This is a genomic window from Streptodolium elevatio, from assembly GCF_053592165.1.
Genome location: NZ_JBSFVE010000038.1, coordinates 1 through 43638, shown reverse-complemented (window position 1 = coordinate 43638; position 43638 = coordinate 1). Strand labels below are relative to the sequence as shown.

Below are 43638 nucleotides of genomic sequence, written 5' to 3'. Positions count from 1 at the left end.
CATCGCCCGCCTGCACAACCTCACCCTCGCCGGATGACCGGCGAATCAAGCCGCCACACTCCGACAACGGAGATCATTTACGGGACAACCCTTAGAGCTGGCCGTCGGCCTCCAGCAATGCCGAGCGGCGCCGCATGCGGTACCAGACCGCGGCACTTCCGGCCATGAGCAGCCCGCCGACCGTGCCGAACAGTCGGGGGTCGCTCATCGCGCCGGTGCTCGCCAGGCCGCCGCCCTTGCCGCCCGACCCGCCGCTGCCGCCGCTGTCACCGCCGTTTGAACCCCCGCTGTCGCCACCGCCGTTGGACCCGCCGGTGTCGGTCGCGGTCGGCGTCCCGGTCTCGGTGGGCGTCGCGGTGTCGGTCGGGTCGCCCGTACCGGTGGGCGGCGGGCTCGAGGTCGGCGGCTCCGACGTCGGCGGCGGCGTCGTCGGGGGAGGGGAGGTGGGCGGAGGCGTGGTGGGCGGTGTGGTCGTCGCCGGGAGTACGCCCAACTGGAGGACGGTCGAGGCCTTCGACGTCTTGCCTTCGGCCTGCACCGCGTGCGCGCCCGGCTGGGTGCCGGACGGCAGCGCGAACGCCTGCGAATGCGCCCCTTGGGCGTCGACCGTCACGGTCTGCCACAGCGGCGCCTGCTCGCCCGTCCGGAACTTGAGCTCGACCTGCTCGTTCGGGGCGAAGCCGGTGAGCCCCACGGTGACCTGCTCGTTCGCCTTGACGTTCTGCGGCGCCAGGCTGATGCCGAAGTTGCTCGCCTGGATGACCGCGGTCCGTTCCAGCGGGGCTCCGCCGGTCTGCGTACCGGTGATGACGAAGCGGTACGTCCCGGTCGTCCAGGAGCCGGGAACGGTGATCGTCGTCGTCCCCGGGAGCCCGCCCGAACCGTCGAGCGTGAAGGTGGTGATCTCGACGGGTGTGGCCGCCGCGTCCGACTCGGGCCGTGCGGCGACCACGACCTGGTCGAAGGGCCTGAAGCCCCTGGCCTGGAACGCACCGGCGGTTCCCGCCGTGTAGGTGAGGCCCATGTTGACGATCTCGGGGTGGTACTCGTTGGCGAGGGGGGCGGCGGTCCACGTCGTACCGGTCACCTGCACGATCGCCTTCGCGAGGACCAGCGGAGCGCTCGCGGCGTCGATGTAGCACAGCGCGCGCATCTGCCACACCTCGCCGCTCTGCGGCAGGACGGCGGCCGTCTTCCAGAAGTTGATATTGGTCTGCACCGGGATGGTGCCGTCGGCCGCCGGACGGTTGTACGCCACGCTCTTGATCTGCGACTCGTCGGCGTTGACCAACTGCAGCCGGAATCTGTAGCGGTGCGTTTCCGGGCACGGGGCGTCGACGACACTGATGGTCGATCCGGTGCCGTTCGAGGGGGCCTCCCCGCCCACCGGCACCTCGCCGGTACTGGGGTCGAAGACGAACTTGGCCGTGGGCGCGGGCTCTTCCGCCGACGCCGTCAAAGCGGTGGTGAGCGATGCCGTGAGCAGGGCCGCTCCGGCCGCGCCGAGGATTTTTGCCAGCAGCATGGCGACTTCCGGTAGGTGAGGGGACGAGGGAGCCGACGGGCCGCGGCCCGGGCGGCGGAGGCCCCGGCGGTGTCGGTGGTCCGATCCCGCCGGGGCCGCCCAACTAGGGCGTCAGGGTGCCGTGCGTGCGGGTGGTCACCACCAGACGCGCGTGGTCTCCAGCGTCACGGCGACCTCGCCGGTCGCCTTGGAGGTGCTGCCGGTGATCACGAGCGTGTACGAGCCGTCCGCGACCGAAGCCGGGATCTGGAGCAGCGCGGCGCCGTTGCCCTGCGGGGTGGTGCCCTGCGGCTGGAGCGACACCGCCGTGGTGGTGCCGTCCGCCGCGCGCACCACGCCGGTGACCTGCTCACCGGAGGCAAACCCGGTGTAGGCGACCAGGGCGAGGCGCAGCGAGCCGATCTTCGACGGCAGCGCGTAGACCGTGGGGCGCAGCGTCGTCCAGACGTTCTCGTTGACCTTGACCGTGGTGGTCGCCAGCGTGGTGATGGCCAGGTCGGCGTCCAGGCACTCGGCCGTGAGCAAGTAGGACGCGCCGTTCACCGGCGGCCGGCTGGCCGGGAACAGCGGCCGCTGACCCACCACCGAGGTGTCCGGGACGCGGTCGGCCGGCAGCGGCGTGCCGAAGCGCGAGCTGCCGAAGGGCGAGGAGGAGACGTTCGGTCCGTCGATCATGAACCGGAACGAGGTGGCGGTCTCGGGGCAGGGGACATTGGTCTTGGCGACCGCCGTTCCCCCGTTGACGGCTCCGTACGTCGGCGTGACGGTGATCGACGGCGTCGGGGCCGCGGCGGCCGTCGGGGCGCTCGCCGCCGCCGGCACCGCGAGCGCTGCGAGGGTCGCGATCGGCAGCAGGGCGGTGGCCAGGGCACGGGGACGGAGGAACATCATGGTGGTGCTTCCCTTCGGGGTTGGCCGGAGCACACCGCGACGCGGGCATGCCCTGTAGGCGCGTGGGGGCGCGCCGGGTGGTGCGACGTACGGGGGCGGAAGGGGGGTGAGCGGTTCTGGGGGCGGCCCGGTCAGGGGCCGCTGTCGCGCGCGGAGGCCCGGCGCTTGTCGAGGTAGGAGTACAAGGCGGGGCCGCCGCCGACCGCGACGGCGAGGGTGCCGATGGCGAGCACGTAGAACCAGATCGCGGGGATCGGCGGCGGGTCGGTCAGGTTCATCGATCCGGCGCTCTGCGCGCCGCTCGCGCTGCCGCCGCCGGCCCCGTCGCCCCCGCCTGTGCCGCCGTCGAGTGCCTCACCGGTCTCGGGGTCGAACGCGGGCTGCCCGCCGGTGGCGTCACCGGTGCCGCCGGTCGCTCCGTTGCCCGCGGTGCCGTCGGCCGGCGTGCCTCCCGTGCCGCCGGTCGCGCCGTTGCCTCCGGTGCTGCTGTTGGTGCCCGGACTGCCGGTCGCCCCACCGGTGTTGCCGCCGGAGCCGGTCGACCCGCCGCCGCTGGTCCCACCGGTTCCGCCCGTGCCGCCGCCGCTCGTGCCGCCGGTGGTGCCGCCCGGCCGGTTGTCGATCGGCTTGGTGTAGCCCGGTTTGAACGTCGGGTTCGGGCAGGCGTCGTACTCGGCCTGGGTGATGTCGGCGAGGTTGCGCGGCATCGCGCCGGGATCGGGCGCGCCCGGGAGCTTCTTCAGCGCCGCGTAGCCGAAGCCGACCAACTGCGGTGGCAGGGGCGAGTATCCGAGGGTGTCGACCTGTTTCTGTCCCTCGCACAGGAAGTACTTGATGTACCGCCCGAGGGTCTCGCCCTTCTGGTTGTTGAACCTGGACCCCGGCGGGAAGTTGGTCGGCACGATCATGTAGCTGTAGCTCGACACCGGGTACGCGCGCGCGTCCGGCATCCGGTAGACGCCGTCGAGCTTCTGCGTCGAGTCGGGCGCCAACTCCGCCTTGGTGAGGGCGATGGACACGGCGTCGGACGTCGGCTGCACGTACCTGCCGGACGCGTTCTTGACCGACGCCACCGGGAAGTTGCGCTGCTTGGCGTACGCGTACTCCACGTACGTGATGGCACCGTCCCCGTAGGACGCCGCGACCCAGTTCGCCACGCCGTCGGACTGCGGCTGCGCCTTGCCGCCGGACGGCACCGGGAAGTCCGAGGTCATACCGGTCTTCCAGATGTCGCCGACCATGGTGGACAGATAGAGGCTGAACTGCGCGCTGGTGCCCGACCCGTCGGAGCGCACCACGGGGATGATCGGCTTCGGCGGCAGGCTGCGGATGTGCGGGTTGTCGGCCTTGATGTCCGGGTGGTTCCAGACCTTGATCTGGCCGGTGAAGATCTTGGCGAGCGTCGGGGCGGACAACTGGAGGTTGCGGATCAGCTCGTTGCCGTTCTTGAGGTGGTACATGAACGACGTGCCGCCGGCGACGATCGGCAGGTAGGCGTACTGGATGCCGCGCTCCCGGAGGATCTTCTGCTCGTCGACGACCTGGCCGTCCGGCGTGCGGTAGGCGCCCTGGAAGGGGATCTCGGAGACGGCGAAGTCCACGGCCTGCTGGGTGAACTGGCTGCGGCCCAGGGTCGAGCCGCCGCCGCCGTAGTTCACCTTGATGCCGCGGCTGGCGACGTCGCGCGCCCACTGGTCCACCGCGACCTGGCTCCAGGTGGAACCCGATCCGTAGATCGGCTCCATCGCGGCGTTCGCGGGCGGTGCCGAGGCGACCGTCATGACGGCGCCCAGTCCCAGCGCCGCGGCCAGGCGCAGGACGCGGGACAGGGCTCGGGCTGGGGACCTGCTGCTGGACACGGTGTCGGCTCCCGACGTGACTCGGTTTACGGGCAACGGACTCACCGCTCGGACGCGCGGGCGATCCGGCGCTTCTGACGACGGCTCAGCTCACCGGGCGCGCGTCCCGCGACCAGGCGGGTGAGCACGAACAGCGTGAGCACGATGGAGACCAGCCCGACCGCGCCGCCGAACGCGAGCGAATTGAGCCGGTCGCTGGGGGACTTGACGTTGCGCCAGATGAAGAACACCAGCGACTCCTGCTCGCCGTGGAACGGGTTCCAGTTCATCCGCGAGTTGCCGCCCGCCACGAGCAGCACGGGCGACGTCTCGCCGACCGCGCGCGCCACCCCGAGGATCACCGCGGTGACCATGCCGCTGCGCGCGGTGGGCAGGACGATGTGCCAGAGCGTGCGCAGTTCGCTCGCTCCCAGGGCGAGAGACGCCTCGCGCAGGCCGCCCGGCACCAGGCGCAGCACGACCTCGGCGGTGCGGGTGACGATGGGCAGCATCATGACGGCCAGCGCGAGCGACGCCGCGAAGCCGCTGCGGCCCTGCCGGAACTCGATGATGAGCACCGCGTACACGAACAGGCCCGCGACGATGGACGGCAGCGCGCTCATCGCCTCCACCACGATGCGGACGATCCCGGCGAGGCGTCCGCGGACCTCGTTGAGGTAGACCGCGGCGGCGATGCCCAGGGGCACGGTCATCACCGTGGCCAGTGCGACCTGCTCCAGCGTTCCGACGATCGCGTGCCCGGCGCCGACCGCGACCTCGGGGCCGCTCAACGCCCCGAAGTACTCCTGGGTTTTGGTGAAGAAGTCGAGATCGATGGAGCTCCAGCCGCGCTGGAAGATGTAGGTGATGACGGTGAACACGGTGCCGAGCAGCGCGAGCATGCCGGTGGTCACGACCGTGCCGGCCATCCGGTCGCGGGCCCGTACGCCGTCGGAGCGCAGGTAGGTGCTGATCCCGTACAACGCCACGAAGGACGCGTAGGCGACGATCAGGAAGCCCTGTCGGCCCGACACCGGCAGGATCCGGCCGTACAGCAGCCAGGCGAACGACGTGCCGGCGAGCATCGACGCGATGGCGACGCCGACGTCCTCCAGTGGTACGCCCCGCAGCGGCACCCGGCGTTCCGGGGATTCCGGCCCGAGGGGCGGCGGAGGCGCCGGGGGCGTCGGCGGCACGGTGACGGTCGTCATGCTGCGGGTTCTCCACTCCTAGCGGGACGGGGACGAGCGGGTGGCGGGCGGCGTGCGGGCGTCACGCCTCGGTGGCGCCGCCGCTGCGGGACTTGGAGATGGCCCAGCCCGCGACGACGTTGACCAGGAGCGTCATGGTGAACAGCGCCAGACCGGCCGCCATGAGCGCGGACAGCGCGAACTCGTCGGCTTCGCCGAACTTGAGGATGATGAGCGTGGAGATCGTGGAGCCGTGTCCCTCCAGGACCCGCACGGTGAAGCCGGTGTCGAAGGACAGCACGATCGCGACCGCGATCGTCTCGCCGAGCGCGCGGCCGAGGCCCAGCATGACGCCGCCGATGACGCCGCCCCGGCCGAACGGCAGGACGACGGACCGCACCACGCCCCAGCGCGTCGCGCCGAGCGCCAGCGCGCCTTCCTTCTCACCCGCGGGCGCCTGGGCGAACACCTCGCGCATCACCGCGCAGCAGATCGGGATCACCATGCACGACACGACGACGCCCGCGATGAACAGCGAGGACGCGAACTGCCCGTCCACGTACCGGCTTGCGCCTTCCAGCTTGTGCACCTCGAAGACCGGGACGAAGCCGAAGTGGGTGGCGAGCCATTCGCTGATCGGGATCAACTGCGGTTGCAGCAGGAAGAATCCGAAGAGGCCGTAGACGATGCTGGGCACCGCGGCCATCATGTCGACGACCGAGGTGAGCACCCGGCGCGTGTTCGCCGGGGCGTACTCGGTGATGAACAGTGCCGCGGTCAGCGCGATCGGGACGGCCACCGCGAGCGCGATGAGGGCGACGAGGACGGTGCCGACCAGCAGCCCCTTCACCCCGAACGAGCCGCCCACCGGCGACCATTCGTCCTCGGTGAAGAACGACCAGCCGGCCGCGTCGATCGCGTCGTAGCCGCGGCGCAGCAGGTAGATGCCGATGGCGCCGAGCAGCGCGAGGACGGCGCACGCCGCGATACGGGTGGTCCAGCGGTACGCCAGGTCGACCCGCGTGCGCCGGACGACGATGCGGCGCGGAGAGTCGGTTGCGGCGTCCTGCGCTGCGGCGGTCATGCGTAAGCCCCCGGGGTCGGTGCGCTGGCGGAGTCAGCGGGCCTGGAACGAGATCGGATCGAGCCAAGCAGTGGCCGAGTGCGACCGGGGCGACTGCGAGGGAAACAGGAGGTGACAACGAACGAGCCAGTTCGGAAGGCCTGTTGCGTCTCCACGCGGGCCGCCGCCCCGGGGTCGGGTGTGGACTCCGGGGCGGCGGTGGTGCGGAACGGTGCCGGGTGGTGACGCTCGGCCGCGTGGTCGGGCGGTGCGGCCAAGCGTGCGGGGCAGGTGGCTCGGGTCAGGCGGTGAAGCCGTACGTCGCCTTGATGGTGTTCTGCGTGGCGGCCCAGTTCAGGAAGTCCTTCAGGACCTGGGGAGCGGTGGCCGTCTTGTAGACGTTGTAGACGTCGCGGTTGCCCACGAAGCCGCTCGCGCCGGCGGCGACGCCGTCGACGGTGCCGAGGGCGAACTGGGCGCGGCTGTCCGGGACACCGGTGATGCCGGAGTTGGACTGCGCGGTCCAGGCGGCCTTGGAGTAGGGGAGGATCGCGGTGGCGCGGTCGCCGGCGGCGACCTGGTTGCCGCGGTTCTCCTGGACGATCACCGGCTGCGTGGTGCAGCTGCCGGTGGCCAGGTTGGTCGGGTCGAACCCGAGGATGCCGGTGGTGAAGAAGTCACGGGTGCCCGAGCCGGACTGCGGGTAGTAGCGGACGATCGTGCCGCCGCCCGCCTTGCCGTTCGGGACCTGGCTCCAGTTGGTGATCTCGCACTTGTAGATCTTGCGCAGGTTCTCCAGCGACAGGTTCATCGGGTTCGGCGCGTAGCCGCCGTTCGCCTGCGGCAGTGCCGCCCACGAGACCGAGTCGCCGCCGAGGCGGACCGCGTCCAGCGTGACGTCCTCGGCCGGCTTCAGCGGACGCGACGAACGCGCGTAGTCGATGCAGTTGTCGGTGTCGTTCAGCAGGGCGGTGATACCGGCGCTCGAACCGTTCGGCGCGGGGCTGCCGGCCGAGTAGGTCACGCCGGGGCAGGTGCCGAGGTTCTGCACGGTCTGCGACGTCGAGCCGGCGTCGATGCTCGTCCAGAGGTAGTCGGGGTTGTCGAGGGCGTACTCCTCGCTGAGGGCGCGCATCACATCCTGCGTGGTGTCGGAGCCGACACCCGCGTACTCGTCGGTCGCGGCGGTGGCGGACGACGGAACCGCCAGCACGATGGCGGCGGCGACGGCCGCGGTGGCGGTGGCGAGCTTGCGAATCATTGCAGTTCCCTCCCGGAGCCCGATGGGCTGCCGTGTGCCGAATCGGGTGTTGCCGTGGCAACGCCCACAACCTTTGCCGCTGTCCGGACGGTCCGGTGTGACCGCGACGGAAACGCTCGATGGCCCAGATGTCCGCCGCGCAAATGGCCCGCCACGACAGGGAATTCCGGTCGAGGCCGCCGTGGAATGCCGACAAACGGCGCATCTTCGCGGGGCATCTCAACGGCAAGTGACGCACCCGTGTGCGGGAGGGAACGAACGGATGAGTACAACTTCCCGAGTCTGGACGTGAGTTCGACCGACCGGTGAGGTGTGTCCCGGGCCCTGCGCGCGAGTCGGCGCGCGGTGAGCCGCCGCGGTACGCGCGGCCCGACCGACGACCGGAGACACCGTGCAACGCATGTTCCTCAGCCGTCCGTGGCATGCGCCGGGGCTTCTCGCCGCGCTGCTGGCGTTCGTGCTCGGCGCGCTCGGCGGCGTGGCCTACCTTGCCGGGCCGGCCTCCGCCGCCGAATCCGGCGGGCTGGAGGTGACCTTGTCGCAGTCCAACGATCTGGTGAACCAGCGGGTCAAGGTCGCCTGGAGCGGCTTCATGCCCAACGAGTACGCCCTCGGCATCTACCAGTGCCGGGGCACGGTGCCCAAGGGCTCCGACTGCGACGGTGTCAGCGACGTGGAGGTCAAACCGGAGACCGGGCAGAAGGGCATCGTCGTCGGGCACCGCGCGAACTACGGCGTGACCGGGACCTCCGGCGAGGGATGGATCCAGGTCCTTCCCAAGTCGGATCGGCCCTACCTCGGCTGCGACGCCGACACGCCGTGCATCATCGCGGTCGTCATGCGTCCCAAGATCGGTGCCACCGTGGCGGACTTCGGGCCCGCCAACGTGTCCGTGGGGTCTGCGTCCGCGAACAGCCCCCTGAGCACCGAGTTCGACCTCGCAGTCGAGGCGGGGCAGGCCGGGTGGGCGCCGATCCGCTTCGCCCCCGAGCCGGAGAACTGCGCGGACAACGGCGTGGCACTCCGCCTGGCGGGCAATTCCGAGCACACCACGGCCGGCCTGTCCTGGCAGGGCGGGATGTGCCGGGCGGCCGCGCCCATGATGACGACCGTGACCGCCGGGACCTCACCCGAAGGCCGGGACGCCTTCCGCGCCGGGAACGTCGACGCGGCGATCACCTCGCAACCGCTCGGCGGCCCGTTGGACCAACGGCTCGGCACGGCGGGCGACGGCATCCCGGGACGCAAGGCCGGCGAGGTCGTGTACGCCCCGGTCACCAACGGCGCGGTCGTGCTCGCGAGCAATCTGGAGTCGACCGACGCGGAAGGGCGGCCCGTGCCGTTGCCACCGCTCAACCTGACACCGCGGCTGGTGGCAAAGCTGCTCACGGACGCCTACGGCGTGAACGTGAAGTACCGGACGGGCAGTCGGCCCAAGAAGGAAGTGCCGGGCTTTCCGCCGACGTACGAGCATTACAACAGCCTGTTCGAGGACCCGGAGTTCACCGCGATCAACCCCGGTGTGCCCGCGCCGGGGAGCGCGTTGCACGTCATCACCGTGCGGGGTGCCAACGACGACACGATCTTCGAACTGACCCGGTGGCTCGTCTCGGACCGGGCCACCCGCGAGTGGCTCGCCGGAGCGGTGGACGAGAACGGCATCGCGTGCCCGGACGTCTGGCGCACGGGGGCGTCCGACCTCCCCAGCGGGCTGATCACGAACCGCATCGAGGAGTACGAGCTGCGCTATCGCCCGATCAGCTCGTACTGGACGATCGTCGACAACCTCGTGCGGTCGCAGGGGCCGGAGCAATACCTCAACAACGGACTGCCCACGTCCGTGCCCTCCGACGTGCCCGGCAAGCGTGCCGTGATCGCCGTGACCTCCCTGGAGGCCGCCGAGCGGATGCGGCTCCCCGTCGCGCGGCTCCGCAACGCCGCGGGGCGGTTCGTGGCGCCGACCGCCGAATCGATCGCCGCCGGGGTCGCGGCCGCGAAGCCGGGTGCCGACGGAGTGACGCTCACGAACGACTTCGCCGCGACCGACCCGAAGGCGTACCCGCTCACCACCACCGATGTCGTCGCCTTCCCGACCAAGGAACTCACCAAGGAGAAGGCGGCCTCGATCGACACCTACCTCGCGTACGCCTCGGGGCCGGGCCAGGTCCCGGGCCTCGAACCGGGGCGGCTTCCGCACGGCTACGCCGCCTTGAACGCCCGCCAGAAGCAGCAGATCGCCGCCGCCCGCGAGGCCGTGCGCAAGGCCGCAGCGGCGGCCGACTCCCCGTCACCGACGCCCTCGCCGACTCCGCCGGCCACCGGGAACACCACGGGGAACGGCACGGGCGCGTCCGGCGGTTCCGGCGGATCCGGCGGCGACCCGGTCGACGGGGGGCCGCAGGACGACGGGGCCACCACCGGCGGCGCGGCGGCGAACGGCGGTACGGGTGGCGCCGGGGCCTCGCCGCCGCCCCCCGGCAGCCCGACCCCCAGCGCCTCGCCGCGGACCGGTCCGGCCGCCGCGACCGGCGACGACGGCCCGAAGAACCTTCCCGCGGCGATCGCCGAGCGGATCAAGCAGGCGCTGCACGGCGACCCGTCGGCGATCCTCTTCCTCGTCCTGACGGTGCTGTCCCTGGGCGCCGCCGTCGCGGCACCGGTGCTGCTGGGCATCGGCTGGCGCCGCCGCACCGGGAGTTGGCCGCCGCCGGTGGCCGCCCTGACCCGTATCGTCCGCCGCAGGCCCACCGGAGCAAGCTGACATGACCACTGTGGACCCGCGTCCCGACACGGCAGTTCCGCCCGCCCCCGGCGCGGGCGGAGCGGCGGCCCGGCCCACCGAGCCGCGGACGATCCCGAGGAAGCCGGGGGACGTCCGGCCGCCCTGGGACCCCGTCACCATCGCCGGCGTCGCCATGGGCCTGGTGGTCGTGCTCCTCGGCGGCTTCATCGGCTACCTGGCCGTCGCCTCCGACCTGCAGCAGGCCCGCACCCAACGCGAACTGTTCGACCGCGTCTCCGACAGCTTGTACAACGACACCGCCCCGATCGGCGGCGCCATCAAGGAAGGCACCCCGGTCGCGGTCCTGGAGATCCCGGCCATCGACCTCCGGCAGGTCGTCGTCGAGGGCACCACCGCCCGTGAACTCCGAGGCGGTCCCGGCCACTTGCGCAACACGTCACTGCCCGGAGGCTTCGGCAACTCGGTGCTGATGGGCAAGGCGTGGACATACGGCGCCCCTTTCGGCCGCATCGACGCGCTCAAACCCGGCCAGCGCATCTACGTCACCACGCAACAAGGGGACTTCACGTACCTGGTCCGCGAGAAGAAGCACATCCGCAATGGCGCGGACGACGCCATATCCCCAGGCGGAGCACACCAGTTGACCCTGGTCACCGCGGACTCCCGGTGGCGCCCGCGCGGGCGTACGGTCGTCGTCGCCGACCTCCAGGGCGAGTTCCGGATCGCCGAGCCCGGACGCCCCCGGACCGTGCGCGACGACGAGAAGGGGACCGGCGGCGAGTCCGGGGCCGGCATCGGGCTGCTGCTGTGGGCCCAGGCGCTCGCCCTGGTGGTTGCCGTGGCGGTCTGGGCGCTGCGCCGCTACGACCGGCGCGTCACCCTCCTGCTGGGCGTCCCGATCGCGACCGCGGTGCTGTGGAGCCTGTACGACGCGGCGGCGCGACTCCTGCCGGCGACGCTGTGACCGGGCCTCCGGCCCGCACCGGCACCCAAAGTCAACGGCAGGTGACCAAGCCGTGTGCGGGACGGAACAACACGATGAGCACAACACGCCGGGTATGGACGTGAGTTCGGTCAACGAGTGAGGTGGGGACCGGGGTTTTCAGCATGGCATGACATGAGGTGGGGCGCACACGGCCTGACCACGTACGGCCTGACCACGTACGGCGTGACCACGTACGGCCTGACCACGTACGGCGTGACCGACGATCGAATGACCCATGCAACGGATCCGCCTGCACCATCTGTGCGCGTCCGGACCACCGGGTCCGGCCCGCGCGACTACGACCGCCAGTGCACCCGAGCGCCACCCACGACCAAGCCCCTGGCGGGAAAGCGCAATTCGTCCCCGGAGCGGAAGGTTCTCCTCGTGTCCAGCGGCACTACCGCGACCACCCAGCCCATCCCATCGCCGCTCATCCCGAAAACCGGCATCCGCAACGCCTCGACGCTCGAGGCCCGTTCGGTCAGTGCCTGGTTCGGCGCCCACAAGGTGTTGGAGCGCGTCGACCTGACCATGGCCGCCAACAGCGTCACCGCGCTCATCGGCCCCTCGGGGTGCGGCAAGTCCACCTTCCTGCGCATCCTGAACCGCATGCACGAGCTCATCCCCTCCGCCCAATTGGCCGGCGAGGTCCTTCTGGACGGGGAGGACATCTACGCACCCGCACGGCGGCCCATCGACACCCGCCGCCGCGTCGGCATGGTCTTCCAGAAGCCCAACCCGTTCCCGACCATGTCGATCTACGACAACGTCGTCTCCGGCCTCAAGCTCACCGGTCGGCGCGGCGTCGACAAGGACTCCGTCGTCGAGTCCGCGCTCGGCCGGGCCGGCCTGTGGTCCGAGGTGCGCAACCGGCTTCGGCAGCCCGGCGGGGCGCTGTCCGGCGGACAACAGCAGCGCCTGTGCATCGCCCGGTCGCTGGCCGTCGACCCCGACGTCCTGCTGATGGACGAACCCTGCTCGGCCCTCGACCCCACATCCACCCGGCGTATCGAGGACACCATCGCCGAACTGCGCGAGGAGGTCACGATCGTGATCGTCACGCACAACATGCAGCAGGCCCAACGCGTCTCCGACCACTGCGCGTTCTTCCTCGCCGCCGAGAACACGCCCGGCAGGATCGTCGAGTCGGGGCCGACCACTCGGGTGTTCGGCTCGCCGCAGGACACCCGGACCGCCGACTATGTCGCCGGCCGATTCGGGTGAGGCCGAGGCTTCACGCATCACTTCCGGCCGCACCGCCTCCGACCGCGGCGCCTCCGAACGCGGTTCGTCCGACCGCTCCGCGCGGTACGACGTCCACCTGGACGCCGAACGCCGCGTGCGGTGGCGGATGATCGCGCCCAACGGACGGGTCATCGCCCGCTCCGCCCGGGGGTACGCGAGCGCGGCAGTCTGCCGTGCGGAACTGGAGGCGCTGCGCACGCGTGTGGCGGACCTGCGACCGCTCATGGGACGCGCAGACGGGGGTCGGGGCTGGAGCTGGAGCCTCGCATTAGACGGCGGAGCAGTCGTCGTGGTCTCGGCGCGCACGTACGAAAGGTTGGAGAGCTGCCAGATCTCCTTCGACCGGTTCGTACGCGTGCTGGTGACGGTCGCTTTCGGGGAGGACTGGTAGTCGGCGTGGGAGATTTCGGCTGACGGGCGCGATCCACTACGGTGCGTGCATGGCCGATGACACGATGATTATGAAGGCCGAGGCGGCGGCCCGGGCCCTGCTCGACCAGCGCATCGAGCTGATCCGCGAACTGACCGCCGCCGCCTCGGAGCTGGAGCCGTTGCAACGCGCGGCGGCCGAAGGCGAGCAACGGGTGCTGCACGCCTGGACCGAGGCCCTTGCCGGCGGCTGGACCGCCGACGAACTCAAGGGCCTCGGGCTCCCGGAACCCGACCGCAAGGCCATGGCCAAGAAGGCTCCGCCCAAGCCCCGAGCGGCCGCGGCCGCGGCGCCGACTCCCGCGCCCGCCGCTGTGCCGCCGTCCGCCGGGGCGACTCCCGTACCAGTGGCGGAAGTTCCGGCGGCCTCGTCCCCGCCCCAAACCGCCGAGCCCGCAGCCGAGCCCGAGGCCGGAACGGGCGACTCTCCCGAGGCGTAGGCACAAACGCAGGACGCGCGCACACCCGCCGCGACCGGCGTGCGACGCGGGTGTGCGCGGGACCGGTCGCGGCGCGGCGCGTCGGGCGGTCGGGTCAGGCCGCCTGGCAATGGGCAAGGCCGAGTACGGCGGTGACACGCTTGCCGACCGGCTCGCGGCGGATGTCCAGGCTCCGGCACACCGCCACCACGATTTCCAGGCCGTGCTGCCCGGAGCGCATGGGGTCGGAGCCGTGCGGACGGGGCAGGTCCCGGCTGGAGTCCTCGACGGAGACATGCACCGCGTCCGAGGTGCGGGTGAGGATCAGGCGGCTGGGCCCTGGAGCGTACTTGTGGGCGTTGGTGACCAACTCGCTGACGACCAGCTGCGCCAGGTCGGCGTCGTCCTCGGAGACGCGGGCGTCCGCAGGGAACACCGGCGCGGTCTCCACCAGGAACTCCCGTGTGGCCGCGCGTGCCCGGGAGATCCGGTCGTCGCACGGGTAGGTCGCGCTCACCGCGATCGGCCGACTCCCACACGTGCCACCCACGCCGCGTTCCTTGGTACCCATCGCATGCCCACCGCCCTACGTCATCCGCACCGGCCCTCTGCCTGTGCGGCGCTCCGTCCTGTCGGCGAGGACTCGACCAGTCGACGTGGCCGCCGACTTGCCCTGCCGTGTCCTGTTTCGCTCTCACTTGCCGGCTACCCGGCGTGGGCGCGGCCGAACATGCCGAATGGTCACGCCCGGGCAGGACCAAAGGCCGGGCCCCGCGAGCGGTCCGCCGGTCGGTGCGGACCGCTCGCGGGCTTCGGCCCCCGGTCACCCGGGGATCCGAAGCGTCAACGTGCGGCCCACCGGTCGCGTTCCGCCGCGAACGCGGCCTCCCGGCGTGCGGTGAAATCGGCTGCCTCGCGCCGCTGTTCGGCATCCAGGAGGGTGGTCGCCGCGGTCAGGTCGTCCCAGGTCAGGGTCGCCTCACGGATCTCCGGGCCGGCCCGCCCCGCCGCGACCTCGGCACGCAGCCGCAGCAATTCCTCGGGCGCCACGGGACGGAAGCGCAGCCGGTCGAACTGGCGCAGCAGCCACGGAGGTTCCCCGGAGTCGGTGAGCCGCCACACCGGAATCGTGCGGCCGACGAGCTGGTAGCCGCCCGGGCCCTCCATGCCGTACACGCACAGGTAGACGCCGCCGATGCCGACCGCGTTCTCCGGGGTCCAGGTGCGCGCCGGATCGTACTTCGTGGTCACCAGGCGGTGCCGCGGATCGAGTGGCACGGCGACCGGAGCACCCAGGTACACGTCCCCAAGCCCCAGCACGAGGTACGTCGCGGCCTCGACGACCTCGAACACCGCTTCGCGCGACGGGAGGTCGTTGACGCGGCGGATGAACTCGACGTTGTCGGGGCACCACGGCGCGTCGGGGCGCACCCCGCGCTGGTACCGCCGCATCGCCTCGTGCGCGGCGGGGTCGTCGAGGGCCAGCGGCAGCACGACCTCGCGGACCGGCAGTTCGATGCCGCGCGGGTCGGGCAGCGTCGCCCAGGCGGCGCCGACGGCTTCGGCCACGTCCCGGGCGTCGAGGACGCCGGGGTCGAACGCGAGCAGCAGGGAACGTACGCCCTCCACGGTCTCGGTGATACCGGCCCGCACGCTTTCGGCGGGGGAGCAGCCCTCCCGGGAGGGATCCGGCCTGCCGGACACGGCCGTTGCGGACTCGACGGTTGCCCAAGCGACAGTTTCCGACTCGACAGTTTCCGACTCGACCGTTTCCGACTCGACCGTTTCCGACTCGAAGGTTGCCGCCTCGACGGTCGCCGGCCCGGCCAGCGCCCGCGCGAGAAGGTGGACCTGCAGGCGCACCGTCAGGTCGAGTTTCGGCGGACCCGCCTCGACGAGCACATGGCAGTCGCCCGCATGCCGGACGGTGAGCGACGGGCGCACCCCCGACGCCGGCAGGTCGAGCAGCGGCTCGGGCCGGCCCGGCCCGGCGCCGGTCGGCGGGAGGTCGGAGGCATGGCCGCCGAGCACCTCCAGCCACGCCGCGGCCGCCCGGGGATCGGCGAGTTCGGCGTCCCGGGCGCGGTTCGTATCCGCGGCCTCCTCGGGCGTCACCGGGACCAGCCGTACGCGGTCGTCCGGCCGCGCCTGCGCGAGCTTCCAGCGGTCGGCCCGCACCACGACCGCGGGCACCACGAAGCCGCCCAGGCTCGGCCCGTCCGGTCCGACCACGACCGGCGTGTTGCCGGACAGCATGATGCCGCCGACGGGGTACGCGCTGTCGTGGATGTTGCTCGGGTGCAGCCCCGCCTCGCCCCCGTCCTCGCGCGCCCAGCCGGGCGCCGGGCCCACCAGGCGCACGCCGGTGCGGTCCGCACGGTGGTCCACGCGCCATTCCGCGGCGAACAGTTCGGCGAGCCCGGCGTCCGTCAGATGCTCGGGTGCGCCGTGCGGCCCCGGTACGACGCGCAGTTCCCAGCTGTCGGTAAGCCGGGGGAGCAGGGCGGTGACGTCGAGCGGCGCCGCCAGGTTCTCCGCCGAGCCGACCGGGAGCACGTCGCCCGCGGCCAGGGCACGGCCCTCGTGGCCGCCGAACTTGCCGAGCAGGAACGTCGTCCGGCTGCCGAGCACCGCCGGCACCGCGACGCCTCCGCCGACGGCGAGGTACTGGCGCAGGCCCGGGCCGACCGTGTCGCCGAGGTCGAGGACCTGGCCGGGCCCGACGACCGTGACGCGGCCGGGCACGACCGGGCGGCCGTCGAGGGTCGCGTGCTCGACCGCGCCCGCCAGGCAGACCAGCGCGCGCCGTTCGAACCGCAGCACCGGACCACGCAGTACGGCCTCGATGCCGGCCGCCGAAGCCGGGTTGCCCACAGCGGCGTTGGCGAGGGCGAACGAGCGGTCGTCGAAGGCCCCGGAGGGCGGCACGCCGACGCCCCACAGGCCACCGCGTCCGGCCAGGTCGACGACGAAGGACTGCACGCCCGGCGCGACCACCGTGAAGCCGGGTGGCGCGGCAGGCGCGACCGGCGTTGCCGATGCGGCCGGTACGACCCGCGCGGTCTGCGGGCTTTCCGCCCCCGCGACGGCGGTCACGCGGACCACCCCAGCAGCCGCACCGGTGTCGGGTCGTACCCGTTGCACGGGTTGTTGAGCTGGGGGCAGTTGCTGACGACCACGAGGATGTCGCGTTCGGCACGGAGTTCGACGTACTTGCCCGGTGCCGATACGCCGTCCTCGAAGGTGAGCCCGCCGTCCGGGGTGAGCGGCACGTTCATGAAGAAGTTGACGTTGTGGGTGATGTCGCGCTTGTCGAGGCCGCGGCCCCACGCCATGGCCTGGCGTACGAAGGTGGTGCGGCACGCGTGCTGGTGCCGCGTGTGCTCGCCGTAGCGCACGACGTTGCTCTCCTGCGCGCACGCGCCGCCCAGTGTGTCGTGCCGGCCGCACGTGTCGTCGACGATCGTCGCGAGCGGGTCGAGGCCCGTCGACATCAGCACGGAACCGGTGGTGAGGTACACCGCGCCCTGTTCCCGGACGGTGTCCACCGCGCTGTAGCGGTTCGTGTACTCGTGCGCGTCGAAGAACAGCGTGTCGACGGCCTGGTTGCCGCACAGGTCGACGATGCGCAGGCGCCCGCCGGCCGGGATCTCCCCGGTCCAGCCGTCCCCGGCCGCGACGGTCGTGTCCAACAGCACGGCGGTGTCGGTGGTGGTCACGCGAGGCTCCTCTCGGTCGCGGCGAGCGCGCGCCCGGACTCGGCACGAAACACGCGCGACGGGTCGTCCGCCCCCGGAGCCGGCACGGCCGCGACCGACGCGAGCAGGCGGGCCGGCGCCCAGATCGGCATGGGGTCCAGGGGATGCGGCGCGGTCGAGAGCACCACCAACAGGTCCTGCTCCGCCCGCAGTTCCACCCAGTCGCCGACCGCGGCGTGGCCCGGCGTGAAGGAAAGCGAACCGCGCGCGTCCCCGGCCGGCACGACCTTGCTGAACAGATTGAGCGTCGCGTGCAGGTCGCGGCGGCCGAGTCCGTGCTTCCACAACTCGTCGAGGAGCCCCGCCCGGGCGCTGCGCCGCCACGCGTTGCGGTCGTTCGCGTAGTCGGAGGGGCCGAAGCGGTCCCGCACCTGGGCGTCGGTGCTGTGCCCGGTGATCGCGTCGTGCCAGTCGAGGGACGACGCGGTCATCGACGCGAGCGCGCGGCCCATGTCGGACATCAGGACCATCGGCGGGTGCACCCGGGCGGACATCTGCGCCTTGAGGGTGTCCGGGACGTTGAGGCGTTCGAGCGGGTCGGCGGCGGCGAAGACCAGTACGGAGGCGTTGGCGCCGTCGTCCAGGCAGGTCAGGCGCAGAGCCCGGTGGCGGCCGAGGCGTACCGTCCATGCGGCGCCCGCGGCGATCTCGTGCTCGTACAGCGGAACACCCGGCGCGGTGCCGACGGTGTCGGGAAGCGCGGTCACGAGGCCACCCCCGCGGCGACGGCGACCGGTGCGGTGCGCCGGTGTTCACGGCGCAGCAGGGCGTACGCCCCGGCGCCCACGAGCAGCACGCCGCCGACGAACAGGGTGGCGAACCACTCGAGGTACCAGTGGCCGCCCGCCGGGTCGTACACCTCGGCCCGCGGCCAGCCGATGTTCACGGCCATGAGCACGCCGTACACGACCGCGCCCAGGTTCACCACGAGCCCGAACCGGCCCAGCCCGAAGCCTTCGTGGGCGGGCAGGCGGCCGCGCAGTCGGGCGACCAGCATCGGCAGGGTGACCAGGAGGTAGGCGACGTAGACCAGCACGATCGCGACGGAGGTGAGCGCCGTGAACAGCTCCGCGCGGCCGACGTTGACCAGCAGCAGCGCGGCGGCCAGCACCCCGACGATGAGCGCGGGCAGCACGGGAGTCCCGGTCCGCGGTGACACCTTGGCCAGGCGCGCCGAGCCGGGCAGCACCCCGTCCCGCGACATCGAGAACACCAGGCGCGTCGCGGCCGTCTGGATCGCCAGCGTGCACACGAACATCGCGATGGCGACGTCCACGAGAAGGGCCTTGCCGAGCCCGGTGCCGAGCTGGGTGGTGAGGACGTACGGCAGCCCGCCCGCGGCCAGTTCGCCGTCGGTCACACTGGGCGCGGCCATCAGGGCGCCGAGCAGCAGCAGGAGTCCGGCGACACCGGACGCGACCAGCGCGCGCAGGATCGCCCGCGGCGCGGTCTTGCGGGGGTTCTTGGTCTCCTCGGCGAGCTCACCCGCGCTGTCGAAGCCGTACATGACGTACGCCGCCATCAGCGCCGAGACCAGGAACGCCGCGAAGTAGCTGCCGTTCCCCTCCGCTCCTCCGGTGTCGGTGACCACCGACGGGCCCCGCTCGGCGTGCCAGAACAACAGCGCGACCAGGAGCACGATGCCGACCAGTTCGCACGCCACGCCGACGCTGTTGACCAGCGACATCACCTTCACGCCGACCGCCGTGATGACCGTGGTGACCACGATGAGCGCGGTGCCCAGCAGCACGGCGTTGGTGGCGCCGTCGGTCGAGGTGAGCGCGGTGTCGGTGCCCACGAGCTGGAACCCGGACCAGATGCGCGGCAGCACGACCTGGAGCGCGATCGCCGCCGCCGCGACCGAGACGATCTGGCCGATGAGCATGAGCCAGCCGGCGAACCACCCGGTCAAACCGGTCGAGAGGCGGCGCGACCACTGGTAGACGCATCCGGCGATCGGGTAGCGGGCGGCGAGTTCGGCGAAGCAGAGCGCGACGAGGAGCTGCCCGGCGAACACGATGGGCCAGGTCCAGAAGAACGCCGGGCCGCCGAAGGTGAAGCCGAACGCGAAGAGCTGGAACACCGTGGTCAGGATCGACACGAACGAGAAGCCGGCCGCGAACGACGCGAACGAGCCCAGTTTGCGGTGCAGTTGCTGCTCATAACCGAAGGTCGCGAGGTCCGTGGCGTCGGTGGCCTCGGGGGTGGGGGCGGTCGGCGGCGGGCCGGACGGGGCGCTGAGCGTGGTCATGGCATGGGCCTTTCCGCGCGCGGGTCGGCGCAGGGGTGAGGGGCGCGGCGATGGGGTGCCCGGGAACCGGGAGGGAGGTGCGCGTCGGCGTACGCGATCCTGCTGCGCGTGACGGCCGCCGCGTTGTGGAGGTGCTGATGATGCGTCACGGGCGCTCCCCGGGACCGGGATCCGGACGTGCCGGATCGACCTGGCCTCCCGGGCTTTTCTCCCGCCGTGGAACGGGGCCGACGCATGGCCCCGCCTGCGGCTCTCGGACCAGTCCCGCCGGCGCTCTCGGCACCGAGCGGCGGAACCCTAGCCGCGCCCCGCCGTCGCGGCGGGTCGTGACCTAGTAGAGGGACGGCCTGTTTCCGCGGACGCCCTCACATGTTGCGCATGTGTGAAAGAGATTTGACGGTGCACCCGAACGGGCGGGTGAACACGCCTGTCTGGCAGGCGAATTGCCCGAGTTGGGGATCAGATGGGCAGCATGCGGCGGCGCGTCCCGGCGGGAGTCTCGCGGCGGGGGCGCTGGAGGACGAGCGCCGCGGCGTCGTCCTGCAACGGCCCGCCGGTGTGCCCGCGCAGGTCGCTGTACAGGTGCAGCACGATGTGCTGCGGCCACGCGCGGCTCCACCCCGCGAGCCGGGCGGCGGCGGGGTAGAACTGTCCCTCGGCGTCCCGTGCCTCGCTGATGCCGTCGGTCGTGGCCACCAGGGTGTCGCCGGCCTCGAACGCGATCTCGTGCTCGACGTACTTCACCCCGCCCGGATACAGCGGGGCGAGGCCGAGCGGCGGTGCGATGTCACCGAGTTCGATCTCGGTCGCGGAGCCGTCGCGCAACATGATGGGCTGCGTGTGGCCGCACGTGATCAGGCGCAGCCGGTCCGGCTCGTCGAACGCCATCAGCAGCGCGGTCGCGAACCGCTCGCCGGGCGGCCCGGTGCGCTCCGAGGTGAGGCGGTGGATACGCCCCTCCAGGCGCGACGCCACCTCGGTCAGGTCCTTCTCGTGGTACGCCGCCTCGCGGAACGTCGCCATCAGCGCCGCCGCGGTGTTCACCGCGGGCAGGCCCTTGCCGCGCACGTCGCCGATCAACATGCGGATCCCGTGCGGCCCGTCGACCACGGCGTAGAAGTCGCCGCCGACCAGCGTCTCCGCCTCCGCGGCCATGTAGAGGCTCGCCAGGTCCAGCCCGGGCAGCCGGGGCGGGACCGGTTCGAGGACCGCGCTCTGCAACGTCATCGCCACCGAACGGGCGTGTCTGAGCTGGGCTTCCCGGCGCAGGCGCGTGGAGGTCACGCCCAGTGCCACGAGCCCGAGCGAGCCGATGACCGCGACGTGGATGAACTTGGAGGTGACGGTGGTCGATTCGTACCAGGTGACCAGGACCACCGCGCTCACCGTCGCGGTCAGGGCGACGCCCGCCACCTGGCGCCGACTGCAGACGCCGGCGGCGGCCGGGGCGACCAGGCCCAGGGCGACGGCGCCGGGGATGGCCGGGTCGATGAGGGCGTCGATGACGGCGATCGCCAGGATCGCCGCGTACGCGGCGAGCGTCGCACGGCGGTCGCCGAGCGAGGGCTCTGGGCCGATCGCCCCCCGGTCGGCGGCCGGCCGCAGGCGTCTGAGGGTCATCGGCGTGCCTGTCGGTCGAGGAATGTCTCGTCACGGCCCGGAGGACGGGCATGTCATGGTAGCCGGGCCAAAGCCGCCGCCGCCGAAACCGAGAATGCCCCCACCCGGTATCACTCCGGGCCCGCGCCGGGACCGCCGCATGCCCGGTGCCCGTGCCGGTACGTGTGCCCGTGCGACTGCCCGTGCGCATGCCCGCATGAGTGCGAACACGAAGAAGGGCCGCAGGAGTTGCCTCCTACGACCCATTCGTCGGTGCGCGATACTGGGATTGAACCAGTGACCCCCACAGTGTCAGTGTGGTGCTCTCCCGCTGAGCTAATCGCGCGGGACGGATCTTGCGATCCGCACAGATGCTACTACGGTTGCCGCGCCCCTCATGAACAGGGCCACCTCGGAACGAGATCCAGGCGGCCCGATCGATCGGGGTGGTGCGCGATACTGGGATTGAACCAGTGACCCCCACAGTGTCAGTGTGGTGCTCTCCCGCTGAGCTAATCGCGCGGGGAAGATCATTCCGGCGGACCGGAACTCTCTTCTCGAGGTGGAGACGGGATTTGAACCCGTGTAGACGGCTTTGCAGGCCGTTGCCTCGCCTCTCGGCCACTCCACCAAGCGCGGGACCGGGTGGGTGGTGACCCACGGCGACCCCACAGCCATCTTCCGAGCGGACGACGAGATTCGAACTCGCGACCCTCACCTTGGCAAGGTGATGCTCTACCAACTGAGCCACGTCCGCGTGTCGGGCGGCGTTTCCGCTTCCCGGCGACGAGAAGAACTTTAGCGGAAACCGAGGCCAGGACAAATTCCGTTTCCCTGCGGTCCACCCTCGGGGTGAAATGTCCGCTGCCCGGTCCTCGCCTCGAACCCGCAGGTCAACGAGCCGGTGACGGGTCGCGCGTGGGATGCCGGGCGGGGTATTCGGGGGCCGCATCCGTTCACAACCGGGACACATCCGGGACGTCAGGACACGTCCGGGCCGCCCGGAATGCGCGACCCGGGACACGAATCGTGAGCGGACCGATCACGGGCGGCGGGCACGTCAGTGGGCATGCCGGGGGCACGGCGGGGAACACGGGGTGGTGCGTGCGGGGTGGGTGGGAACGGCTACGCCCCCGCGGCCCGGTAGGGCCGCGGGGGCGTTCGCGGGCGTGCCCGATGTCGCCGAAGGCTACGGCCTCGTGGTCGGCGGCTCGTCGGCGGGCGGGGCGTCCTCCGACGGGGTGTCCTCCGACGGGGCGTCGGTCGGCGGAGTGTCGATCGGGAGGATCATCGTGCCGGCCTCCGGCTCCGCCTCGGAGGTGGGCTCCGGGGTGGTCTCGGAGGATGCCTCGGAGGATGCCTTGGAGGTGGGCTCGCGGTCGGAGTCGGTGCTCGGTGCCGCTTCGTCGTCACGGGCGACGACTTCGGTCGGTGCCGCTTCCTCGCGCGGCGTCTCGGCGGTCTCGGCGGGCGCGTCCGGCTCGGGAGCCCGGTCCACGACCTCGGTGGGCGCGGCGGATGCGGCGGACGCGGATGCCGGGGGCTCGTCGGGCGTGACGGGGATCGCGGGGAGGATGGTCGTGCCCGCTTCGGGCTCCGGCTCGGCCGCGGGCTCGTGCTCGCGTACCGGCTCGGCTGCCGCTTCGGCGTCGGCTTCGGCCGCGGGCTCTTCCGGACGCTTGGTGAGCGTCAGGGGAGAAGCCTCTTCCTCGTGCGGACCCGACTCGGCCGCTGCGGCCGACTCGGTCGCCGGGAGAGCCCCGGCCGGTGTCTCAGCCGGGGTTTCGGCCGGGGCTTCGGGTGTCGGGAATGCCTGCGGCTCGGGCTTCTCCAGCGACGGGGCCGGAGCCGACGCCGCGGTCGGGAACGCCTCGGGCTCCTCCGGCAGGGAGGGCGGTGCCTCGGCCGGGCCCGACGCGAAGGCCGCCGGTTCGGACTCGGCGGGCGAAGCGGCCGGTGCGGCCGCGGGGGCCACGGGGGCGACCGTCGGGGGAGCGGTCGGCATGGCGGGCGGCGCCTTCGGCGCGGGCGGCGCCGCGTCCTGCGGTGCACTCGGTGCCGGCACGGGAGCGGAAGCGGGTGCCGCGAGGGGACCGGGCGTCGGGCCCTGGCTCGGGGCGCCGGTCCACGCCGCCGCCGCGGCGGCGTCGTGCGGCAGGCCCAGCGCCGCGAAGGCCTGCGCCTCACGGGCGTGCTGGAACGCGGTGATCTTGCGGACCACGAAGACCGCGGCGATCGCCGCGAAGATGGTGAGGACGGTCAGCCCCCCGGACACGTAGTCGGCCGTACGCAGGTCCTTCGCGTCGTCGAAGACGATGTCGTCCTCCGACGGGTACAGGAAGGCCGCGCCGACGGGTGTCCAGACCGCGAGCACGAACAGGATCCACCACGTCCACAGCAGCGGCTTGCGCCCCGGCGTCGCACCGCCGCGCTCCGCCGCCTGCGGGTCGCTCGCCTTCCAGATGTCGTGCGCGATCTGCTTCGGGAACCACCACCACACGACCGGGCAGAACCAGCCGCCGATCGCCCAGCCCTTGGCCAGCGTCTGCTGTGACGGGCCGAACAGTTCGACGTTGCCGCGCGCCCGGTAGAACCAGATGACGAACACCACGACCGTCGCCAGCATCACGACGCCTTCGAACGCCGTCGCAGCGGTGACGAAGTTGTCCGCGTTGTCCGCTTCGCCGCCGGTGACCGAGCCGGGGTCGTCGATCAGGTCGCTCAGCAGCGAGGCACGCATGAAGTACGAGACCAGGCTGACCACCGCACCGAGCGAGGTGACGCCCAGCAGCACGTACAGCGAGACGGCCAGGCCCTTGAGCGGCTTGAAGGGCTGCGGCGGACGCCAGGTGTAGCCGGCCTGCGGGTACCCGGGCGCACCCGGGTACGGCTGCTGCGCGCCGGGGTAGCCCGGTCCGCCGTACGGCATCTGGCCGGGGACCTGACCAGGCAGCTGGCCCGGGGCTTGACCGTACGGCGCCTGCTGCGCGGCGTACGGGTTCGGCGTGCCGTACCCGGGTGCCTGCGGACCGGCGGTGCCGTAAGGATTCGGCGCGGCGTAGGGGTTCTGCGGGTGCGCACCCTGTCCGGGGCCGGGCTGCCCGTACGGGGCCGCCGGGGGCTGGGGAGCCGCCGAGCCGCCCACGGGGACAGGCGCCGGCGGGGGCGCGGCCAACGCGGTACCGCAGTGCGAGCAGCGGTCGGCCTGGGTGGACCAGGTGCCGCAGGCGGGACAGAGCACGAATGGAACCCTTCAGTTACATGCAGACCAGAGAGCAGAGCCGACAACATATGCCGGGGGCCGGGGCGGTCGGGCGGTCCACTGGGCGCGGATCCCTCGCCGCCCCCGGCGGACGGCACGGGCGCGACAGTTTCCCCTCGCCCCCTGACACCGCATCATGCCGTGCGCGGAGATCCGCGGGAACGGGTGGCCGGATCCCGATGTCGCGGAACCCCGTTCGCGGACCGGCATCTGTCCGGAACGTCCTTACAAACGTCCTTACAATAAGGTGCTCGCCACAATTGCTCGCCACCATAAAAGGTGCCCGCCGCCGACCGGCGTCGGGCCGATCCCAGACGGTCGGATCCGCCGCCCTGCGAATCCCGTGGAACCCCGTGAACGCGTGAACGAACTCCCCGCCCTCGCCCACCTCGGCGGTCGCCTCGCGACCGGACTGCGTGACGTCACCGACGATCCCGCCGCGCTGGACTCGCGCGGCTTCTGGGCGGTCGTCGTCGACTTCGAGGGCGGTGTCGTGTGCGCGCGCTTCGACGACGTACGCGAGGCCCCACTCCCGCCCGCGCCCTGGCACGGCCCGCAACCGGACGCGTGGACGACATCGCTGGACGCGGACGCGTACCGGGACGGAGTGCGCCGCATCCGCGCATACATCGAGCAGGGCGAGGTCTACCAGGTCAACCTGTGCCGCATGCTGACCGCGCCGCTGCCCGATCCCGCCCGTGCGGACATCGTCGGCCTCGCGAGCCGCTTGGCGCTGGGCAACCCCGCGCCCTACGGCGGTGTCATACGCCTGCCCCGACACGGCGTGCAAGTCGCATGCGCCTCGCCGGAGTTGTACCTGCGCCGCCGCGGCCGCCACGTCGAGTCCGGGCCCATCAAGGGCACCGGGCGCACCGAAGCCGACCTGCTGCCCAAGGACTTCGCCGAGAACGTCATGATCGTCGACCTGGTCCGCAACGACCTCGGCCGGACCAGCGAGGTCGGCAGCGTGACGGTGCCCGAACTGTGCATCGTCGAGAAGCACCCGGGCCTCGTCCACCTCGTCTCCGTCGTCGACGGGCGGCTCACCGAGGACGCCGGTTGGCCGGAACTCCTCGCCGCGACCTTCCCGCCCGGATCCGTCAGCGGCGCGCCGAAGTCCAGCGCGCTGCGCGTCATCGCCGAACTCGAGCCGGTCCCGCGCGGCCCCTATTGCGGCGCGGTCGGCTGGGTCGACGCCGACCGCCGCGAAGCGGAACTCGCGGTGGGCATCCGCAGCTTCTTCGTCGACGCCGAGGGGCGCCTGCGTTTCGGTACGGGCGCCGGCATCACGTACGGTTCGGACCCGCAAGGCGAGTGGGACGAGACCGAACTGAAGGCCGCGCACCTGCTCAGAGTCGTGGCCGGCGACACCCGCCACAGAACCGAGGGAGACGTATGAAGATCTGGCTGGGCGACGGCACCGGCGGCGGCCTGGTCCACGAGGAGGACGCGACCGTCTCCGTCGTCGACCACGGATTCACCGTCGGCGACGGCGTGTTCGAGACCATGAAGGCCACCGGCGGCCAGGCGTTCGCGCTCACTCGGCACCTCGACCGGCTCACCCGGTCCGCCCGCGGCCTCGGCCTGCCCGACCCGGACCTCGCCATGGTGCGCGAGGCGTGTGCGGAGGTGCTGGGGGCGAACGCGCTGGAGGGGATGGGGCGGCTGCGCATCACGTACACCGGCGGCCCGTCGCCGCTCGGCTCCGACCGCGGCGCGGCGCCCGCGACACTCGTCGTCGCGCTCTCTCCCGCGAAGACCCACCAGCCCACGACGGCCGTGGCCACCGTGCCCTGGACGCGCAACGAGAACTCCCCGACCACCGGCCTCAAGACCACGAGCTACGCGGACAACGTGGTGATGCTCGCGCGCGCCGCCAAGCAGGGCGCGTCCGAGGCGCTGTTCGCGAACACCGCAGGCCTGCTGTGCGAGGGGACCGGCTCGAACGTGTTCGTCGGCGTCGGCGGACGCCTGCTCACCCCGCGGCTGGAATCCGGCTGCCTTGCGGGCGTGACGCGCGCACTGGTCCTGGAGTGGACGGATGCCGAGGAGGCCGACCTGCCCTACTCCGTACTCGGCGAGGCCGACGAGATCTTCGTGACCTCGTCCCTCCGCGACGTGCAGGCGGTGCACCGCGTGGACACCCGCGACCTCGCCGCACCGGGACCGCTCACGCGGGCAGCAGCCGAGGTGTTCGCGACGCGCTCCGCGGCCGACATCGACCCCTGACCGTCGTGGCCGTGCGCAATTCTCGGCCGTGCACATGTCATTCGCCGGTGGCATCCGCCGCGGTCGCCGCGCGTTGATTGACCGGCTCCCGTCGTGGGCAGCACCACCTCGACGGACGAGGGGAGGGAAGCCGGGTGACCACCACACTGCGGCCCGCTCCGCCGGGGACTCGGGCGGAGGTCGAGACCGGGGACTGGTACGCGATCTGCGCCAACGGGCGCCCGATCGGCCGCCTGCATCTGGCCGCGGGCGGGCGCTGGGGCGACGGCACCGGCTGGATCGACCACATCGAGGTCCTCGCGTCCCGCCGTCGGCGCGGGCACGGCTGCGTCGCGCTGCTCACCGCCGAGGAGGTGTTGCGTCGCCTCGGCTGCGGGCGCGTGGCCGTCGAGGTTCCGGAGGGGAACCTGCCCGGGCTCCGCCTGGCGACGTCGCTGGGCTACGTGTTCGACAGCCGCTATCTGGTCGCGCGGGTGCGGGGCGGACTCGGCGCCGAGCGTACGCCGCCCGAACCGCCTTCCGGAATGACGCTCGCCCCCATGTCCGCGAGTGCCCACGAGAAGTGGCGCGAGGACGCATGGCGCCGCTACGTCGCCCTGCTCACCGGCCTCGGCTGGTCGCGGCGCGCCGCCGAATCACGTGCCTGCGCGCGGCTGTCCGGCGGCGAGACCAGCGCGTACGAGCTGTGCGACGCGGCGGGAGCGCGGGCCGGGGCGGTGTGGCTCGATCCGTCCCCGACGGTTCCCGGGCGCGCCGAGGTGCGCGCGGTCGAGGTGTACGACGCGTGGCACGGGCAGGGGCACGGCAGACTGCTGTTGCGCACCGCCGAACACTTCGCGTACACCGCCGGCCTCGGCGAACTCGGCCTCGAACTCGTCGGCCCGGTCCCGGCCGCACGGCACATAGCCGCGGCCCTCGGCTACCGCACGCAGGCGCGGCAACTCGGGAAGATGATCCTTTAGCGCGAGGTGCGTCGGCGGCTGTATCGCCGTGGTTGTCAGCGCCCTGAGCAGTGCCCTGCTCAGCGCCCGCTGTGCCCAGCTGCGCCTAGGTGTGACGGTCCGCGGCGCGGTCGGTCAGGATCGCCTCGATCTGCTCGCGCAGCCTGGTCTGGTCCTTGCTGCCGTCGAGCAACTTGCCGGCCACCTCGTAGGTGGGCGTGCCCTTGACGCCGATGGCCGCCCCCTCCGCTTCGTCCGCATCCACCTGCAGAATGTGGCGGCCGTCGATGAGCGCGAGTTCCATCTCGTCCGCGTCCAGACCCAGCCCGCGCGCGATGTCCACGAGAAGCTTCTCCGCCGCCGCACCCTTCGCCGCCGCGAGTTCCGCGACGCGCACGAGGACGGCTTCGACGTACGCCCACAGTTGGCCCTGCGCCCGCGCCTCCTCGGCGGCCTGCGCGGCGAGATGCGCGTGCTTGTGCTTCTCCAACGGGAAGTGCCGCAGCTCCACCATGAGTTCGGGGCCGAACCGGTCGCGCAGCACGGCCACGTCGGCGAGCGCGGCACGGCAGTCGGGGCATTGCAGTTCGCACCAGAAGTCCAGGCGCAGCGGAACGGGAGCACTCATGCCGCGATTCTCCCAGGTCGGAGATCGTGACTCGTACGCGCGGACGACGCCACAGCAGTGCACGGGGGGCACTATGGGAGGTGTCCGACGCGGAGGGAGCGCGAGATGTCTGACGCAGGCATTGTCACGGGGGCGGTGTGCGCGGCGTTGACCGGGCTCGGGCTCGTGCTGGCCGTACGGTCCGCACAAGCCGGCAGCTATCTGCGTGCGACACGTTGGGTGGGCATCGCGCTCATCCCGGCCGGCCTCTACCTGACCGGGCTGGCCACCCTCGCGCGGCGGGTGGGCGACGCCGCCGCGGACTGGGCGACCGACCTGGTGTTCGGCATCCGTGCGTGGGCCGGGGTCGCGGTCCTCGCCTTCGCGGTGACGCTGCTGCTGCTCGTGCGCGCCATCGGTTCGCGGCGCGGCGGTGCGGAGGAGGAGGCGTCCGGTCCCGCCTCGCTGACCGGTGCCGGGACGACGGCGCGGGGACTGCCGCCGACTGCCGGGAGCGCGGCGCGTACCGCCGGGCAACCGCAGGCGCAGCCGAAGGCCAAGCCCGCCAAGCAACCCAGGTCGCGGCGCGGGGACAGCGGTTTGGGCGACGAGTTCGCGGACATCGAGGAGATCCTGCGCCGCCGCGGAATCTGACGAGGCGATCCGCCGGAAATAGCCGTCACGGATAGCGTTGAACGCTATGTCGCGATGCACGCTGTGAATCCGGTCACTCGTGCGGGATGCGCGGGTGCGGATATGTATGCGCGAATAACCGGGAAGTTCACCTAATTCCCGGGCGGCTTCCGGACGCCTGCGCGGGCAGCCGCCCGCACCCGATCGACGGATCCGGATCTCGCCGCGGATCAATCGCTTTCGGGCACAAGTCGAACGCGACCCGAACCGGACTCGAACCGGAAACGTCGCGGTTCCGTGAAAATGCGGACCCAAACGTCGTACGCGAGCCGCCCGGCGACCGCCGGACGGGACCCGGCCGCGCCGACGGCCAACCGTCTCGGCGGCCCCGGATGTGCCGAGGCCGACCGGACCCTCTTCCCCGAGTGGGAGGCCCGGTCGGCCTCGGGTGATGCGTTTGCGGTGTCCCGCGGAGGACGAAATCCCGCCGCCGTGACCCGACGCAAGGCGCCTGTCCGGACGGCCCGTGGAGACCGGCCGTGCAGGCCGACGGCGGCGGGCGGGAGGTCAGCTCTCCGCGAGGATCTGCGAGAGTTCGCGGTCGAGATCGAAGTAGCGGTGTTCGGCACCGGGCGCGACCGCGGCGTTGGTGCGCTTGAGGAAGGATTCGAGCGCCCTCGCGGGAGCTTCCAGGAGCGCTTCGCCCTCAGGGGAGCTCAGCGCGATACACACGATGCCCTGACCGTGGCTTCGGGACGGCCACACGCGGACATCTCCGGTACCCGAGGGCTGGCGCAGCCCTTCGGCGAGCAGGTCGCGGGCGAACACCCAGTCGACCGTCTCATCGGCACCGGTGTGGAAAGTGGCATGCACCGCGTAGGGGTCCGACGAGTCGTAGCGCAGTCCCGCGGGGACGGGAAGCGAAGACTCGGCGGAGACGACGAGGCGCAGGTGCAGCTCGCAGCTGACCGTGGTGTTCATAAGCGCCATGGCCTTTCGCTCAGTGTGCGCTCGGGGATTCGCACTCGGCGTTCGCAACATCCCACCTACGCGCGGTTCGTAAACGTCGTTGCCCGATATACGCGCCTCTGGGTACTCCTTAAGAGCGAAGTACCCGCGAAACACCGCAATGAGGCCGGTCAGCCCATCGGGGGAGGGCCTCGCGGGCACTCCCGAGGCGAATCGCGGGGGCTCTCCGGCGGTGTGTTGCGGGTCTGTCCCGGACGCGTACCGGATGTGTCCCGAAGGGGCCGTACGGGTGGCATACGGGCTGTGGCGGGCCGGTCGCGTGGTGTACCCCAACAGGGGGACGGTTTGTTCTGCGACGCTTGTATCCGAACCGATGTGCGTACGGGGCCTGTGCCCTCAGGGCGCCCCCTTGTAGCGTGGTCCCTCCCGCACGCGAAGGCCCACGTTACGGGGCCCGGGACGGCGTGGGCGACACGGCGCGAACCCACGCCACCAGCACCGCATCAGCACCGAACCAGCACGGCACAAGCACAGCGCGACGGATATGCACCGAGAAAGGGGACCCACGATGGACACGGGGGCCGCAGGCGCCACCAACAAGGCGCAGGAGACCGACACCGTCGCGCCGGCGGCGACGGAGGGCGCGGAAGCCGCGGAGTCGGCGGTGCCGAAGCCCCGCGGGCACGGTTCCCGCGCGCCTCACTTCATCAAGCGCTCCCGCACGCTGCACCTGACGTGGCAGATCGGTGTCGCGATCGTCGGCTTCGCGGTGATCGTCGCGGGCCTGATCATGATGGTCATCCCGGGGCCGGGCATTCCCGCGGTCCTGGTGGGCCTGGCGATCCTCGGCACCGAGTTCGTGTGGGCGCAGCGCACGCTGCTGTGGACGAAGGACCAGGCGACGAAGGCCGCGCAACGGGCCCTCGACCCCAAGACGCGCCGCCGCAACCTGATCATTCTGATCGTCGGCGTCGTCCTCATCGCCGCGGCCGCGGGCCTCTACCTGTGGAAGTACGGCCTGGCCATGCCCTTCTGAGGGCGGCACGACGACCCCCTGCCATGCGGTAAGGTTCTTACCGCGCCCGGGCGATTAGCTCAGCGGGAGAGCACTTCGTTCACACCGAAGGGGTCACTGGTTCGATCCCAGTATCGCCCACGAGCGCGAGGGCGACCCATGTCCGCAGAAAGCGCGGACCGGGTCGCCCTCGTTGTTTTTGGCGGCTTCGCCGCGGCGGGGGCTTCGCCACCCGCACCCCCTGTCGGGGGTTCTGGTCAGGTGAAGCGCAGACCCCCGCGCCCCGGCAAGCGTGGGCAGCTGCGGTGGGCTCGCCTTCGGCTTCGCGCCGGTGGGCTCGCCTTCGGCTTCGCGGCTATAGGTGGTGCTCGCCTTCGGCATCGCGTGGTGGCTTGCCTGCGCGACGCTTTCCGAAGCCCGCGCGAATCTGTGCCGGCGGTTCAGCGGCTGGCCGGGGAGGCAGTTGGCCGAGGCGCAGGGATCTGCAGCTCGATCTGCGCGCGGTGTTGATGCGCTGGTCGGAGCAATCGCCGTACTCGGCGCCTCGGTCGACATCAACGTCTTGACCGTCGCTCGAGGCAAGTCCGCGCTCGCCGATGCGAGTTGCTCCTCGAACAGCAGCCGCTACTGTTCGGCACCACGATCAAACCCCGAGGACGCGACCCGCGAACGAGAACTTCCACCAGTCCGAAGCCGTAGGCGAGCGAACCCCCTCTCCGTCGCAAGGCCGAAGGTGGGGGTACGGCTGGGGTCGTGGGTCTGCTGTGGGTGGGTGTCGAGGGTGGGCTGGTGTCGTTGGCGGGTGGGGTTTTGGGACCCGCCGTCGGTGGTGGTCGGGCGGCGCGCGATGATCGGTCGGTGACCGACACCGACCATCCCTGTACAAACCGGTGGACCGGAGGCACGCAGTGACCGCGGCCGGGACAGGCCTGCTGTTCTCGCCTTGGCTGTGGCTCGTACTTCCGCTGACTGTCTGCGCCGACTCTGTTGTGCCGGTGATTCCGGGCGACGAACTGGTGATGGCCTCTTCGGCCGTGGGGCGCGGAAACTTCGGATACTTGGCGTTGGTGCTGCTGCTCGCGGCGGTCGGCGCCTTTGTTGGTGACCAGTGCGCTTACGCGGTGGGCCGCGCGGGATTGCGGCGTGGTGGCGACATGACGTTGGGGCCTCGCCGGCAGAAGGCCTTCGACCTTGCGGAACGCGCGCTCAATCGGGGTGGGATGGCCGCGTTGGTCGCGGCCCGGTTTCTGCCCGGGGGGCGTACCGCGGTGAACATACTCGCGGGGCGCGTGGGTTATCCGCCGAGACAGTTCCGCGCGGCGACGCTGGTGGGGGCCGGCATATCCGTGTCGTACGCGCTGACCCTGGGGGCACTCGCCGGCAAGTACGTGCACGACAGCCCGCTGTTCGTGGCTGTGTGCGGCATGTTGCTGGGGGCGTCCGTACCGCTGCTGGTCGGCATACCCGCGCGAATCGTCAAGGTCGTGCGGCGCCGGCGGGGTGGGGCGGCGCAGGAAGAGGTTGCTGCGGAGGCCGGGGCGGAGGCCGGCTGACCGACGGCGAGGGCCGGGTACGCGGTGCGTACCCGGCCCTCTCGCGTCAGGCGCCGCGCTTGGCCAGCAGGTCGCGCATCAGGTCCATCTCGGACGTCTGTCCGTTGACCATCTTCTGCGCGAGGTTCTTGACCTGCGGGATCGTGGCGCGGTTGGCGGCATCCTGGGCCATGGCGACGCCCGCGGCGTGGTGCTTGATCATCAGTTGCAGGAACAGCACCTCGGCCTCGCGGCCCTTGACCTGGGCGAGGCGTTCCATCTCGGCCTTGGTCGCCATGCCCGGCATGCGGGGGGTGTCCGGGCCCGGAGTGCCCATCTGGTGGCCCATGGCCGCCATGCCCTCGGGTGACATCCAGGTCATCGGCGGGCCGGTGGTCGTCTGGGTCAGGCCCCAGAGGTCCAGCCAGCCGAACATCTGGCCTTCCTGGTTCTTCTGGGTGGTCGCGATGTCGTACGCGAGGCTGCGTATCTCCTCGTCCTCGGTCTGCACCCGGACGATCATCGACATGTCCACCGCCTGCGCGTGGTGCTCCTTCATGTCGCGGGCGAATCCGGCCTCGACGGAGTTGTCGGCGGGCGGGTTCGCCACCGCGGCGGGCGCCAGGCCGATGACCGTGGGCGGTGCCGAAGGCGCCGAGGCCTTGCCGTCGTCGGAGTCGCAGGCCGCGAGTACGGGCAGGGCTATGAGGGCGGTCGCGGCGAGCGCGATCGCCTTGGTGCGGAAGGTCACGCCGGCTTCCCCACTCCGCCCGTGCACGCCGCGCCCTGTTCGGGGGTCTGCGGGCCGTTGCGGTACAGCTTGATGAACTCGTCCAGGCGCGGGTCGTCGACGCTGTCCAGCGGGAGCTGGAGGCCCCAGGCGGTGGCGTTGACCGGCTTGGGCATGCCCGAGTAGGGCGTGAGCAGCATGTACGGCTGGTTGGCCTTCGCCTTCAGCTTCTCGATCTGGTCGGCGGGCAAACTGGGGTCGTAGGTGATCCACACGGCCCCGTGCTCCAGCGAGTGCACCGCGTTGCGGTTCTGGACGGGCTTGTCGTATATGCCGCAGTTCAGCCAGCGCTGGTCGTGCTTGCCGCCGACCGGCGGGACCTGCTTGTAGTCCACGCCCGAGCCGACGTGGTCGCGCGACGCGGTGTAGGCGACGACGCCGGGGATGGTGCTGGAGACGTTGCCTGCGACGGTGACCTCGGCGTCGATGGAGCCCGCGGGGCCGCTGTCGCCGTCGTCGGAGGTCATGACGATCGCCGCGAGTCCCGCGATCACGCCTATCGCGACGACCGCGGCCGCCGAACCGATGAATATCGAGCGTCGGCGCGCGGCCTTGGCCTCGCGCTCGCGCTGTTCCGCGACGCGCTGGCGCGCGGCGGCCATCTTCGCGTTCTTTGCGGCTTTGTTCTGCTTCTTCGAGCTGCCCGGCTGCTGCGGCCCCATGGTTCCCTCCGGGGAAAAGTGTGTGGGTGTAAGCGGGTGTGCGGACGCGGCCGTCCTGGCCCTGCGGGTGCGGGGCCGGGCGGTCGCAGGGGCCGCTTCTAGGTGCGACTGACGCAAAGGCCGGTCAGATCGGTGGGCACCGCGCTGGGCGAGCTGGCGAGCGCGGGGCCGGTGCCGTCCGGGTCGAGCAGCCACGGCGGGACGAACGAGCCGAGCGGTGCCGGGAGTACCGGCGGGATCGGCGGGACCGTCGACGGCGTGCAGACACTGACCTCGGATCCGCAGCCCTGGGGGTTGCCCTGCGAGTCGCTCGGGCTCTTCGCGTGGTACGGGCAGGCCAGGGGGCCGGCGGAGGACGGCGGCGGTGGCGCGGGGGCCGGCTCGGCCTGGGCGGGGAAGGTCCCGCCGATCAGCGCGCCCAGCATGAGCAGCGCCACGGCCAGCGCTCGGACGGCGGGCCGCAGCGGTGCGGCCTCTGGGTCCGTCCGATGCATCACGCGCCCATTCTCACCCGAACGGGCGAGCGATCTCGACGCCGGGAGGGATATTTACCCGACTGGAAGGGTAGAGCCGGCCGGTTACATGCGACAAAGCGGTTGATGGGGGTCACTCCCGGCGGAGAATCGTCCGCCGATTCCGCACATGATCTTCACGGGCGCTCCGCAGAAGAGCCCCGGAATCCGCGCATCGCCCTTCTACGGTTCTCGTCAAGTCGCCGACGGGGGCGGTGCCTTCGGCGGTTCCCCCGGCATCGGCAGACGGGGACGATGCAGGGGGAGCCGTGGACGACGCGCATGTGCCGACGTACGACGAGGGGCCCGGAACGGGCATATCCGGCCACAAGGAATCGGCCCAGGGGGCGCCTGCGGCGGTGCTGGCGGGCACAGTGGTCACGGCGCTGCTGGCTGCGGTGTTCGCGGTGTCGGAGGGTCTGGGGGCCAACGCGCTCATCATCGCTGCGGCTGTCGCCGTGACGGCGGCGGTGGGCGTACGCGGCCGTCGAATACGCCCGTGGACGCTGATCTGGGCCCTCGGAGGCGCGGCCCTCGTCGCCGTCCCGCTGTGGCACGGCAACACCTGGCTCCACCCCCTGACCCTGGCCGTGGCCCTCGGGGCCGCCTCGGTGGCGTTGGCCGGCGGCCGGACCTGGTGGCAGATCGCCACCCGTCCGTTCGCGTTGCTGCTCCTCGCGCCGCGGGGTGTGCTGTGGGTCTACCGGGGGCTGGCCAGGGTCCTGCCGCGGAGGCGGGGCAGCGCGGGCGCGGCGTTTCGGGCGGTCGTGCTGACCGCCTTGGTGACGGCCGTGTTCGCGGCGTTGTTCGCGGCCGCCGACGCGGTGTTCGCCGAGTTGCTGAGCGGACTGGTGCCCGGGGGCGAGATATTCGTCCGGGCCTTCCTGGCGGCGCTGGGTGTTGCGTTTGCCGCGGGTGCGGCGTCGGTCGCGTTCGATCCGCCGCGCGGGGGTCTGTGGCGGGAGCCGAACGTTCCGCGCGTACCGGTGCGGGGGCGCATGGAGTGGGCGGTGCCCCTGGCGGTGCTCGACGTGCTGTTCGCGGGTTTCGTCGTGGTCCAGGTCGTGGTGCTCTTCGGTGGTGTCGACGGGCCGCTCGACGACGCGGACACCACGCGCGCCGAGTATGCGCGCGAGGGGTTCTGGCAGTTGTTGTGGGTCACGGTGCTCACGCTCGTCGTCATCGCGCTGGTGATGTACGTCGTGCCGCGCGACCGGCCGGCCGACCGCAGCCTCGCGAAGCGGCTGGTCGGCGTACTGGCGGTGCTCGCGCTGGCGGTCGGTGCCGCGAGCCTGTACCGCACGGACGCGTACATCGACGACTTCGGCCTCAGTCGCTCGCGCCTGGTGATGGCCGGTGCCGAGTTGTGGATGTGCGTCGTGCTCGTGTCGGTACTGGCCGCGTTGGTGTGGCGGGCGGTGGTGGCGGCGCTGCCGCGTACGACGGCCGTGGCCGCGCTGGTCACCGTCGTGGTGGTCGCGGCGGCCTCGCCGGACGCGATGGTGGCCGATCAGCGCGTCAGCCTGTACGAGCGGACCGGGCGGCTGAACCTGGAGTACGTGCGGGGGCTGGGGGTTGACGCGGTCCCCGCCCTCGACCGCCTGCCCGAGCCGGTCCGGTCGTGCGCGCTGCGCGACATAGCCGCCGATCTCGCCGACGGCGATCGGCCCTGGTACGCGACGAGCCTGGCCCGCGAGCGCGCCGAGCGGATCCTGCGCGATAGGCCGGTGCGAGCGAGCGCGAGCTGCCCGTCTCTGCTGTCGCCGGGCTACGGAACGACGCGCGCGGGGGACGTCCCGGCGGGGCGGCGGTGATCCCGGACGACGGCGAGGCGTTGCGACGCACCCAAGATGCGCCGCAGCCTGGGGCGCTTGTTGCCGTGCTCGGTATTGCGGTGGCCGCGGGTGCCTGGTCGGCGGCCACGTTCCATGACGCGATGGGCGCCAACCTGCTCGTGGCGGCCGTCCTCGCGGCCTGTGCGGCGGTGGTGTCGCGGGCGGGTACCGGGCAATTTCGGGTGCGCGGCGGGTGGGGAGTCGTGTGGGCGGTCGTGGCACTCGCGTTCGCGGCGCTGCCCACCTTGCGGGACGACAGCTGGCTGCACGTGTACACGACCATGGCCGCATTGGGCTTCGGTTCGCTCGCCTTGTCCGGGGGCGTCGGGTGGCGGGCCGTGCTGGCACGGCCGTTCGCGGTGGTGGGGGCGTTGAAGCCGGGTCTGGGGTGGGCCGGGCGGGGGTTGGCGGCGGCGGTCGCGCGGCGTACCTCGGCCCGTCGCCTGGCGTGGGCGCTTGTCGCCACTGTCGTGGTGGTCGTGGTGTTCGGCGGATTGTTCGCGGCTGCCGACGCGGTGGTGGCGGCGTTGGCCGACGACGCGTTCGGGGCGGTCGATCCGGCCCGGGAACCGGTGGCGTACACGACGGGCACAACGGCGTTCGTGTTCGTGCTGGCCGCCGCGTCCCTCGCCGCGCGCCCGCACACCGTCGAGCACAGAGCACGGCGGGGACGCGTTCTGCGGGTGGTCGAGTGGGCGTTGCCGCTGTTCGTGCTGAACGCCGTCTTCGCGGTCTTCGTCTACGTGCAGATTGCGGTGGTCGTTTTCGACGGCTACCAGGACGTGTTGGCGCGCAAGGGCGTCAACTACGCCGACTATGCCCGCCAGGGGTTCTTCACGTTGCTGGTGGTCACCGCGCTCACGCTCGCGGTCGTCGCCACGGCGTCGCGCTTCGGGCCTCGGAGGGGCGCACCCGGGCGACGGCTGTTCGAGGCGCTCTTGGCCACACTGTGTGTCCTGGCCCTGGCGGTGGTCGTCGCCGCGCTGCACCGGCTTGAGCTGTACGTCGAGTACTCCGGCCTCACACGCCTGCGGACCTGCGCGGCCACGCTCGAACTGTGGCTGGGCGTGCTCTTCGTGCTCGTCCTGGCCACCGGCCCGTGGGAGCGTGCCGCACGGCAGCTCCCGCGGCTCGCGGGCGTCACGGGCGCGGCGATCCTGTTCGGCCTCGGCCTCGCGTCCCCCGATCAGCTGATTGCGCGCGTCGGTGTCGAACGCCAGCGCGACACGGGCGTGGTCGACGTCCGCGACCTGCACGGCCTGTCCGCGGACGCCGTGCCGTGGCTCGACCGGCTCCCGGAGCCGCAGCGGTCGTGCCTGCTGCGGCCGATCGCCGCGGACCTCGGCAGGGCGGACGAGCCCTGGTACGCCACCAACGCGGCCCGCGCCCGGGCCCGCGAACTGCTCGCCGAGCGCCCGCCGCGGCCCGGACCGCCGTGCGAGGAGCGGGAGTACCGGCCGTCGTCCCGGGACTAGCCGGCCGGCAGGGCGCCGGCGGCGGATCGACCGAGGCGCGAGGTGCCTCCGTACCCCGATAGCATCGGAGCACCAATCACCCCCATGTCAGGAGATGGCCGTGTCCGACGCCCGAGTGATCATCAAACGCGACCCGGAGCGGGAAGAGCGCTTGGTGGCCACGGGCACGACGGCCGCCGACCTCTTCGACGGCGACCGTTCGGTGGTGGCCGCTCGTGTGGGCGGTCAGCTCAAGGACCTCGCGTACGTCGTGGCGGACGGCGACGAGGTCGAGCCCGTCCCGATGGACTCCGAGGACGGCCTGAACATCCTGCGGCACTCCACGGCGCACGTGATGGCGCAGGCCGTGCAGGAGCTCTTCCCCGAGGCGAAGCTCGGCATCGGCCCGCCCATCAAGGACGGCTTCTACTACGACTTCGACGTCGAGACCCCGTTCCACCCCGACGACCTCAAGCGCATCGAGAAGAAGATGCAGGAGATCATCAAGCGCGGCCAGCTGTTCTCGCGCCGCGTGGTCGCCGACGAGGACGCGCGCGCCGAACTGGCCGGGGAGCCGTACAAGCTGGAGCTGATCGGGCTCAAGGGGTCTGACGCGACCAGCGACGACGGCGCGAACGTCGAGGTGGGCGGCGGCGAGCTGACCATCTACGACAACCTCGACGCGAAGACCGGCGAGCTGTGCTGGAAGGACCTGTGCCGCGGCCCGCACCTGCCGACGACGCGCAACATCCCGGCGTTCAAGCTGATGCGCTCGGCGGCGGCGTACTGGCGCGGCAGCGAGAAGAACAAGCAGCTCCAGCGCCTGTACGGCACCGCGTGGCCGAGCCGCGACGCGCTCAAGGCGCACCTGACCTTCCTGGAGGAGGCCGAGAAGCGGGACCACCGCAAGCTCGGCAGCGAGCTGGACCTCTTCTCGATCCCCGAGGAGATCGGGTCGGGCCTGGCGGTCTTCCACCCCAAGGGCGGCATCATCCGCCGCGTGATGGAGGACTACTCGCGCCGCCGCCACGAGGAGGCCGGCTACGAGTTCGTCTACACGCCGCACGCGACCAAGGGGAAGCTGTTCGAGCTCTCCGGGCACCTGGACTGGTACGCCGACGGCATGTACCCGCCCATGCAGCTCGACGAGGGCATCGACTACTACCTCAAGCCGATGAACTGCCCGATGCACAACCTGATCTACCGGGCGCGCGGCCGTTCCTACCGCGAACTCCCCATGCGGCTCTTCGAGTTCGGCACGGTGTACCGGTACGAGAAGTCGGGTGTCGTGCACGGCCTCACGCGCGCGCGGGGCTTCACGCAGGACGACGCGCACATCTACTGCACCAAGGAGCAGATGGCCGGCGAGCTGGACTCGCTGCTCACCTTCGTGCTGAACCTGCTGCGCGACTACGGCCTCGACGACTTCTACCTCGAGCTCTCGACCAAGGACCCGGAGAAGTACATCGGGTCGGACGAGGACTGGGAGGAGGCCACCGAGACGCTGCGCGCCGCCGCCGAGAAGCAGAACCTCGACCTGGTGCTCGACCCGGGCGGCGCGGCGTTCTACGGCCCGAAGATCTCGGTGCAGACGAAGGACGCGATCGGGCGCACCTGGCAGATGTCGACCATCCAGGTCGACTTCCAGCTGCCCCAGCGCTTCGACCTGGAGTACCAGGGCGCGGACGGCAACCGGGCCCGCCCGGTCATGATCCACCGCGCGCTGTTCGGCTCGATCGAGCGGTTCTTCGCGGTGCTGCTGGAGCACTACGCGGGCGCGTTCCCGGCGTGGCTGGCGCCGGTGCAGGTCGTCGGGATCCCGATCACCGACGCGCACATCCCGTACCTCCAGGAGGTCGCGGCGAAGCTGCGCGCGAAGGGCATCCGCGTCGAGATCGACACGGCGGACGACCGCATGCAGAAGAAGATCCGCAACGCGCAGAAGGCGAAGGTGCCGTACATGCTGCTGGCGGGCGACGAGGACGCCTCCAACGGCGCCGTGTCGTTCCGCTACCGCAACGGCGAGCAGAAGAACGGCATCCCGGTCGACGAGGCGGTCGCCGAGATCGTGAAGGCGGTCGAGGAGCGGGTGCAGGTCTGAGCAACCGGTGGCAGGCTCCCCGACGGGCGCCTGCCGCCGCGGTGCATTGTGCGGGGTCGGACACCACTGGGTGTCCGACCCCGCAGTCGTTTGCCCGGACGGCCTTCTTTCTTGACCAAGCGTTCTGGATAGGGATAGGTTTCCGGCATGGCAAGGACCAAGGAGTTCGACCCGGACGCGGTGTTGCAGCGGGCCCTGGAGCTGTTCTGGCAAAAGGGGTACGAGGCGACGTCGATGGCCGATCTGGTCGAGCACTTGGGCATCGCCCGGGCGAGCGTCTACGCGACGTACGGCGGCAAGCGGGACCTGTACGCCAAGGCGCTGGACCGCTACCTGGAGAACGGCATCGACTTCGTGGGCCTGATGTCGCAGCCCGGCCCGGTGCTGCCGGCGATCCGCGCGCTGGTCGGGCGGTTCGCCGAGGAGGCCGGCCGGGACACCGCGAAGCGCGGCTGCTTCCTGGTGAACACGGCTGTCGAGATGAGCGCGCACGATGCCGGGCTGGCCCACAAGGTCGCCTCGACGTGGGACGTCATCGAGGCCGCGCTGCTGTCCGGGCTCACCCGCGCGCAGGCGCAGGGCGAGATCCCGCCGGACCGCGATCCGCGCGCGATCGCCCGGTTCCTGCTCACGGTGCTCCAGGGCATGCGCGTGATGGGGAAGGCCAGTGCCGACCCCGCGCGGATGCGGGCGACCGCGGAGCAGACCCTTTCGGTGCTCGTCTGACCCGTACACGTTTCCGGCGTGGTCCGTCGGGCTGTTTTTGTGTCCGAATACTAGATCGATCGTTCTTGAATAAGGAGTCGTCATGTCCGCTCGATTCACCGGCAAGGTCGCCGTCGTCACCGGCGGAGGCAGCGGCATCGGCCGTGCCACCGCGATCGCGCTGGGCGAGGAAGGCGCCGCGGTCGTCGTGGCCGGCCGTACCGCCGCCGAACTCGCCGACACCGTGGCGCTCGTGGAGAAGGCCGGCGGCGCCGCGACCGCGGTCGTCGCCGACGTGACGCGCGAGGACGACGTCGCACGCCTGGTCGCCACCGCCGTCGAACGCCACGGGCGTCTCGACGTGGCCGTCAACAACGCGGGCGTCTTCGGTCCGGCCGGCCCGCTCGCCGAACTCGACACCGACGCGTTCCGGCACGTGCTCGACGTCAACGTGACCGGCGTCTTCCTCTCGATGAAGCACGAGATCGCGCACATGCGCCGCAATGGCGGGGGCACGATCGTCAACGTCGCGTCGAACATCGGCAACCACGTGCGCCTGCCGGGCGTTTCGGCGTACGCGGCATCCAAGAGCGCGGTCAGCGTCCTGACGCGCGCCGCCGCGCTCGATCACATCGGGGAGGGCGTACGCATCAACGCGGTCAGCCCCGGCGCCAACGACGGACCGATGTCATCGCTGCCCGGCGAGACCCCGGAACAGCGCGACGCCCGCATCACGCCGCGCATCCCGCTCGGCCGGGTCGGCGCGATGCACGAGGTCACCGGCACGATCCTGTGGCTCGCGTCGGACGAAGCGGGGTTCGCGGTCGGCACCGACGTGGTCGTCGACGGCGGCGCGAGCGCCTGAGAGGGCGTGGCGGCCGGCTCCGCGCCGACCCCGTTGAGCACCACGGTTCCGGACTCGTGGTGCAGGTAGACGGCGGAGTCCGAGCCCCGCACCCAGGTCCCGGAGGCCGGCACCAGGGCCGCGAGGGGCGCCGGGAGGACGGCGCCGGGCGCGGCGGCCGGCAGCCACGGGCCGGGCAGCGCGGACTCCACGTGCGCGGGGTCGGCGCGGACCACGGCGTAGTAGGCGAGGTCGGCGGGATCCGCCTTGCTGATGCGCCCGTAGGCGGGGGAGCCCGGCACCTTGGTGCACCACGTCGCGGCCCGGATCGGGCCCAGCGCGGGAAAGGCGGCGGCGAGGCCGCCGGGGTTGTCCGCGACCGGATCGCAGCGGTACAGGGCGTCGTCGGCGGCCTCGTCCTTCATGGCCTTCTCGGCCACGGCGGCGACGGAGTACGCGCCCACCGCGACGACCGCCAACGCTCCGAGCACTCCCACGGAAGCGCGCAGCCGTCGACCTGTTCCCATCAACGCCCCCGAGCCCGCGACCGCACCGCGCCAACGGGGACGAGTATGCCGTGCCCGGCCCCGCGCCACCCCGGTGGACCGGTCCGCGCGGGCACTTGCGCGCGCTCCGGACCAGTGTGCCGTCAGTCCACCCGTGCGCTGATCGCCGGGGCCCGGGGTCATAGGATTCCCATCATGACGAGCGAGCCGGAGCAGCAGACCGGGGTGGGCGAGCCGGACGCGTTTCAGCGTCTTTGGACCCCGCACCGCATGGCGTACATCAAGGGGGAGGGGAAGCCGACCGGTCCTGCGCCCGACGACGGGTGCCCGTTCTGCCAGATCCCCAAGATGGACGACGAGTCCGGCCTGATCGTGCGACGCGGCGAGGCCGTGTACGCGGTGCTCAACCTGTACCCGTACAACGGCGGCCACCTCATGGTCGTCCCTTACCGGCACGTCGCCGACTACACCGACCTCGACCCCGCGGAGACCGTCGAGCTCGGCGAGTTCACGAAGCGGGCGATGACCGCGCTGCGCAAGGCGTCCGGCGCGCAGGGGTTCAACATCGGCATGAACCAGGGCCACGTCGCGGGGGCCGGGATCGCCGCGCACCTGCACCAGCACCTCGTGCCGCGCTGGGGCGGCGACACGAACTTCATGCCCGTCGTCGGCCACACCCGTGTGCTGCCGCAACTGCTCGCCGAGACGCGGGCGATGGTCACGGACGCGTGGCCGTCGGACTGAGGCGTCCCTGAACCGCCACCGAGCCGCCGACGAGCCGGACCCCGCGCGCTCGCCGCACCACTGATCCAGGAGTCTCAATGACGAAGTCAAGCCGCTTGCGTGGCCGGCGGGGCGGGGGTGAAGACCCGTCCGTCACGCAAGAGTGCCCACAGCACGCTCGCTCGTCGGCGGGCGAGGGCGATGACGGCTTGGACGTGTTTGCAGCCCTCGGCGCGCTTCTTGAGGTAGAAGTCCCGGTTCGGTCCGTCGCGGATGATGCTGGTCTGCGCGGACATGTAGAACACCCGGCGCAGGCGGCGGCTGTAGCGCTTGGGCCGGTGCAGGTTGCCGGTGCGGCGGCCGGAGTCGCGCGGGACCGGCACGAGCCCGGCCGCGGAGGCCAGGTGGCCGGCGTCCGCGTATGCGGACAGGTCGCCGGCGGCGACCACGAACTCGGCGCCGAGTATCGGCCCGATACCGGGCATCGACTCGATGACCTCCGCCTGCGGATGGGTGCGGAAGGTTTCGCGGATCTCTCGGTCGAGGTCCTTCAACCGGTCGTCCAGGGCGAGGATCCGCCCGGCGAGGTCGGCCACGATCCGGCCCGCGACGTCCTCGCCGGGCAACACGGTCTGCTGGGCCCCGGCAGCTTCCAGCGCGGTGGCGGCGACCGCGTCGGCACCGCGGACACCGCGGTTCGCGAGCCAGGCCGTGAGCCGGGCCCGACCGCGCCTGCGGATCGCAGCCGGCGTCTGGTAGCCGGTCAGCAGTACCAGGGCGCCCTTGTGGGCGGAGTAGTCGAACGCCCGCTCCAGCGCAGGGAACACGCCGGTCAACACGTCGCGGAGCCGGTTGACCATCCGCACCCGGTCGGCCACCAGGTCCGAGCGGTGCGCGGTCAGCAGCGCAAGGTCCGCAGCCAACTGGGCAGGCACGTCGATCGCGGCGAAGTCACCGCGATGGCGGGCTGTCTCCGCGATGACGTAGGCATCGCGGGCGTCCGTCTTCGCCTCGCCGCGGTAAGCACCCGACATGCGGTTCACCGTCCGGCCGGGGACATAGACCGCCTGCTGGCCGTGCGCCGCGAGCAGCGCCAGCAGCAGCGCGGACGACGTGCCGGA

The 43638-nt window shown here is 71.8% G+C and carries 36 protein-coding genes, 5 tRNA genes and 1 riboswitch; of the genes, 18 read left to right on the top strand and 23 right to left on the bottom strand.

What is annotated here, in order from left to right; translation table 11 throughout:
• Nucleotides 1-91: 91 nt before the first annotated feature.
• From ACWD12_RS38690 to ACWD12_RS38665, 6 genes are all read right to left on the bottom strand, one after another.
• Nucleotides 92-1525 carry a hypothetical protein gene (locus tag ACWD12_RS38690; RefSeq protein ID WP_450103557.1) on the bottom strand — a complete coding sequence of 478 codons (1434 nt, stop codon included), beginning with the start codon at nucleotides 1523-1525 and terminating at the stop codon, nucleotides 92-94.
• 135 nt (nucleotides 1526-1660) lie between these two features.
• Nucleotides 1661-2416 (bottom strand): hypothetical protein, encoded by a 756-nt coding sequence (locus tag ACWD12_RS38685; protein WP_450103556.1) that lies wholly within the window; start codon nucleotides 2414-2416, stop codon nucleotides 1661-1663.
• A gap of 131 nt (nucleotides 2417-2547) precedes the next feature.
• Nucleotides 2548-4275 carry a phosphate ABC transporter substrate-binding protein PstS gene (pstS, locus tag ACWD12_RS38680; RefSeq protein ID WP_450103555.1) on the bottom strand — a complete coding sequence of 576 codons (1728 nt, stop codon included), beginning with the start codon at nucleotides 4273-4275 and terminating at the stop codon, nucleotides 2548-2550.
• 41 nt (nucleotides 4276-4316) lie between these two features.
• Nucleotides 4317-5465 carry a phosphate ABC transporter permease PstA gene (gene pstA, locus ACWD12_RS38675; RefSeq protein ID WP_450103554.1) on the bottom strand — a complete coding sequence of 383 codons (1149 nt, stop codon included), beginning with the start codon at nucleotides 5463-5465 and terminating at the stop codon, nucleotides 4317-4319.
• Between the two features lie 61 nt (nucleotides 5466-5526).
• The gene (gene pstC, locus ACWD12_RS38670) at nucleotides 5527-6528 is read right to left on the bottom strand and encodes a phosphate ABC transporter permease subunit PstC (protein ID WP_450103553.1); all 1002 of its coding nucleotides are present in this window, start codon (nucleotides 6526-6528) and stop codon (nucleotides 5527-5529) included.
• Between the two features lie 280 nt (nucleotides 6529-6808).
• Entirely contained in the window at nucleotides 6809-7768 is a 960-nt protein-coding gene (locus ACWD12_RS38665; RefSeq protein ID WP_450103552.1) for a PstS family phosphate ABC transporter substrate-binding protein, read from the bottom strand.
• A gap of 400 nt (nucleotides 7769-8168) precedes the next feature.
• Here ACWD12_RS38665 and ACWD12_RS38660 point away from each other — a divergent pair, with 400 nt between their 5' ends.
• The 5 genes from ACWD12_RS38660 to ACWD12_RS38640 all read left to right on the top strand — a co-directional run bounded on the left by ACWD12_RS38660 (nucleotide 8169) and on the right by ACWD12_RS38640 (nucleotide 13610).
• Nucleotides 8169-10529 (top strand): hypothetical protein, encoded by a 2361-nt coding sequence (locus tag ACWD12_RS38660; RefSeq protein WP_450103551.1) that lies wholly within the window; start codon nucleotides 8169-8171, stop codon nucleotides 10527-10529.
• Between the two features lies 1 nt (nucleotide 10530).
• Nucleotides 10531-11475 carry a sortase gene (locus ACWD12_RS38655; RefSeq protein ID WP_450103550.1) on the top strand — a complete coding sequence of 315 codons (945 nt, stop codon included), beginning with the start codon at nucleotides 10531-10533 and terminating at the stop codon, nucleotides 11473-11475.
• Nucleotides 11476-11943: 468 nt separating this feature from the next.
• Nucleotides 11944-12720, top strand: coding sequence for an ATP-binding cassette domain-containing protein (locus tag ACWD12_RS38650; RefSeq protein ID WP_435839190.1), 777 nt, complete (start codon nucleotides 11944-11946; stop codon nucleotides 12718-12720).
• A complete protein-coding gene (locus tag ACWD12_RS38645; protein WP_450103549.1) occupies nucleotides 12698-13132 on the top strand; it encodes a DUF1508 domain-containing protein in 435 nt (144 codons plus the stop codon). Before ACWD12_RS38650 ends, ACWD12_RS38645 begins: the two co-directional genes overlap by 23 nt.
• 49 nt (nucleotides 13133-13181) lie before the next feature.
• The gene (locus ACWD12_RS38640; protein ID WP_450103548.1) at nucleotides 13182-13610 is read left to right on the top strand and encodes a hypothetical protein; all 429 of its coding nucleotides are present in this window, start codon (nucleotides 13182-13184) and stop codon (nucleotides 13608-13610) included.
• Nucleotides 13611-13704: 94 nt separating this feature from the next.
• Here the strand turns inward: ACWD12_RS38640 and ACWD12_RS38635 are convergent, their stop codons facing one another.
• From ACWD12_RS38635 to ACWD12_RS38585, 11 genes are all read right to left on the bottom strand, one after another.
• Nucleotides 13705-14160, bottom strand: coding sequence for an ATP-binding protein (locus ACWD12_RS38635; protein ID WP_358362966.1), 456 nt, complete (start codon nucleotides 14158-14160; stop codon nucleotides 13705-13707).
• Between the two features lie 272 nt (nucleotides 14161-14432).
• Complete coding sequence (locus ACWD12_RS38630; RefSeq protein ID WP_450103547.1) at nucleotides 14433-16685, bottom strand: 5-oxoprolinase/urea amidolyase family protein; 2253 nt, start codon at nucleotides 16683-16685, stop codon at nucleotides 14433-14435.
• The gene (locus ACWD12_RS38625; RefSeq protein ID WP_450103546.1) at nucleotides 16682-17308 is read right to left on the bottom strand and encodes an urea amidolyase associated protein UAAP2; all 627 of its coding nucleotides are present in this window, start codon (nucleotides 17306-17308) and stop codon (nucleotides 16682-16684) included. The genes ACWD12_RS38630 and ACWD12_RS38625 overlap by 4 nt, the downstream gene beginning before the upstream one ends.
• A complete protein-coding gene (locus ACWD12_RS38620) occupies nucleotides 17305-18054 on the bottom strand; it encodes an urea amidolyase associated protein UAAP1 (protein ID WP_450103545.1) in 750 nt (249 codons plus the stop codon). Before ACWD12_RS38620 ends, ACWD12_RS38625 begins: the two co-directional genes overlap by 4 nt.
• Nucleotides 18051-19598 (bottom strand): amino acid permease, encoded by a 1548-nt coding sequence (locus ACWD12_RS38615; RefSeq protein ID WP_450103544.1) that lies wholly within the window; start codon nucleotides 19596-19598, stop codon nucleotides 18051-18053. Before ACWD12_RS38615 ends, ACWD12_RS38620 begins: the two co-directional genes overlap by 4 nt.
• Nucleotides 19599-19791: 193 nt before the next feature.
• Nucleotides 19792-19910, bottom strand: a riboswitch (guanidine-I (ykkC/yxkD leader).
• 147 nt (nucleotides 19911-20057) lie between these two features.
• On the bottom strand, nucleotides 20058-21218 hold the full coding sequence (locus tag ACWD12_RS38610) for a PP2C family protein-serine/threonine phosphatase (protein WP_450103543.1): 1161 nt from the start codon (nucleotides 21216-21218) through the stop codon (nucleotides 20058-20060).
• 253 nt (nucleotides 21219-21471) lie between these two features.
• A tRNA-Val gene (locus ACWD12_RS38605) sits at nucleotides 21472-21543 on the bottom strand.
• A 101-nt stretch (nucleotides 21544-21644) separates the two neighbouring features.
• Nucleotides 21645-21719, bottom strand: a tRNA-Val gene (locus tag ACWD12_RS38600).
• A 38-nt stretch (nucleotides 21720-21757) separates the two neighbouring features.
• A tRNA-Cys gene (locus tag ACWD12_RS38595) sits at nucleotides 21758-21828 on the bottom strand.
• A gap of 53 nt (nucleotides 21829-21881) precedes the next feature.
• Nucleotides 21882-21954 (bottom strand) — tRNA-Gly (locus ACWD12_RS38590).
• Nucleotides 21955-22386: 432 nt separating this feature from the next.
• Complete coding sequence (locus tag ACWD12_RS38585; RefSeq protein ID WP_450103542.1) at nucleotides 22387-24438, bottom strand: DUF4328 domain-containing protein; 2052 nt, start codon at nucleotides 24436-24438, stop codon at nucleotides 22387-22389.
• A 382-nt stretch (nucleotides 24439-24820) separates the two neighbouring features.
• Between ACWD12_RS38585 and ACWD12_RS38580 the strand changes: the two genes are divergently transcribed.
• The 3 genes from ACWD12_RS38580 to ACWD12_RS38570 all read left to right on the top strand — a co-directional run bounded on the left by ACWD12_RS38580 (nucleotide 24821) and on the right by ACWD12_RS38570 (nucleotide 27650).
• Nucleotides 24821-25858 (top strand): chorismate-binding protein, encoded by a 1038-nt coding sequence (locus ACWD12_RS38580; protein ID WP_450103541.1) that lies wholly within the window; start codon nucleotides 24821-24823, stop codon nucleotides 25856-25858.
• Nucleotides 25855-26688, top strand: a complete 834-nt coding sequence (locus ACWD12_RS38575; protein ID WP_450103540.1) for an aminotransferase class IV — start codon at nucleotides 25855-25857, stop codon at nucleotides 26686-26688. Before ACWD12_RS38580 ends, ACWD12_RS38575 begins: the two co-directional genes overlap by 4 nt.
• A gap of 134 nt (nucleotides 26689-26822) precedes the next feature.
• Complete coding sequence (locus ACWD12_RS38570; RefSeq protein WP_450103539.1) at nucleotides 26823-27650, top strand: GNAT family N-acetyltransferase; 828 nt, start codon at nucleotides 26823-26825, stop codon at nucleotides 27648-27650.
• Between the two features lie 85 nt (nucleotides 27651-27735).
• Here the strand turns inward: ACWD12_RS38570 and ACWD12_RS38565 are convergent, their stop codons facing one another.
• Nucleotides 27736-28257, bottom strand: coding sequence for a DsbA family protein (locus tag ACWD12_RS38565; RefSeq protein ID WP_450103538.1), 522 nt, complete (start codon nucleotides 28255-28257; stop codon nucleotides 27736-27738).
• A 105-nt stretch (nucleotides 28258-28362) separates the two neighbouring features.
• Here ACWD12_RS38565 and ACWD12_RS38560 point away from each other — a divergent pair, with 105 nt between their 5' ends.
• A complete protein-coding gene (locus tag ACWD12_RS38560; protein ID WP_450103537.1) occupies nucleotides 28363-28890 on the top strand; it encodes a hypothetical protein in 528 nt (175 codons plus the stop codon).
• 546 nt (nucleotides 28891-29436) lie between these two features.
• Here the strand turns inward: ACWD12_RS38560 and ACWD12_RS38555 are convergent.
• Nucleotides 29437-29850, bottom strand: a complete 414-nt coding sequence (locus ACWD12_RS38555) for an SsgA family sporulation/cell division regulator (RefSeq protein ID WP_231779752.1) — start codon at nucleotides 29848-29850, stop codon at nucleotides 29437-29439.
• Between the two features lie 556 nt (nucleotides 29851-30406).
• On the opposite strand from ACWD12_RS38555, the gene ACWD12_RS38550 reads away from it, so the two are divergent.
• From ACWD12_RS38550 to ACWD12_RS38540, 3 genes are all read left to right on the top strand, one after another.
• Nucleotides 30407-30874 carry a TIGR02611 family protein gene (locus ACWD12_RS38550; protein ID WP_450103536.1) on the top strand — a complete coding sequence of 156 codons (468 nt, stop codon included), beginning with the start codon at nucleotides 30407-30409 and terminating at the stop codon, nucleotides 30872-30874.
• 48 nt (nucleotides 30875-30922) lie between these two features.
• Nucleotides 30923-30994, top strand: a tRNA-Val gene (locus tag ACWD12_RS38545).
• Between the two features lie 767 nt (nucleotides 30995-31761).
• Nucleotides 31762-32406 (top strand): DedA family protein, encoded by a 645-nt coding sequence (locus tag ACWD12_RS38540; RefSeq protein WP_450103535.1) that lies wholly within the window; start codon nucleotides 31762-31764, stop codon nucleotides 32404-32406.
• Nucleotides 32407-32452: 46 nt separating this feature from the next.
• On the opposite strand, the gene ACWD12_RS38535 is transcribed toward ACWD12_RS38540, so the two are convergent.
• The 3 genes from ACWD12_RS38535 to ACWD12_RS38525 form a co-directional block, all read right to left on the bottom strand.
• Entirely contained in the window at nucleotides 32453-33136 is a 684-nt protein-coding gene (locus ACWD12_RS38535; protein WP_358357469.1) for a DUF305 domain-containing protein, read from the bottom strand.
• A complete protein-coding gene (locus tag ACWD12_RS38530) occupies nucleotides 33133-33837 on the bottom strand; it encodes a DUF3105 domain-containing protein (protein ID WP_358357466.1) in 705 nt (234 codons plus the stop codon). Before ACWD12_RS38530 ends, ACWD12_RS38535 begins: the two co-directional genes overlap by 4 nt.
• 98 nt (nucleotides 33838-33935) lie before the next feature.
• The gene (locus tag ACWD12_RS38525; RefSeq protein ID WP_450103534.1) at nucleotides 33936-34334 is read right to left on the bottom strand and encodes a hypothetical protein; all 399 of its coding nucleotides are present in this window, start codon (nucleotides 34332-34334) and stop codon (nucleotides 33936-33938) included.
• A 284-nt stretch (nucleotides 34335-34618) separates the two neighbouring features.
• Between ACWD12_RS38525 and ACWD12_RS38520 the strand changes: the two genes are divergently transcribed.
• From ACWD12_RS38520 to ACWD12_RS38495, 6 genes are all read left to right on the top strand, one after another.
• Nucleotides 34619-36163 (top strand): DUF4153 domain-containing protein, encoded by a 1545-nt coding sequence (locus ACWD12_RS38520; RefSeq protein ID WP_450103533.1) that lies wholly within the window; start codon nucleotides 34619-34621, stop codon nucleotides 36161-36163.
• A gap of 65 nt (nucleotides 36164-36228) precedes the next feature.
• The gene (locus ACWD12_RS38515; protein ID WP_450103532.1) at nucleotides 36229-37659 is read left to right on the top strand and encodes a DUF4153 domain-containing protein; all 1431 of its coding nucleotides are present in this window, start codon (nucleotides 36229-36231) and stop codon (nucleotides 37657-37659) included.
• A 100-nt stretch (nucleotides 37660-37759) separates the two neighbouring features.
• Nucleotides 37760-39739, top strand: a complete 1980-nt coding sequence (gene thrS / locus ACWD12_RS38510; protein ID WP_450103531.1) for a threonine--tRNA ligase — start codon at nucleotides 37760-37762, stop codon at nucleotides 39737-39739.
• A gap of 147 nt (nucleotides 39740-39886) precedes the next feature.
• Entirely contained in the window at nucleotides 39887-40465 is a 579-nt protein-coding gene (locus ACWD12_RS38505) for a TetR/AcrR family transcriptional regulator (RefSeq protein ID WP_450103530.1), read from the top strand.
• 82 nt (nucleotides 40466-40547) lie between these two features.
• Entirely contained in the window at nucleotides 40548-41309 is a 762-nt protein-coding gene (locus tag ACWD12_RS38500; RefSeq protein ID WP_450103529.1) for an SDR family NAD(P)-dependent oxidoreductase, read from the top strand.
• 680 nt (nucleotides 41310-41989) lie between these two features.
• Nucleotides 41990-42538 (top strand): HIT family protein, encoded by a 549-nt coding sequence (locus tag ACWD12_RS38495; protein WP_450103528.1) that lies wholly within the window; start codon nucleotides 41990-41992, stop codon nucleotides 42536-42538.
• Between the two features lie 86 nt (nucleotides 42539-42624).
• Here the strand turns inward: ACWD12_RS38495 and ACWD12_RS38490 are convergent.
• On the bottom strand, nucleotides 42625-43638 hold a 1014-nt coding region (locus tag ACWD12_RS38490; protein WP_450103527.1), incomplete at its 5' end, for an IS110 family transposase.

Bases quoted from the DNA above. Each gene is read 5' to 3' on its own strand.
- ACWD12_RS38565 (WP_450103538.1), bottom strand. From the start codon at position 28,257: ATGAGTGCTCCCGTTCCGCTGCGCCTGGACTTCTGGTGCGAACTGCAA.
- ACWD12_RS38645 (WP_450103549.1), top strand. From the start codon at position 12,698: ATGTCGCCGGCCGATTCGGGTGAGGCCGAGGCTTCACGCATCACTTCC.
- ACWD12_RS38560 (WP_450103537.1), top strand. From the start codon at position 28,363: ATGTCTGACGCAGGCATTGTCACGGGGGCGGTGTGCGCGGCGTTGACC.
- ACWD12_RS38660 (WP_450103551.1), top strand. From the start codon at position 8,169: ATGTTCCTCAGCCGTCCGTGGCATGCGCCGGGGCTTCTCGCCGCGCTG.
- ACWD12_RS38665 (WP_450103552.1), bottom strand. From the start codon at position 7,768: ATGATTCGCAAGCTCGCCACCGCCACCGCGGCCGTCGCCGCCGCCATC.
- ACWD12_RS38575 (WP_450103540.1), top strand. From the start codon at position 25,855: ATGAAGATCTGGCTGGGCGACGGCACCGGCGGCGGCCTGGTCCACGAG.
- pstC (WP_450103553.1), bottom strand. From the start codon at position 6,528: ATGACCGCCGCAGCGCAGGACGCCGCAACCGACTCTCCGCGCCGCATC.
- ACWD12_RS38495 (WP_450103528.1), top strand. From the start codon at position 41,990: ATGACGAGCGAGCCGGAGCAGCAGACCGGGGTGGGCGAGCCGGACGCG.
- ACWD12_RS38635 (WP_358362966.1), bottom strand. From the start codon at position 14,160: ATGGGTACCAAGGAACGCGGCGTGGGTGGCACGTGTGGGAGTCGGCCG.
- ACWD12_RS38550 (WP_450103536.1), top strand. From the start codon at position 30,407: ATGGACACGGGGGCCGCAGGCGCCACCAACAAGGCGCAGGAGACCGAC.
- ACWD12_RS38690 (WP_450103557.1), bottom strand. From the start codon at position 1,525: ATGCTGCTGGCAAAAATCCTCGGCGCGGCCGGAGCGGCCCTGCTCACG.
- ACWD12_RS38640 (WP_450103548.1), top strand. From the start codon at position 13,182: ATGGCCGATGACACGATGATTATGAAGGCCGAGGCGGCGGCCCGGGCC.
- ACWD12_RS38615 (WP_450103544.1), bottom strand. From the start codon at position 19,598: ATGACCACGCTCAGCGCCCCGTCCGGCCCGCCGCCGACCGCCCCCACC.
- ACWD12_RS38505 (WP_450103530.1), top strand. From the start codon at position 39,887: ATGGCAAGGACCAAGGAGTTCGACCCGGACGCGGTGTTGCAGCGGGCC.
- ACWD12_RS38610 (WP_450103543.1), bottom strand. From the start codon at position 21,218: ATGACCCTCAGACGCCTGCGGCCGGCCGCCGACCGGGGGGCGATCGGC.
- ACWD12_RS38685 (WP_450103556.1), bottom strand. From the start codon at position 2,416: ATGATGTTCCTCCGTCCCCGTGCCCTGGCCACCGCCCTGCTGCCGATC.
- ACWD12_RS38500 (WP_450103529.1), top strand. From the start codon at position 40,548: ATGTCCGCTCGATTCACCGGCAAGGTCGCCGTCGTCACCGGCGGAGGC.
- ACWD12_RS38530 (WP_358357466.1), bottom strand. From the start codon at position 33,837: ATGGGGCCGCAGCAGCCGGGCAGCTCGAAGAAGCAGAACAAAGCCGCA.
- pstA (WP_450103554.1), bottom strand. From the start codon at position 5,465: ATGACGACCGTCACCGTGCCGCCGACGCCCCCGGCGCCTCCGCCGCCC.
- ACWD12_RS38655 (WP_450103550.1), top strand. From the start codon at position 10,531: ATGACCACTGTGGACCCGCGTCCCGACACGGCAGTTCCGCCCGCCCCC.
- ACWD12_RS38555 (WP_231779752.1), bottom strand. From the start codon at position 29,850: ATGAACACCACGGTCAGCTGCGAGCTGCACCTGCGCCTCGTCGTCTCC.